General features: G+C 45.7%; 42 protein-coding genes (1 of these 42 cut by a window edge). 36 read left to right on the top strand and 6 right to left on the bottom strand.

Annotation, left to right across the window (positions count from 1 at the left end):
- Positions 1-583: 583 nt before the first annotated feature.
- Positions 584-3,076: a sensor domain-containing protein gene (locus AC58PV_RS12300; RefSeq protein ID WP_497432518.1), complete on the top strand. Its 2,493-nt coding sequence runs from the start codon at positions 584-586 to the stop codon at positions 3,074-3,076.
- A gap of 207 nt (positions 3,077-3,283) precedes the next feature.
- Here AC58PV_RS12300 and AC58PV_RS12295 read toward each other — a convergent pair whose 3' ends face one another.
- The 4 genes from AC58PV_RS12295 to AC58PV_RS12280 all read right to left on the bottom strand — a co-directional run bounded on the left by AC58PV_RS12295 (position 3,284) and on the right by AC58PV_RS12280 (position 7,216).
- A complete protein-coding gene (locus AC58PV_RS12295; RefSeq protein ID WP_497432517.1) occupies positions 3,284-3,619 on the bottom strand; it encodes a hypothetical protein in 336 nt (111 codons plus the stop codon).
- Between the two features lie 35 nt (positions 3,620-3,654).
- Positions 3,655-4,932 (bottom strand): hypothetical protein, encoded by a 1,278-nt coding sequence (locus tag AC58PV_RS12290; RefSeq protein ID WP_497432516.1) that lies wholly within the window; start codon positions 4,930-4,932, stop codon positions 3,655-3,657.
- Positions 4,933-5,083: 151 nt separating this feature from the next.
- Positions 5,084-6,157, bottom strand: a complete 1,074-nt coding sequence (locus tag AC58PV_RS12285; protein WP_497432515.1) for an LLM class flavin-dependent oxidoreductase — start codon at positions 6,155-6,157, stop codon at positions 5,084-5,086.
- Positions 6,158-6,184: 27 nt separating this feature from the next.
- A complete protein-coding gene (locus AC58PV_RS12280) occupies positions 6,185-7,216 on the bottom strand; it encodes a LacI family DNA-binding transcriptional regulator (protein WP_497432514.1) in 1,032 nt (343 codons plus the stop codon).
- Between the two features lie 272 nt (positions 7,217-7,488).
- Between AC58PV_RS12280 and AC58PV_RS12275 the strand changes: the two genes are divergently transcribed.
- The 7 genes from AC58PV_RS12275 to AC58PV_RS12245 all read left to right on the top strand — a co-directional run bounded on the left by AC58PV_RS12275 (position 7,489) and on the right by AC58PV_RS12245 (position 21,023).
- Complete coding sequence (locus tag AC58PV_RS12275; RefSeq protein WP_497432513.1) at positions 7,489-8,922, top strand: L-fucose/L-arabinose isomerase family protein; 1,434 nt, start codon at positions 7,489-7,491, stop codon at positions 8,920-8,922.
- Between the two features lie 16 nt (positions 8,923-8,938).
- Positions 8,939-9,784 carry a transketolase gene (locus tag AC58PV_RS12270; protein ID WP_497432512.1) on the top strand — a complete coding sequence of 282 codons (846 nt, stop codon included), beginning with the start codon at positions 8,939-8,941 and terminating at the stop codon, positions 9,782-9,784.
- Positions 9,785-10,726, top strand: a complete 942-nt coding sequence (locus AC58PV_RS12265; protein ID WP_497432511.1) for a transketolase family protein — start codon at positions 9,785-9,787, stop codon at positions 10,724-10,726. It abuts the gene before it with no gap.
- A gap of 2 nt (positions 10,727-10,728) precedes the next feature.
- Positions 10,729-12,234 (top strand): glycerol kinase GlpK, encoded by a 1,506-nt coding sequence (gene glpK / locus AC58PV_RS12260; RefSeq protein WP_497432510.1) that lies wholly within the window; start codon positions 10,729-10,731, stop codon positions 12,232-12,234.
- A 217-nt stretch (positions 12,235-12,451) separates the two neighbouring features.
- A complete protein-coding gene (locus tag AC58PV_RS12255) occupies positions 12,452-14,203 on the top strand; it encodes a sensor histidine kinase (protein WP_497432509.1) in 1,752 nt (583 codons plus the stop codon).
- A 44-nt stretch (positions 14,204-14,247) separates the two neighbouring features.
- Positions 14,248-17,376: a beta-galactosidase, LacZ type gene (gene lacZ, locus AC58PV_RS12250; protein ID WP_497432508.1), complete on the top strand. Its 3,129-nt coding sequence runs from the start codon at positions 14,248-14,250 to the stop codon at positions 17,374-17,376.
- On the top strand, positions 17,376-21,023 hold the full coding sequence (locus tag AC58PV_RS12245) for a family 78 glycoside hydrolase catalytic domain (RefSeq protein ID WP_497432507.1): 3,648 nt from the start codon (positions 17,376-17,378) through the stop codon (positions 21,021-21,023). The genes lacZ and AC58PV_RS12245 overlap by 1 nt, the downstream gene beginning before the upstream one ends.
- Positions 21,024-21,107: 84 nt before the next feature.
- On the opposite strand, the gene AC58PV_RS12240 is transcribed toward AC58PV_RS12245, so the two are convergent.
- Both AC58PV_RS12240 and AC58PV_RS12235 read right to left on the bottom strand, forming a co-directional pair.
- A complete protein-coding gene (locus AC58PV_RS12240) occupies positions 21,108-21,923 on the bottom strand; it encodes a glycosyltransferase family 8 protein (RefSeq protein WP_497432506.1) in 816 nt (271 codons plus the stop codon).
- A 22-nt stretch (positions 21,924-21,945) separates the two neighbouring features.
- Positions 21,946-22,989, bottom strand: a complete 1,044-nt coding sequence (locus AC58PV_RS12235) for a hypothetical protein (RefSeq protein WP_497432505.1) — start codon at positions 22,987-22,989, stop codon at positions 21,946-21,948.
- Positions 22,990-23,259: 270 nt separating this feature from the next.
- On the opposite strand from AC58PV_RS12235, the gene AC58PV_RS12230 reads away from it, so the two are divergent.
- The 28 genes from AC58PV_RS12230 to AC58PV_RS12095 form a co-directional block, all read left to right on the top strand.
- On the top strand, positions 23,260-24,327 hold the full coding sequence (locus AC58PV_RS12230) for a hypothetical protein (RefSeq protein ID WP_497432504.1): 1,068 nt from the start codon (positions 23,260-23,262) through the stop codon (positions 24,325-24,327).
- A gap of 24 nt (positions 24,328-24,351) precedes the next feature.
- Entirely contained in the window at positions 24,352-25,143 is a 792-nt protein-coding gene (locus tag AC58PV_RS12225) for a class I SAM-dependent methyltransferase (RefSeq protein WP_497432503.1), read from the top strand.
- Positions 25,144-25,175: 32 nt separating this feature from the next.
- Positions 25,176-25,424 carry a phosphopantetheine-binding protein gene (locus AC58PV_RS12220; protein WP_068669873.1) on the top strand — a complete coding sequence of 83 codons (249 nt, stop codon included), beginning with the start codon at positions 25,176-25,178 and terminating at the stop codon, positions 25,422-25,424.
- 51 nt (positions 25,425-25,475) lie between these two features.
- A complete protein-coding gene (locus tag AC58PV_RS12215; protein WP_497432502.1) occupies positions 25,476-26,333 on the top strand; it encodes a class I SAM-dependent methyltransferase in 858 nt (285 codons plus the stop codon).
- Entirely contained in the window at positions 26,320-27,447 is a 1,128-nt protein-coding gene (locus tag AC58PV_RS12210; RefSeq protein ID WP_497432501.1) for a UDP-glucuronosyltransferase, read from the top strand. The genes AC58PV_RS12215 and AC58PV_RS12210 overlap by 14 nt, the downstream gene beginning before the upstream one ends.
- An 18-nt stretch (positions 27,448-27,465) precedes the next feature.
- Complete coding sequence (locus AC58PV_RS12205; RefSeq protein ID WP_497432500.1) at positions 27,466-28,605, top strand: NAD-dependent epimerase/dehydratase family protein; 1,140 nt, start codon at positions 27,466-27,468, stop codon at positions 28,603-28,605.
- Entirely contained in the window at positions 28,602-29,891 is a 1,290-nt protein-coding gene (locus AC58PV_RS12200) for a UDP-glucose dehydrogenase family protein (RefSeq protein WP_497432499.1), read from the top strand. The genes AC58PV_RS12205 and AC58PV_RS12200 overlap by 4 nt, the downstream gene beginning before the upstream one ends.
- Before the next feature lie 32 nt (positions 29,892-29,923).
- Positions 29,924-30,160, top strand: coding sequence for an acyl carrier protein (locus AC58PV_RS12195; protein ID WP_497432498.1), 237 nt, complete (start codon positions 29,924-29,926; stop codon positions 30,158-30,160).
- Position 30,161: 1 nt separating this feature from the next.
- On the top strand, positions 30,162-31,460 hold the full coding sequence (locus tag AC58PV_RS12190; RefSeq protein ID WP_497432497.1) for an ATP-grasp domain-containing protein: 1,299 nt from the start codon (positions 30,162-30,164) through the stop codon (positions 31,458-31,460).
- Positions 31,461-31,489: 29 nt separating this feature from the next.
- Entirely contained in the window at positions 31,490-32,596 is a 1,107-nt protein-coding gene (locus AC58PV_RS12185) for a radical SAM protein (RefSeq protein WP_497432496.1), read from the top strand.
- 15 nt (positions 32,597-32,611) lie between these two features.
- Positions 32,612-33,817, top strand: coding sequence for a radical SAM protein (locus AC58PV_RS12180; RefSeq protein WP_497432495.1), 1,206 nt, complete (start codon positions 32,612-32,614; stop codon positions 33,815-33,817).
- A gap of 53 nt (positions 33,818-33,870) precedes the next feature.
- On the top strand, positions 33,871-34,830 hold the full coding sequence (locus tag AC58PV_RS12175; RefSeq protein ID WP_497432494.1) for a Gfo/Idh/MocA family protein: 960 nt from the start codon (positions 33,871-33,873) through the stop codon (positions 34,828-34,830).
- 44 nt (positions 34,831-34,874) lie between these two features.
- Positions 34,875-35,888, top strand: a complete 1,014-nt coding sequence (locus AC58PV_RS12170) for an ABC transporter ATP-binding protein (protein WP_497432493.1) — start codon at positions 34,875-34,877, stop codon at positions 35,886-35,888.
- The gene (locus AC58PV_RS12165; protein WP_497432492.1) at positions 35,857-36,672 is read left to right on the top strand and encodes an ABC transporter permease; all 816 of its coding nucleotides are present in this window, start codon (positions 35,857-35,859) and stop codon (positions 36,670-36,672) included. The genes AC58PV_RS12170 and AC58PV_RS12165 overlap by 32 nt, the downstream gene beginning before the upstream one ends.
- A gap of 16 nt (positions 36,673-36,688) precedes the next feature.
- Complete coding sequence (locus AC58PV_RS12160) at positions 36,689-37,501, top strand: ABC transporter permease (protein ID WP_497432491.1); 813 nt, start codon at positions 36,689-36,691, stop codon at positions 37,499-37,501.
- A 40-nt stretch (positions 37,502-37,541) separates the two neighbouring features.
- Positions 37,542-38,321, top strand: a complete 780-nt coding sequence (gene rfbF / locus AC58PV_RS12155; protein WP_497432490.1) for a glucose-1-phosphate cytidylyltransferase — start codon at positions 37,542-37,544, stop codon at positions 38,319-38,321.
- Positions 38,322-38,603: 282 nt separating this feature from the next.
- Positions 38,604-39,596, top strand: coding sequence for an ABC transporter permease (locus tag AC58PV_RS12150; protein ID WP_497432489.1), 993 nt, complete (start codon positions 38,604-38,606; stop codon positions 39,594-39,596).
- A 19-nt stretch (positions 39,597-39,615) separates the two neighbouring features.
- A complete protein-coding gene (locus AC58PV_RS12145; protein ID WP_497432488.1) occupies positions 39,616-40,497 on the top strand; it encodes a carbohydrate ABC transporter permease in 882 nt (293 codons plus the stop codon).
- Between the two features lie 123 nt (positions 40,498-40,620).
- Positions 40,621-42,183 carry an extracellular solute-binding protein gene (locus AC58PV_RS12140; protein ID WP_497432487.1) on the top strand — a complete coding sequence of 521 codons (1,563 nt, stop codon included), beginning with the start codon at positions 40,621-40,623 and terminating at the stop codon, positions 42,181-42,183.
- 116 nt (positions 42,184-42,299) lie between these two features.
- Positions 42,300-46,154 carry a glycosyl hydrolase family 2 protein gene (locus AC58PV_RS12135; protein WP_497432486.1) on the top strand — a complete coding sequence of 1,285 codons (3,855 nt, stop codon included), beginning with the start codon at positions 42,300-42,302 and terminating at the stop codon, positions 46,152-46,154.
- Positions 46,155-46,276: 122 nt separating this feature from the next.
- A complete protein-coding gene (locus tag AC58PV_RS12130) occupies positions 46,277-47,053 on the top strand; it encodes a response regulator transcription factor (RefSeq protein WP_497432485.1) in 777 nt (258 codons plus the stop codon).
- Between the two features lie 66 nt (positions 47,054-47,119).
- Positions 47,120-47,392, top strand: coding sequence for an acyl carrier protein (locus AC58PV_RS12125; RefSeq protein ID WP_497432484.1), 273 nt, complete (start codon positions 47,120-47,122; stop codon positions 47,390-47,392).
- Positions 47,389-48,393, top strand: coding sequence for a BtrH N-terminal domain-containing protein (locus tag AC58PV_RS12120; RefSeq protein WP_497432483.1), 1,005 nt, complete (start codon positions 47,389-47,391; stop codon positions 48,391-48,393). The genes AC58PV_RS12125 and AC58PV_RS12120 overlap by 4 nt, the downstream gene beginning before the upstream one ends.
- Positions 48,394-48,503: 110 nt before the next feature.
- Positions 48,504-49,871 carry a glycoside hydrolase family 140 protein gene (locus AC58PV_RS12115; protein ID WP_497432482.1) on the top strand — a complete coding sequence of 456 codons (1,368 nt, stop codon included), beginning with the start codon at positions 48,504-48,506 and terminating at the stop codon, positions 49,869-49,871.
- 189 nt (positions 49,872-50,060) lie between these two features.
- Positions 50,061-51,866, top strand: coding sequence for a cache domain-containing sensor histidine kinase (locus tag AC58PV_RS12110; RefSeq protein ID WP_497432481.1), 1,806 nt, complete (start codon positions 50,061-50,063; stop codon positions 51,864-51,866).
- Between the two features lie 112 nt (positions 51,867-51,978).
- A complete protein-coding gene (locus AC58PV_RS12105) occupies positions 51,979-53,340 on the top strand; it encodes an ABC transporter substrate-binding protein (protein ID WP_497432480.1) in 1,362 nt (453 codons plus the stop codon).
- Positions 53,341-53,421: 81 nt separating this feature from the next.
- Positions 53,422-54,291 carry a carbohydrate ABC transporter permease gene (locus AC58PV_RS12100; protein ID WP_497432479.1) on the top strand — a complete coding sequence of 290 codons (870 nt, stop codon included), beginning with the start codon at positions 53,422-53,424 and terminating at the stop codon, positions 54,289-54,291.
- Positions 54,291-54,621, top strand: the 5' portion of a protein-coding gene (locus AC58PV_RS12095; protein ID WP_497432478.1) for a carbohydrate ABC transporter permease. It continues 488 nt past the right edge of the window; only the first 331 of its 819 coding nucleotides appear in the window; it begins with the start codon at positions 54,291-54,293; the stop codon falls past the right edge of the window. Before AC58PV_RS12100 ends, AC58PV_RS12095 begins: the two co-directional genes overlap by 1 nt.

Genomic DNA, 54,621 nt, shown 5'->3' with positions numbered 1-54,621 from the left:
TTCCGTAGACTGTTGCAACAGCCTACGTACTATGGCTTCTGCTGACTCCTGCGGATTCAGCACAACTTCTCAGTTGTGGTTACGAAGTTACTTCGCTTTTTTTTTTTTTTTCCGCAGGTCTCCCCAGATAAGAACGTCATCTTTCTGCCCGCAACCACTGGAGTTTACATGAGTAGTCTTTGGCGACTTAGGATTTCGTCATGTTATGGTGACTCATCCGACTATCCCTGCCTCAAATCCAGTTCGTGTACCTTGGCTCGTGCATTTGCCTCCAGCTTCCTTCAGATTCCACCTCGCGATGGACACCCTTGCTCTTGGCTAACGGTAGGCGTTCGCCAGCCCCCGTTCGGGACTTTCACCCTAGAGATGACGCCCATGCTGGGCGTACATAATTAAAGAACCATCCGGTTACGGATGGTTCTTTTTCCTAGGCATCCCTTGATATGTAGCAAATAATCGTGGAGATCTAATAAAAAGTCCACCACAAATTCAGTATCTAACTCATACTTTTCTAACAAGATCAAGGCATAATTATGGGTACAGCTCAAGGTTATGTCAAACGGAGTGTGGGGTGTGGCCACAAATGCGAAAAAATTACAGAATTCATAAAGATCAATTTCAAGATATTAAGAACACCGAACAATTAATTGACCATCTGAAAAGAAGATATGAAGATTTTGAGTTAGTTCAAAAAATATCCAATGTAGGATATTGGGAGTATGACTTTCAAAAGGATGTTACTGCATGGTCTAAGGAACTATTTATTATACATGGAATAGAAGATGACTTTTCTATGAGCTTAGATCAATTTTATACACTTATACACCCTGATGACCGTACACGAACAATTGAAAGGTTCAACGTAGCTCTTGATGAAAAAGCTGGATACGAAATTGAATTTCGTATCGTCCACCCTAATGGGGAAATACGTAACGTGGTTCAAATTACAGAGTTTTTAGTTAATGAGCTTGATGAGTTAACCCGAATCATTGGTTTCGTTCAAGATACAACGGCCCATAAGAAGCTTCAGCTAAGCTTGGTAGAGGAAGAGCAATATTATAAATCCCTTTTTGATAATAATCCTGACTCGGTATTTTCGTTTGATCTTCAGGGGAATTTCATATCCTGTAACCCTGCTCTTCTAGAAACGTTTGGTTTTAGGGAAGACGAGATTTTGCATAAGAATTTTGATAATTTGGTGGAACCGGTTTCCAGAGAAAGGACTAATCTTTACTTCATGGAAACCATACGAACCCGCATTCCACAAAATTATGAAACGGCAGGTATACATAAAAATGGCTCCATGCTTGAATTTAATGTGACCAATATCCCAATCATCGTTAATAATGAATTAGTAGGGGTTTACGGAATAGCCAAAAATATTACAGCCCAAAAAGCGATGGAGCGTTCATTAATAGATGCAGAGACCAAATATCGAGGTTTGGTAGAGCAGTCTATTGTTGGCGTATTTATTGCCGTGGATGGAAGCTTCATCTATACGAATCCACATTTAAATAAAATGATGGGATATGATACGATAACAGGTCTCAAGGTACTGAGCCTTATACACCCTGAAGATCAACAAAGAGTGGTAGATGAAATATCATACTTAACTGAAGGGGAATCTATACAAAATTTTTGTCATAGAGGCATAAAGCGGGATGGATCCATCGTAATTATCGAGGTTCATTATAAGAAAGTTCTTCATCAAGGCAAGCTGGCGACAATCGGAACTGTTCTAGATGTAACGGAACGAAAGCAAGCAGAGGAATTAAATCATTTTCTAGCTTATCATGATTATTTAACGACGCTTCCTAATCGGAGGATGTTTGAGGAACAATTAGATCAACGCTTAAAAGGTAACCAGATCGCCAACAATAAGGTTGTTGTCATGTTAATCGATTTGGATCGGTTTAAATATGTAAATGATACGCTTGGACATTCGATTGGTGATGTATTATTAAGGCAGTTTGCCTGGAGAATGCAGGAATGTTTACTGGTAGATCAAACCGTTTACCGTCTTGGTGGCGATGAATTTTGCATCGTTTTATCCGAAGTGAGCCATCTTAATGAAATTAGTCGGCTTGCCGACAAGCTGACACAGCTGACAAAGGAAGATTTTGTAATAGAAGGATACGAGCTTCATGTCACGATAAGTATAGGTATCAGTATGTCGCCTGAGGATGGAAGTACAGTAGAGACTTTATTCAAAAATGCGGATACGGCCCTGTATGTGGCCAAGTCTCAAGGGAGAGACCAGATCCAATATTATTCCTCTTCTTTAAATATGCAATCCTTCAAACATTTTAATTTAAGCAACGATCTCCGAAAAGCGCTGGACAAAAAGGAGTTTTTCCTTCTGTACATGCCTCGCGTCGATACCCAAACTACGGAGATTGTTGGGGCAGAAGCTTTGATTAGATGGAAGCATCCTGAATGGGGCCTTATCTCTCCAGCTGAATTCATACCAATTGCGGAAGAAACGGGGCTCATTGTTCCAATAGGCGAATGGGTATTACGTGAAGCCTGCAAGCAAAATAAAATTTGGCAAGAACAAGGCTTCAAGCCCATTTCAACTTCGGTCAATTTTTCCGTTAAACAATTAATTAAGCCAAACATTTTGGAAACCATCGATAACATTATTGAAGAAACGGGAATAGCGACGGGGCAGTTGGAAATAGAAATTACAGAAAGTTCATTCATAAGTAATGAAATTGAAGTGACTCAGTTGCTGGCCGAATTGAAAAAAAGGAACATCAAGGTTTCCTTAGATGACTTTGGAACCGGTTACTCTTCTTTGTATTTATTGAAGCAGCTGACCTTGGATACACTGAAAATAGACAGAACCTTTGTTGAGGAAATCCTTACGGATTCAGTAAATCGGAGCATAATTCAATGCATTTTGACTTTAGCTAAAGAGCTGCATATGAACGTTGTGGCTGAGGGTGTAGAGACCGCTGAGCAATATGCTCTGTTGAAGGAGCTGCAATGCGATGAGATTCAAGGCTACTATTTCAGTCGCCCTCTTACTATTGAGGCATTTGCCGAGCTGTTGAGAGATAACAACATTACATGATGCAGTAATCGGCAAACAAATATTTGCGATACGTACAGCACAAACGTAATACATAGCGCAAAATTTCTAGATGGAGAAAAGAAGGATTCGATGGAGAGTCAATAAAAAAGCGGCAGTCTAGGACTATTTTCACGTCCATGGCTACCGCTGACCTAATCATAAGAGCAGTCTAAAACTTTATTTCACCACAACGAAGTACTTGTTTAACTAGTTGTACAGATAACGCTTAGATAACTCTTGAAATGCAATCCGGTGGAATTCTTTCTTTTCAAGCATCAATTTCCGAGCCATTTGCTTATACATTTGCTTATAATGAGGGTTCGGTGAGCTGCCCGCCGCCTGTTCCAAAGCAATTGCCATCATGGTTAGCTCCTGACCATCGAAAGTGTCTATCACATTTTTGTTTATCATTTTTTTCGCCAGCTCGCGGTTCATTCTGGACTGAAACCGACTTTCTGTCTTCTTTGACCATTGTACCAAAGCATTCACAATAATCAGTTTGTCGTTTAACGTTAACTTAATCTTGGCTTTTGTGCATCTCATTCTTAATTACACTCCTTTGTTCTCGATTGGCTGAATCAATAATCGAGAGTAGGAGCGACAGGAGGACGGAGCGGCGGAGCATGAGACCAACTTAAATAATGTCGGATCCGGCAATGCCATGACATTCGGCTACACGGTATCATAGGATCGGATTTATCAATCAGAACCGCTTTGAAATCACTTCCTGCATACGAAGATTTCGCGTTGCCATTTTTGGCACTAGCAGGTAAAGGCAACAGCGAGCCTACATTTGATGCAGATGGAGGCAGTGTAGGTTCTGATAACGGTATAGTCGGGAACGGTTCTCTTTCCGGATATTGACTTGTTTTTGCAGATATAAATTTATTTGACGAATTCACGATTGCCGTTTGGTGACCTTTTTCCTTGGATAAAAGCGGCGTAGGCTTCGGTATAGATTGAATTGCTGTGGTGTATGAACCTCCCGCAGTTTCTAAACGGCTCGCAACAGGGAATAAAGGGGGGGGCGAAGGTATTATTCCCAAAGGACTATCTTTCGGAGTCGGTGATTTATCCGGAGAGTCATTCCCAGGGGGCGAACTATCCAAGTACAACACCGACTGCACACCAACATCTTCCGCGAAGGGCTTCTGCGAATTCGTTACTGTTTCTGCGACTGGTTGCACAACCGCATTCGTTAGCTCTACTACCACATCAGCGATTCCAGCGATAGGCTTCAGCGTGTCAGTCACCGTTGTAGCGGCTGGCTGAACAAGCTTATCTGTTAGGTCCGATGCCGCATCCGTGACCGGTTTCAGCGTGTCAATCACCGTTTCTGCGACCGGCTGCACAACTTTATTTGTCAATTCCCCAGTCGCATCCGCGATAGGTTTCAGCGTATCAGTCAACGTCTTTGCGACCGGCTGCACAACTTTATTTGTCAATTCCCCAGTCGCATCCGTGACCGGCTTCAGCGTGTCAGTCACCGTTTCTGCGACCGGCTGCACAACTTTATCCGTCAGCTCCCCAGCCGCATCCGCGATAGGCTTCAGCGTGTCAGCCACCGTTTCTGCGACCGGCTGCACAACTTTATCCGTCAGCTCCCCAGCCGCATCCGTGACCGGCTTCAGCGTGTCGGTCACCGTTTCTGCGACCGGCTGCACAACTTTATCCGTCAGCTCCCCAGCCGCATCCGCGATAGGATTCAGGGTATCAGTTACTGTTTCTGCTATCGGTTGAATGATTTTATTCAATGACTCGATGCAACAAGCCAATGTTTCCTTAGCATGAGCTGAATGGATTCCCGCCAAAAAAGGAAATGTAAGCAAAATTAATGTAATGACGAGGCATTTCAAGAGCTTTCACCTCACTTTACAGTTAACGCTAACCTCATATGGAAACATTCGCCATTTAATTACAAATATCCTGTAAAATCCATTTAAATTGAGTCTTTCGATCTAGAAGTAGCACTTTTGTGCTATCAGTAAATATAGTATAGGTTTAAAGCTATTCGTTTAGTGGATTGTTATTCAGATTTTTCAACCCCAAATAATTATTGTCCATTAAAGTATGATAAGTTTTTAATCTTTTCATAATTTCAGAAATATGTTCTACTTCCTCGTTTGTTTCATCAATGTTACCGATTAAGAAAGTACGTACTCCCAAATCCATATACTTGCACAAATAATTCGAAACATCTGAATAACTCCCGACAATATATGGATCATCAACCTTATTTCCAGAGAGATATGCTCCCATCCAATAAACATCATCATATATTTCTTGCGATAATGCTAAGTTTGCCATCAGTTTTGTATTGTGAGATGAAGATTTCCCTCTTATCTTTGTAATCATTTTACCATGTCGATCTTGAATATATTTTGAATTTGCAATTTTCCATGCTTTTTCAGAACTATCCCTAGCAATAATGGAAATGCGTATAGCTAGGTTTAGTTCTTTTTTCTCGATTTTCGGTAGATATAATTGTTTGAATAATTCGATTGGATGTGGCCTTAATAATGCAGTATCTGCAACAGCATGTGCTAGCAGTATACTTTCATCTGAAGAACCCGGAATAAAAATTTCAGGCATTAAATGAGCAGGAACTGACGCTCGGACATCTAAATTTGAAAATTTATAATAATCTCCATGGAAATTAACTTCTTCATCTGACGTTAAGAGAGTTTGAACAACATTTATGTATTCACGGAGTCTAGCGTATTTTGTTTTCGGATCAATCGATTCATGCATTGCCTTTATTTCAGATTCATAAACCCCAGTAACGAAATTCAAACAAACTTTACGTTCATATAATGTCGCGATTGCTTTTACAATTTTGGCAGTGGTCACAGGCGGCATATAGTAGGGCTGGACTGCTACTATAGGTACTAAATGATCTGTATTATTTAATACTTTTGTTGTAAGGATCCAAGGATCAAATGAATGATTAAAAAAATATATTAACGATCCATAAAAATTATATTTCTCAGATAGTTTACTGATATTTTCTATATCTCCAAATTCGCCGGAAATCGTATGCCAACTTGGGATTTCTGAGAAAAACCTTAATTCGCCTGCCATCTGGATTCCCCTTCCTCCGAATTAAGCTCATTTGTGCGAAGAACGTCGCTCAACAAACCGGGTGTCGACTCTGATTTTGGATGTTATTTCTAGTCCTACTTCGATAGATTCAATAACTAAATCTACTGCTACTTGAGCCATTCGCTGCTTTTCAACATGGATAGTTGTTAACTCAGGTGAAATGATTTGTGATTCCGTAATGTTATCAAATCCAATAACGGAAACATCCCCAGGTATCCGTATACCAAGCTCAGTTAACGTCTTCATTGCACTAATAGCGATATAATCACATTCGCAAAAAAGAGCAGTTGGCAGTTTACGATCTGAATCTAAGTAAGATTTGATTTGTGCTTTCAGATCATCCTGCGATGAAAGCATTGTAGGTGCCACAGAAAAGAAGTGTTCAGGCTTGATCTTTATATCATATGCCTTCAGTGCTTCCTGAAAGCCTTCTTTTCGCTCCTCGAAGTTGTGGAGATGAACATTCGAAGCTATATATCCGATTTCACGATGCCCTAATTTGCATAAGTGAGCCCCCGCTTGATAAGCACCCATCCTATTATTGATCCCGACAAAATGAACAGGTAATGTATCAAAGCAGTTGTCAAGTACGACAAGACGAGGGCCTAACCGATTTGCAATATCCAATATATCGACTGAGGTTAGGTTAGTACCAAGTAGAATGACACCATCACTTTGATTTTCCTCAGAAAACACCCGAATTTCTTGTTCGAAGTAGGCCATATTGATGGTTGAAAAAAGTAAGGAGTAACCTTTGGCACGACATCGTTCTTCGATGAAATGAATCAGCTCTCGAAAGAAAGGTTGTTGGTAATAAGCTTCGAGGACGATCCCTGAATTCGTAAATACCAGAAATGTTAAGGATTTCACAGAGCCTTCATTGGCTGATAATCTCGGCTTGGGTGCATAACCGTTTTCTCGTGCGATTTCAAGAACGCGCTCTCGCGTTTCATTGCTAATTCCAGGTTTCCCGCTAAGTGCAAACGAAACAGCAGATTTGGACACGCCTGCTAGTTTGGCGATATCTTCCATTTTCATAATAATTAATCCCCATTCGCTAAAACTGTTTAGTTAGTTTAGTTTATAACAAATTTACTTATTGTACAATGGGAGTTAATAAGTACATCTAAAAATTATATAAAAATAAACTAAATTAAAGCTAAAATTGTAATTGACGCCTGAAAAACGCCGTGTTAGATTTGTTATACGTTATAAATAATTGATAATTAACTAAATAACTCAAAATTTGTTCAGTTAATTTAGTTGGATTTTACTAAACTTAAGCACTAAACAAAATGGAGGCATACAATTTGAAAAAGTTAAAAATTGGCTACGCACCTACAAGACGCTTTGTCTTTAGTGCAGAAGACGCTTTTAAGTACAAAGTACTTATTAAGGAAAAAATCCAAAGCTTTGGGCTCGATATCGACATCGTGGATCTTGAGGGAATTAATTCTGAAGGTCTTTTATACGACGATAAGATTAACGCTGACCTCATTATCGAGCGGTTTCGTCAGGAGAAGGTTGATGCTGTTTTCTTCCCGCATTGTAACTTCGGAACAGAGGATACGGTTGCACGTGTAGGTAAAGCGCTAGGAAAACCTGTGCTCTTGTGGGGCCCGCGTGATGAGGCGCCCCTCGAAGACGGGATGAGGCTTCGCGATACACAGTGTGGTCTATTTGCTACTGGCAAGGTTCTGAGACGTTTTAATGTGCCGTTTTCCTATGTAACGAATACTCGTGTGAACGACCCTGTGTTTGAAAGAGGGTTTTCGAATTGGATTTCAGCGGCTAATGTTGTTCGTCAGTTCCGCGCACTTCGCATTCTGCAAATTGGTCCAAGGCCATCTTCGTTCTGGACAATGATGTGCAACGAAGGCGAGTTGTTGGAACGGTTTGGCATTGAGCTTTATCCGATTACACTCGTAGATATTCAGCGAGCATCCAAGCGTATTGAGAACGGGAATTCCTCTGAATTAGCTCATGCTATCGATTACATGAAAGCCAAACTGGATTGGACGGAGGTGACGGAAGCGGACGTAAGGCGGATCGCGGCATTAAAAGTCGCGATGAAACAATATGCCTTGCAAACAGGCAGTACAGCGATTGCCATTCAATGTTGGTCTTCTTTACAAGAAGCTATGGGGATTATGCCTTGCTTAGCAAATGCCATTCTGACAGACGAACAAATTCCAGTGACCTGCGAGACAGACATACATGGAGCGATTACATCGGTCATGGTGCAAGCTGCTGCTATGAATCAAGCGCCAACTTTCTTTGCTGATTTGACAGTTCGGCACCCGGAGAATGCCAATGGTGAATTGCTCTTCCACTGTGGTAACTTCCCAGTATCACTTTCCGTGGAAGAGAAGCCTAAGCTTCGTAAGCACTTTTTGTTCGATGATCATGCTCCAGGAACGCATGAAGGAGAAATTAAAGGCGGCGGTATGACGCTGGCTAGGTTTGACGGAGATCATGGCGAGTATCAACTGTTTCTTGGGCGTGCTCAAGGTATTCAAGGGCCATATACACGAGGTTCCTATGTATGGGTAGAAGTAAATGATTGGCCGCTTTGGGAAGAAAAATTAGTCAAAGGACCTTATGTGCATCATTCGGTCGGGATTCATGCGAACGTGATCCCATCTCTATATGAGGCCTGTCAATATATTCCGGGGCTGACACCGGATCCTGTAGATCCAACAGAAAGTGAAATTCAAGCATGGCTGCGAGGCAAGGGCTTGTAAGAAGGAGGAAGCAAATATGGAAATCAAAGCACTGCAAGCCAAAGCAACACAAATAAGGATGGATTTACTGCAAATGATTGCGACTGCCAAAACAGGGCATACCGGTGGCTCACTTAGCAATACAGATATATTAACTGCCTTATATTATCGCATTATGAACATTGATCCTAAGAATCCAAAAGCGGAAGATAGGGATCGGTTTATTTTAAGCAAAGGGCATTCCGTAGAATCCCTTTGGTCCATACTTGCCGATCGAGGCTTTTTCCCAAGAGAAGACCTTGCCACATTCAGCCAATTTGGCACGAAGCTTATTGGTCACCCGAATAATAAAGTACCTGGTATCGAGATGAACACAGGTGCACTTGGCCATGGTTTGGCAGTCGGGGTAGGAATGGCTCTTGCTGCTAAACGTGATGGTGCGCCCTATCGGACATTTTGCCTAATGGGGGATGGTGAGCAAGCGGAAGGTTCGGTTTGGGAAGCAGCTATGGCAGGCGCTCATTATAAATTGGATAATTTAATTGCTATTATTGACCGGAATCGATTGCAAATTAGTGGGTCAACGGAAGAGGTAATGGGGCTGGACCCCCTTGAAGATAAATGGGCAGCATTCGGATGGCATGTTGTTTCGATTGATGGCAATGACATGAATGCTTTGGTTGAAACATTTGCAGCAGTTCCAGCAGTAACTGGTAAGCCTACACTAGTCATGGCGAATACAGTGAAAGGCAAGGGAGTATCCTTTGCGGAGAATGTCCCTCACTGGCATCATCATGTACCGAATGAGTTAGAATTAGGGAGAGCGCTAGCAGAGTTAACTACAGCTTTAGGAATGTTTGAACAGAAGGGGGAGGTACGTTAAATGAACACAATCCCTAACCGACAAGTCATTTGTGAAACACTGCTCGAGCTTGCTAAAGATGATCGTGACATTATGGTACTTGCTAGTGATTCAAGGGGATCAGCAGCCATGGCACCTTTCGCTAAAGCATACCCAGATCAATTCGTTGAGGTCGGTATAGCAGAGCAAAATATCGTGGGGATATCCGCAGGACTAGCTCACAGCGGTAAAAAGCCCTTCGTGACTTCACCAGCTTGCTTTCTGAGTATGAGAAGCATTGAGCAGATCAAAGTGGACGTAGCCTATTCGGGAACCAATGTAAAGCTGGTTGGTATTAGCGGTGGAGTTAGTTATGGCGCATTGGGAATGTCTCACCATTCTGTGCAGGATATTGCAGTTGCACGTGCCATCCCAGGATTATCGGTTATCTTGCCTGCTGACCGACATGAAACAAAACGTATGACAGAAGCGCTTGTAAATCATAATGGCGGCGTTTACATTCGCATAGGCCGTAATGCCGTCGAAGATGTGTATGAATCACACGATTACGAATTTATTATAGGAAAGTCCGTAAGGATGCGAGAAGGAACAGATATCACCATCATTGCCGCTGGAGAAACGGTTCGTGTAGCACTTGATGCGCATGAAGTGTTAAAGCAGGCTGGCGTGTCATGCAGAGTCATCAATATGCATACCATTAAACCCCTGGATGAACAAGCAATTATACAAGCTGCCAAAGAAACAGGACGTATTATCACTGTAGAGGAACATAGCGTTCTTGGCGGACTAGGTGCAGCCGTAGCTGAAGTTGTTGTTCAAAATCATCCGGTTGCCATGCGTATTATTGGCATTCCAGATGAACCTGCGATTGCTGGCAAAAGTTCCGAAGTATTCGAGCATTATGGAATTAGTAAAAGTAATCTTAAACAAATCGCGTTAGAAATGCTCGGTATACAGGAGTAAGTATGACGAATAAAACATATATGTTGGCTATTGACCAAAGTACATCTGGAACGAAGGCACTTATCATTGATCGTGAAGGTGCCATAATAACGCGTAGTACGGTTTCACATACAACATTCTATCCGCAACCTGGATGGGTTGAACAAGATCCGTTGGAGATTTATAACAATGTCAAACGCTCAGCACATGAAGCTATAAACTCCGCTGGGATTGGTTATGAGGAAATTGCCGCCATGACGATTACGAATCAGCGAGAAACAGCTGTCATTTGGGACTGTTTGACGGGTCTTCCCGTCTATCATGCCATTGTATGGCAGTGCCAACGGACAGCGGATCTATGTGCAGCATTTAAGACGGCAGGTGCGGAGGATGAGGTACGATCCAAAACCGGCTTAATGTTGGATCCCTACTTCTCAGCTGCCAAATGGCGATGGATTCTTGGGCATGTGGCGGGCATTCAGGAAAAGCTGGATGCCGGACATCTTCGGGCTGGAACCATGGACAGCTGGTTAATATGGAAGTTGACTGAAGGAAACGTGCATGCAACGGATTACACAAATGCAAGCCGGACATCCTTATTTAATATTCATACGCTAGAATGGGATGAAGAGCTTTGCAACCTATTCGCGGTTCCGATCACCTTGCTTCCTGAGGTTAAATCATCAGATGATATTTTCGGATACACAGAAGACCCTACTTTATTTGGCGAAAATCGTATCCCCATCACGGGCGTCATTGGAGACTCTCAAGCAGCCCTATTCGGTAATCAATGCTTCGATATTGGGATGGCTAAAGCGACCTATGGCACGGGGACATCCGTGTTAATGAATGTTGGTCATAGACCGGTTCAAGCTGAGAACGGATTGGTAAGTGCAATCGCTTGGGGGATAGAAGGGAAAATAACGTATGCCGTTGAGGCTGTTATTCGCACCTCAGGGGATAGCTTGTCATGGGTGCGCGATAATCTTGGTATATTCCGTACTTTCGACGAAATGGAGGCATTACTTCAAGAAGCGCCAGATAGTGAAGGCGTGTACTTAGTACCGGCCTTCGTGGGGCTCGGAGCACCTTATTGGGATTCTTACGCTAGGGCTTCAATTACTGGAATGAATCGAGGGACAACCAAAGCTCATATCATTCGGGCAGCGCTTGAGAGTATCGCTTATCAGGTCGATGATGCTGTTCATCTAATAGAGAGTGAAACAGGGGTTGAACTTCAAGAATTGCGTGCTGATGGTGGCGCATCTGAGAATGCAGGTTTGATGCAATTCCAATCCAATCTGCTTGGCAAAAAAGTTGTTACATCAGATGTTGCTGAATTATCGCCTATGGGTTCCGCGTATATCGGTGGTGTCGGCATCGGTTTTTGGCCCTCACTAAAGGAAGTAAAAACTGAGAAATCGATTAATCAGACCTATTCGCCCTTGATTGATCAGAAATTGCGGGATGTGTACAGGGCAGGATGGAATAGAGCTGTCCTTTCGGTATTGCGAAAGAATGAGTCTTGAGCATTGCAAATACGAATCTATTGATTGCGCTTACAACGATCTTAATAATGTTCGTTGATTTTTAAGTTTTTAGCACTATTCATCCCAAGTGCACATCTATACAATATAAGTATAATGTCCAATTGGAATTCAGGGATGGTCAGACATTGGATTAAGAGCCAATACCAGAATGACATCGCTTCAATCGGGCTGCTTGATGCAAAGGATGGCCGTTGAAATGAAGAATTTTAGGATTGTAAAGAAAATGGCACTTGGATACCTACTGCTCGTGATTTTGCCGATTATTGTGTTCGGTGCTTACTTGTACAATCAGTTTTATATGGATGTCACCTCAGAGTTTTCGGAAGGAAAGCAGAAGCTAATCATTCAAGCTGGGGATGGGTTCCGGTCGAGTCTGAACCAGGTGGAATCGATTCATGATCTGTTCATGAACAATCAGCAGTTGATCGATTATCTTAGTGGCTATAGTTCCTCTGAGCAACAATCTGTATACAATTATCTCAAAGACATTCGACCTCTATTTTTCTATGCGCAATCGCATCATAAAGAGATCTCGTCTATTAAGCTGTATAAAATAATGCATGAGGTCCACACGGTCACCGGTGAACTTGAGGACCTTAACGAAATGGATAAGAAGCCATTAGGAATGCTTGGCAATGTGAAAGCAGATAAAGGTGTCTGGCTGCGCAGTAGTGGAGACGACACCTCCGCACTTCCGAACCTGAGCTATTATCAACGCGTTTATAATAATAGTTATACGAAGCCGCTGGCTGTGCTAGAGATTATAACCAATGATTCGTTGCTGCGAAATTTCCTCAAAGCGGTCGATGTCAATCAGAACATGCAAGTAGTGATTGCGCAAGGCGGCGAAACCGTTTACCACAGCGGTGGGATCGGGCTGTATGACGAAGAGATGGCAAACTTGCTAGATATGGCCGAAAAAAGCAATCATGGTTACGCCTATTTGCGCAAGCAGAGGACGCTTGTGAACAAGTTGTCGATCCCAGAGCTGTCAACGACGTTCTACTTCTTCAGTCAGATGGATGAAGTATTCGTCGACATCCGGTCCAAGGTGCTCTTTCTCGCGCTTTCGCTATTGGGATCATTGGCTGTGCTGACGGGGATTTATTACGCGACGGCTTCCTCCCTTGTTAGCCGGATAATTGGTTTGGCAAAGCATATGAGAAATGTGGACGAGAACAAGCTGACCTCTTACGAGGTTGGAACATCGAATGATGAAATCGACTTTCTGACCCGATCCTACAATTCACTTGTTCATCGCATTGATGATCTTCTAAATACCGTTCATAAAGCCGAACTCATGAAGAAGGAGGCGGACTATCTTGTGCTGCAAGCACAGATCAAGCCTCATTTTCTTTACAATACACTTGAATCAATTCGTATGCTGGCAGAGATCAATAACGATCAAGAAGTGGTCGATGCGATATATACGTTTGGCAGGCTTCTTCGATACACGTTGAATTCGGGAGAAAACGAGACGTTTCTAACGCACGAAATCGATCATGTTCAGCATTATTTCGATATGCATAAGCTGCGCTTGTTGGATCGGCTGCGCTTCTCCATCCAGATACAAACCAATATCGATAATATTCGCTGTCCGCGGTTTATTTTGCAACCAATAGTGGAAAATTGCATCCACCATGGCATCGGGCGCATTCGCAAGGTTGGAGTGATTGATATCGTCGTTAGACGAGAAAACGCTGAGCTCCTAATCAGTGTCTCCGACAATGGGCCGGGCATCACGGAGGAACGTTTGGAATTGATTCGAGGCGTGCTTGGCAACGAGCTGGATCGACAGACTCTCCAGACCGAGAATTCTGGGCACGGTTTATACAATGTCAGTGAACGTATTCGTACGTTCTACGGCGGACAAACGTGTATGCTGATTGAAAGTCGCGAAGGCGAAGGTACGACATTTACCTTGAAGCTTTCAATACCTGAGGCATGACAATTGCTGAATTAGCTAGCTTATATGTTAGGAGGAAGTAGGATATGAATGATGTTGGAAAAGTAATTGCCGATTTGCCCGATTTTGAAAATTTAAACATTCTGCAGCGAAACGTAGAACGTCCCAGGGCCGCTTCAATCCCGTTCGCAAATTCACAAGAGGCCTTCGTGAACGATCGAACGGCCTCTCCATATTATCGATGTCTGAATGGGGAGTGGAAATTTTACTACGCGGAGAACCCGGTTGAAGCTCCGGAACGGTTTTATGAACAATCGTTTTCCTGCGAGGCGTGGGATACACTCTCGGTTCCGTCGAACTGGCAGTTACACGGCTATGGCGTGCCTTTATATAGCAGTAGCAAGTATCCGTTTCCGGTTGACCCGCCGTTCATTCCGAAGATGAATCCGACGGGCTGCTATACTCGGATGTTTACCATCCCTGACAGTTGGATCGACAGATCTGTCATTCTCGCATTCGACGGTGTGGATGCGGCTTTTCATTTGTGGGTGAACGGCGAGGAAGTGGGCTTCGGTCAAGGAAGCCATAATCGGATGGAATTTGATATTACCCCTTATCTCCGCTCTGGTGAGAACAAGCTAGCGATACGCGTTTATCAATGGTCGACAGGCAGCTATCTCGAGGATCAAGATAAATGGCGGATGAGCGGGATATTCCGGGATGTTTATCTGCTATCAGTTCCTAGCGTACATATGTTCGACATCCGCATTCGGACTCACTTAGACGAGACGTACCGGGAGGGTTTATTGGAGCTTGCCATTACTTTAACGAATCGATCTGAACTCTGGGGTGAAGCTTGCGGCATTCATGCGGTTCTGCTCGAATCGGCACATGAACTCGCAAGCGCAACGTTTGCTACCGATGCGCTCGCTCCACTTGCGGAAACTGTTGTCCATGCTGAGTTTCCAATAAGTGACCCTGAGCTGTGGTCAGCTGAGCAGCCTGCGCTCTATACGCTCCTGCTGACATTGACCAATGCGGAAGGTCAAGTAGTAGAAGTACATCGCTACACCGTTGGATTTAGGGATGTGAAAGTGGAGGCCGGACGACTACTCGTCAACGGCATGCCGATCATCCTTCGCGGAGTGAACCGTAATGAATTCGATCCAGATCTCGGTCATGTGACGACGATGGAGGCTATGGTTCGTGACATTACGCTGATGAAGCAACATAACATTAATACCGTTCGTTGCTCTCATTATCCGAATGACGAGCGCTGGCTCGATCTGTGCGATCAATATGGGTTATACGTTATTGATGAAGCGGATTTGGAGACGCATGGTTGTGTATTTCTCGGTGAGATTAGTCGTTGGATCAACAATCCTGACGAGAAGACGGCTTATGAAAGCCGATTGGCCGAAGATCCTGCGTGGAGGGAGGCGTTCTTAGATCGGATGGCTCGTCTAGTCGAGCGGGATAAGAACCATCCATCCATCATTGTCTGGTCCCTTGGAAATGAGTCTGGCTATGGCGACAACCACGATGCCATGGCTGCGTGGACGAGAGAGACGGATCCGACGCGTCCGATTCATTACGAACGGGCTAAGGATGCACCGATCGTCGACATCATCAGTTCCATGTATCCTTCCGTAGACATGCTGATCGCCGAAGGGGAGAAGGAGGAGTCGCGACCTTATCTGATGGTTGAATTCGGGCATGCGATGGGCAATGCGCTTGGCAATCAGAAGGAGTATTGGGACACCGTTTATCGATATCCCCGGCTTTGCGGTGGTTTAATTTGGGAGTGGACCGATCTCGCGATTCGCCGCCGTACAAGCGACGGAAGCCTCCAATACGCCTATGGCGGCGATTTCGGTGATGAGCCTCATAGCGGCAATTTCTGCATCGACGGATTGCTGTTCCCCGACCGCAGCCCTAAGCCTGCTTTACTTGAATTCAAGAAAGCGATCGAACCGGTCACTGTCACTCCGGTGCAAGCAGAGCAAGGCGTCTTACGGATAGGCAATCGGTACGACATGCTTTCGCTGAAGCATCTTGCTATCCATTGGCGTGTGTATCAGGACGGCATCCTGCTAGAGCAAGGGGAGCTTGCGTCGCTGGATATTCCCGCAGGAGGAGAGGAACTCGTCACGATTCCTTTCAGCACGCGCCCGACGGATCACAGCAGTGAATATTGGCTGCATGTCAGCTTCGTCCTGCGCAATTCCACGGATTGGGCGGAGGCAAGCCACGAAGTGGCATGGGCGGACGTGCCGCTGAACAATTCGGCTTGTTTGGAGTCTGCCGCCAATACACAGGTGTTGGCCAGATTGTCAGCTGCGGAATACGATCGTTTCTTTCGCATCGACGGCGATGTCTTCACGTTGACATTCGATAAGCTGAACGGAGAAATAACGGCTTGGGAGTATAATGGCGTATCATTGCTCACGCAAGGTCCTCGCATCAATTTGTGGCGGGCACCGATCGACAATGACGTACATTTGGCGAAGCAATGGCGTGAAGCAGGTTATCATGAACTTGACGCTTACGTTCGCAGAGTCGAGTTAAGGACGCAAGAGGACCAGTCCGTCATTCAGATCAAGACGGAATCCGTGCTCGGTGTCAAAGGTACCCGGCCTTTATTCCAAGTAGAGCAGATATATACGATTTACGGCAGCGGGGAAGTGAAGTTGGAGAACCGGCTTGAACCTTTGAAGGAAGGACTGCCGCCGCTTCCGAGAGTGGGTATTCAGTTCACGATGCCGAATCAATTTGAACGCTTCGCGTGGTTCGGTCTAGGTCCACACGAATGTTATGCCGACCGCAAAGAGAGCGGAAAGCTTGGCTTGTACGAAGGGACAGTCGATGAGCAATTCGTGCCCTATATCAAGCCGCAAGAGAGTGGAAGCAAGGCGGATGTGCGCTGGGCTTCGGTTAATGACGTCAACGGCGTTGGACTGCTTATTGCTGGAGCGGGGATGCCGCTAGGGCAAGTTAGTGCAAGCCGATATTCAACCAAGGATTTGAGCGAAGCCAAACATCATACGGATCTGAACCAACTGGGCGATGTGGAAATCAATGCCGATTGGAAACAATCAGGAATTGGCAATCATAGCTGCGGCTATGCCCCCACCTTGCCGTCCTATCTGCTTGCTCCGGAATCGACGGAATTTACGGTTCGACTGAAGCCATTTAAAGAGGCAGGTCATGCATAATGGATATTTCTAGTTGTTTGACACCGTACAAATGGAAGAAGCCTGTACTTGTCGGATCAGGTGCGAAAGGAGCATTTGACAGCCACGCCGTAGATTGCCCATTTGTGTTTGGGCATAATGACCGATTTTACATGATGTATGTCGGTTTTGATGGAACAGGATATCAGACTGCATTGGCTGCAAGCGACGATCTGCTGAATTGGCAGCATCTGTCGATCATATTGACCAGAGATGAAGAAGGTAACGGATGGGATTCTCGCAATATTGCAGGCACATGGATGTTACGTGACAATGATATCCAAGGTCCAGGCTATTTAAAGAAATGGAACGGCAAGTACTGGTTAGCTTATCATTCTTATCCAGGTGATGGTTACGAAGCGGGATCTGCCAAGATTGGTCTTGCATGGACAGAAGACGAGAGCCTAATGAACTGGCATCGCCTGGAGAATCCGATTCTGGTGCCGGAGGATGGCGGGGAATGGGAGAAAGGCGGGTTATATAAGGAATGTCTGTTGGAGCATGAAGGTACATTCTATTTGTTTTACAATGCGAAGGATAAAGATGAAGGCGCTTGGATTGAGCAGACTGGACTCGCGACTTCGAAGAATCTTGTAGATTGGACGCGCCATGCGCATAATCCGGTACTTCAAGTGACGCCTGACGCTTGGGACAGCGGTTTCGCTAGTGATCCTTGCGTGCTGCAGGACGGATCGCGCTGGACGATGTTTTATTTTGGATTTAATTATAAAGCGGCACAGGAAGGGATTGCGCTGTCGGATAATTTGCTGGACTGGCGCAAATATGACGAACCGATCATTCGAATTGGCGAAGGTCATGCGATCGATTCCGTGTTTGCTCATAAACCGTCGGTTATTACCCATAACGGGATCTTGTATCATTTCTATACTGCATGTAGGCGCCCGATGGAAGGTGATGCGACATGTAATATTTTCCCCGAATTCCGCACGATTGCAGTTGCGACGTCCTTGCCGCTCGCGATTGGTTCTCTGCGGACAGAAGGCAGGCCTAGTCCGATCGGTCTAGATGAAACGGCTCCCCGCTTGAGCTGGTCGTTCCTTGATCAATTGCCGCTGGCATTTCAGCAGAAGATATATCGGATTCAAGTTGCGACGAGCTATGCAGGGCTGATGAATGGCGATTCGGATGCATGGGACAGCGGAATGGTCAGCAGCAGTGATCATACGGCTATTCCTTATCATGGTACTGCGCTGCAGCCTAGGCAGAGGTATTATTGGAAGGTTAACATTGAAGATGAAGCGGGGACGCAGTATGACAGCGTAGTGGCCTGGTGGGAAATGGGGCAGCTGGACAGTCGAAGCTGGCAGGGAAAGTGGATTGCCAATCCGGAAGTGACCGTGGAATCAAAAGGAGCGTCCCGCTTTCGGCGTCACTTCAATATCGAGCATAAGGTTGCGCGCGCGAGGGTGTACATTAGCGGGCTTGGGCATTATGAATTACAGTTGAACGGTAAGAAAATCGGCGACCATGAGCTTGATCCTGGTTGGACGAATTATGACAGTACGGTACTGTACACGACTTATGATATAACATCGCAGCTTAAGTTGGGTGAGAATAGGGTTCAAATTGAGCTGGGGAACGGCTTCTACCATGTTCCTGGCGGGAAGTATGTCAAGTTTAAGGATTCTTTCGGTACCCCTACATGTCTAGCCGATATCGTCATTGAATATACCACCGGTGCTTGCGAGTGGATCAGTACGGACAGCAGCTGGCAAGCCAGTCATAGTCCACTGCTGTTCACCTGTATGTACGGCGGCGAAGAATACGATGCGACAAGAGAAGATGGGAACGCTGCTTCATGGTATCCTGCCGTTGAGATCGAGGGACCTTCAGGCAAACTTATTGCGCAATCAGCTCCGCCGGTTAAGGTGATGCGTACATTCGAGCCTAAGACCATTACCAATCCAAAGCCTGGTGTATATGTCGTGGATTTTGGCCAAAATTTCTCAGGATGGCCAAAGATTCGTGTCAGCGGGATTACGGGCTCGAAGGTTGTATTGACCTGTGCTGAGCTGCTGAAGGAAGATGGTTTGGTCAATCAGAAATGGACAGGGTCCCCAAGCGAGTTTTGCTATACACTAAGCGGCAACAGTATCGAGGAATGGCGTCCGAAGTTTACGTACACGGGCTTCCGTTATGTGATGATTGAAGGTGCAATTCCTGAAGTGTTCAGCTCCCAAGCAGAGTCTTCCTTACCGGTGTTGTATGACATTGAAGGGCAGATGCTGTACCCTGAGCTTGAAATCGCAGGAGGATTCAAGTGCTCAGATCCACTGCTGAATCGGATTCACGAAAATATCACAATGTCGATCCTTAGCAATTCGAAGAGCGTATTTACGGATTGCCCGCATCGAGAAAAACTCGGTTGGCTGGAGCAAGTTCATTTGATGGGACCTTCGATTATGTTCAACTACGATGTTGAATCGATGCTCAAGAAAGTGCTGCAGGACATCTCCGAAGCCCAATTACCTGATGGCATGGTGCCGACGACGGCGCCGGAGTATGTTAAGTTCGATGATACGCTTAAAATATTCAGAGATGCTACGGCATGGGGCGGAACATATATCCTAACCCCTTGGGAAGTGCTGCAGCGTTATGGTAATATCGATTTGATTCAGAAACACTATCAGGGTATGAAGCGGTATCTGACATATTTAACTGAAAAGTCGGAGGGGTACATCATCACCGAAGGGCTTGGCGATTGGTATGACATCGGTCCGGCAGGGCCTGGACACTCGCAAAATACGCCAATACCTTTCACAGAAACAGCGATCTATTATGGTATGTCCGTTGTCATGCAGAAAATAGCGACATTGCTGAACGAGCAAGCAGATGTGCACCAATACGAGCAGTTGACCGCATCCATCCAAACAGCATTTCAGGAGAAATACTGGGACGAACAGGCAATCAGCTACGCAACTGGCAGTGATACTGCGCTTTCCATGCCGATCGCGATTGGACTGGCTCCCGAGCAGCATCAAGCTGTGCTAATTGAGAAGCTAGTGCGGCAAATTTCAGAACGCGGCTATCAGACGACAGCTGGCGATGTAGGTTATCGGTATCTGCTGCTTGCACTCAGCCGGGCCGGCAGATCGGATGTCATTTACCGTATGTCGCAAGTTACGGAGAAGCCAAGCTACGGGTATCAAATCGCGCATGGAGCCACGACGCTTACCGAAGCGTGGGATGGACCGACAGTAGGCAAATCGCAAAATCACTTTATGCTGGGACATCTGGAGGAATGGCTGTTTACAAGTCTGGCAGGTATAGATTTCCGCTATGATACAGAAACGGATCGTTACAATATCATGATTAAGCCCTATATGCCGGGTGATATGAAATGGGCAGAAGCTTGGCAGAAGCTGCGTCCAGGGTATGCGAGAGTGCGCTGGGAGAGAGATGAGAAGGATGAGCTATCGATCAGCGTGACAATTCCGCCAAATGCCAAGGGGATCGTGTACGTGACGAAAGCTATCTGCGGGCAAGATGAGCAGGCGGTATTGCCGAGAGGTGTCAAAAAACTTCGAGACGAATCAGATTTTAGGAAATATGAGACGGAATCAGGTAGTTTTACATTTTCTCGTCAAGAAGTGACGATAGTCGTGTGATCACTATAAATGCGAAATTCCGCCTTGCTTGTCAGATATCGAATCGGTATTTGACAAGCAAGGCGGATTTTGCGTTGTTGAAACCTATGTATGAACAGGGGAGGGAGATTTAAGCCCAAACAATAGATCATAATCCCACTTCATTTTTTTCAGATAGTTAAAATATTCGTCTTCCAGCGGATGCCCCTGAGTCCAAGGTTTCCTTGGGCCGGAGAAGTGAATGATCGCAGGCGTGATGTCCAACCGTAAGAGTAACAGATGACCCGTTGTATAGTTCCATTTGGGATCGAGCGAAAGCCGACCATCATACAATATCGCATTCAATGCGTCTTGATCCATATGTCGTATTTTGTCAGGATTATTGTTCAAGAAATCCCAAACGCGCTGCGCAACGTTTTCTTTTCTCCACTTCTCAAGATTGATAAGCAAGACGCCTGCATTAAAATACCCATACTGTTCCGGGATGGACAATATGCTCATCCGATTGTCTCCGAACGCCCATTCTACGGCCCCCAAATAATAATCGCTGATGTCGATATTCCACAGACCATAGATATCTTCCTTGATAATCGTATCCGGATCCATATAAATCACTTTCTCTACATCCTGACTTAACATTTCGGGGATGTGAATACGGAAATAAGCTTCCAAACTAATATGCGGTTGTTCGACTAATCCCTTATACATGGACCGGTCAACAAGGACATAGTGAATCTGCAAAGGATAGTCCTCTGTGGCATCATTTAAAGTATTCGTCACTCTTTCGGAGAGTCCGCTGTTCAAGATATATAGATTTACCTTGTAATCCAATTTCTTATGTTCGAATAACGAACGCAGCATGACAGCTAAATGCCTGCAATATTCATCACTAATGGCTGTTACGATATGGATAGTATTCATCTTGATCTCTCCCCGAATAAATTTAGGAAATAGGTTCTTTTGTGAGTTGATTGGACAACACGTCTAGTAAGAGTTCAAGTAGTTTTTTTTCATTTTCCATGATTGAAGTAAGATTTTTGATGATTCGATCCAGGTTCAGGGTATTTTTCGTGAATTCATATTTAAGGTTATAGGCTACATTAATTTTGCAAATCTTATGTAATTCTTTATAGCCATCAATACTGGCATCCAAATTCGAAAGGCCGTGATGATCTCTTAGATAGGTTAACCGATGCACCATGAGCGATTTATGCTCCATTAGCATATGAAAGGGGCGGTAATGGGACCAGGTATTCTGAGCCTTAACCAGTTCCACATGTTCAATTAATTTGTCGGTGATGGAGATGCCGTATATTTCATTGCAGCTAAACGTGTTAATTCTTGAATCGGAGTTCAGCGAAAATAAATAGTCGTTGATTTGATCACGAATGGCGGATAAGTTTAGCAAGAATTTTGGGGCTTTTTTGTTGTATAAAAATAGTTCGACTTTGCCGCCCATTTGAATGTTTACATCATAGCGGGCATTCATTTCATAGTAGGCCATGTTTAGTTCCTCAAATGTACAAGTGGAGGTAGCAAATTGACCTTCCCCGAAGCCATTATCGGCAACGAGGAACGTTTCTGTGTTTTTGTCATAGCCATAAATAAAAACGGCATGGCTTTGATTAAAATCTGAGTTAGATAGATGTGTATGATTGAGGCAGGTTTGCACATATTGATCGTCATCGATCGCCTTGATGACAAAATCACTGAATTTATTTTCAGTGAAATACGTATCAATCAGTTTTTTGCCGATGGATTCAATAATCACGTAGGGACATACTTTTTTTAATACAGGGGTGTAATGTTTGATTGGAAAGGAGGTCCCATTATAATTTCTCGTTATGAATTGCAACTGGATAAAGTTCGTATACACCCAGGTGTGAGTAGCTTCGTAATTTAACAATATCGATAACAGATTCGCTTCGTCAGGACAAGTACTGAGGAGAGGATCAGTTCTTGGCAATACTTTTCTGTTGGTATCCATATGGTTCACCTCGTTGTTAAGGTTTACTAGTATCATAGCATGCGATTATGGCATTCGGCAGTGATGAAAATTACAATGTTAGAGTAATAAATAGTAAGATTGTTCATTTGTTTTCAACATTGACTATAAAATTTAATATTGCTACGATCACAACATAAGAAAGATCAAGGATGATTTCCAGAAAAAAAGGGGTGAGAAATTGGTTGTGTGTAAACGCTTTCCCTGAAATGGACGATGCTTCTAAACAGTATAAAAAGAGGTGAAATGACAATGCCGGAAAATGCGATACACTCGAATTTTCTGAAAGGTGATACGGTTGTTGGAAGAGTCAATAACTGCGTTGAAAGAGCTATTTATTTAGTAGCAAAACAACATTATACAGGCGATCATGCCCATTTAACCAAATTGTTTGTAGGCGATTTGACATACAAGCTCACAACGGATCACCAGGGTGAACAGATTCGTATGTATAGTGACGAATTAAATTTTGCTGATGTGATTGCAATTAATCATGTGTTTATAAATAAAGGGGATTCGGTTAAAGCACTTTCGGAAATCGAAAATCACTTAAGTAATGGCAAGTATGTACTCTTAAGAACAATCACGTCGAGGCTTCCTTTTTTTAAAAGATACAATAAACAATATCAGGTTAAGGAGAGTGACTATATTAGGCCAGGGCATGTCATTCTTTTGCTTTGGCATGATGAAGATTATATCTATTACGTGGACAGTCCTAATGATTTACATGCTGAAAATTTCAAACCGTTTCCGGACAATCATGAAGTTGGCATGATCAAGAAACAAGATATGATGGATGCGCTGCATCTTTTGACGAGTCTTTTTACAATTGATGTGAATAAGGAGAACTTACATGACTTCATCACTCATTCACATTCTGATTATGTAACTCGTATGATCCAAGATAGTGTGCGGAAATACCGATCCTCCGACGTCGAGAAAACTAACACAGGCTATACCTATACAAACAAAGAAGCTTGCCTATTCTTAAGCGCATTAACACAGGAGCGACCGATTCTGTTAAACGATGAATTTAAACGGATTGAACAAAATAAAATTCTGATCGGTTTAAATTTAGTGCAACAGAGAAGGCAGATCCTAAGCGAATATTTAATCAGGGATTTCCCATTTGAATCTAAAAACAATGTACTGGCAGATCTTGAGACAAGCATTGAGGCCATTGAAAGTACGAAGATGTTCATTATGCATAATATGCTCAAAGGTCATTGGGCGTTTGATTCGATATACACAGAATTATTGGAAAATATGATACGCGCCGAAGATAACCTGTATGATGCTTTAGCGGGTAATTTCAGTTGAATATTTCGATAATTGGGGTGTTTCATGAGCATATATGACAAGATGACCACATTAATTTGGTATTTATTTTCGCCTAGATTCTATGGTCAATTCTGGAAGTGTTATAAGAAGATATTTGATCCCACAATCGTGTCGTACAGTATGTTTGAGCGCATAGCAGCAATTAAATGGTGCGAACAACAAGCGATAGATAGTAAGAGTGCCTTCAATATCATCACTAATCATGCCGACTATATTAACTTTTTCGATGAGTTTAAGGATATGGTCGAATCCGGGGTGAATAAAGAAGGGTTCACAAGAGATTTTGGCGGAGCTGGAGATCTGGAATTTATTTATAATCTGTCCAATTACTTAAGAGCAACGCGTGTAATTGAAACGGGTGTGGCATTTGGTTGGTCGTCATTGGCCATTTTACTTTCATTGAAAGATCGAGCAGATTCGAAATTAATAAGTGTTGATTTACCTTATAAAGGCAAGGAAGATATCGTTGGCATGGTGGTACCCTCTCATTTAAGAGATAAGTGGGAACTCATTCCAATGCCTGATCGAGAAGGAGTCCCATTGGCATTGCAATTATCTCACGAGTTTGATTTGTGCCATTACGATAGCGATAAAACGTACGCTGGAAGAATATCTACCTATCATCTTTTATGGAAATCTTTACGGAAAAATGGTGTTTTCGTATCTGATGATATTGGGGATAATTTGGCTTTCCGTGATTATTGTAAATCGATTAACAAAACACCAATCATATTTAAGTTTATCAAGAATCAATTGTGTGGGACGAAATATGTAGGCCTGCTCGTTAAGGAATAGGGTTGAGTAGATGTGAAAACAGGAGGTTATTTATGGATGCTGTTAATAAAATCGCGGATGTGATTGTGATTAAAGTGAAACAGCTATTAGAGTTTCAAGAGGACATCGACTTAGATGAAGATTTAATTGCACTGGGCTTAAATTCTATGGATTTAATGGCTTTGAGTGTTGATCTGGAGGATATTTTCAATATTGATTTTAAACCAGAAGAACTACTATTCAAAAACTTTTCTTCGATCAGAAAACTATCCGGCTTAATCGAGAAAAAAATGAATGGGTAGACTGGGTTCGTCGTTCAGCCGTAATGAAAAAATAGAAGGAGGAACTGATTCATGGAGGATGGACGCAAATCCGCAGCCATAACTGGACAGGCGTTGGCCACAGAGACCGGCATATGGGGTGCGCTTCAAATCTATATCGTACAACTGGCTTCCATCGTATTTTTTGTTGGGCTATCACCCATCTATTACCTTAACCGCTATGATCTCTTACGTCTTAAGAAAAAGATGAAGAATCCCTTTTATACGAGTAAATTTGTTCGATTTATGTATAGGCATCCGATTATCTATGAAATCGAGCTATTGCTTCAGAATTTTCCGAAACCTTCACGTGTATTTAATGTGCTGCCCGAAATGTCAGGCGAGGTGCTGCAAGTAGGTTGCGGACCTGGATTGCTGAATAAGTATTACCGCAACAATACGAACATTCACTTTACGAATTTGGATGTGAATCTGCCATCTCTGAAGCTGGGTAAGCGCATGGGACGATTCGACAGTTATGTCCATGCAGATATTTGTAAAGCTCCGTTTCCAGATGAAAGTTTCGATGTTGTGTTGTTTGCCCGTTGTTTTCATCATATTCGCCGTACGCGCAAAGCGTTGGAAGAATCCTTGCGTGTGCTGAAGCCTGGAGGTATCGTCATCGTTGCCGATCCAGTGTCGATACAGAAAACGAGTGCAGACGAGAAAATGACAGGAGCCTATATGATTAATTCTTCGATCGACGGCGTTGTCTGGAAATTCACGATAGAAAGTTTGAAGGAACATATCCTCCAAAATATGCCAGACGGTTTGGTACTGGAATCCGTGATCGAAAAGCGGCTAATCCATATGACGAATTATAATTTCAAATACCCAAATACGGATGTTGTGATGATATTGCGTAAACGGGAGGGCCATGATGAATCGTAATGTGACGATACTGTGTTCAGGTTTCGGACTTGGCTTTTATATACCAGGCATACTTGTAGCTAGAGGACTTGAGAAACTCGGCATATCAAGTGATATATATGTGTTTGAATCGGTACTGGATCCAGAGAAGCAGCGTCGAATTGATGACAGTAAAGCAGCTTATCACCATCATTTTGCTGCGGCCCAGCTGGCAACCAGGCTTCCTAAGGATATACGTGACAGTATTGATGCAAGGGCTGCACAGCGATTGATCGAACAATGGGATCTTGAGGAACGCGAGCATTTCATCGCATTATCCGGGAATTGGGTATATATTCTTGATTTGTATCGAGAGCATCGCATTAGTAATGGTCACAGAGCACCTGATGTTGATCTGCTGTATGTCGACTCGGACTACTCACCTTCTTGGAGAAGTATGAAAAAGTTTGTTTCGGACTTCAAATCCAGATACCGAGAGGTTTGGCTATACCGCGCTGAGATTGGAGAGATCGAGCGCTGTATTCCGATTGGAGAAGAGGAAACGGTACCGTATGACAACCGTAGACGGAGCTATGTTGTACATGGCGGTGGGTGGGGCATTGGCACTTACCGCAACGAGGCCGAGGAGCTTGAACGGCTAGGCATTGCATTGGATATTGTCGCTTATTTGGAGGAAGAAGCAGGACAAGAGATGAATGGCAACCGCTGGTTTATGAATGATCCGAAATGGAAGGCTTGGGAGACATCTCCTGGTAGTACGCCAGGCTTCCCGCCGTTTGCCGAACTTGTGCCAGATGAGACGCCTGTATATAAAGCTCCGCTAGAGCATCACGGATTGTATGGTATCATCCGTCAGGCCAGCGGGATTATCAGCAAGCCGGGAGCAGGAACCTTAATGGATTCGCTTGCCTCCGCAACGCCGCTTATCATGCTGGATCCATTCGGCAATCACGAAGCCCATAATGCAGCCTTATGGCAAAAGCTTGGCTTCGGTATCTCGATGGCCGACTGGAAAGCGTCGGGATATTCGCGAGAAGCGCTGCGTCCTCTGCATGAACGGCTGCTCGCTGCCAGAGCGAATGCGAAAGATTATATCGAGGAGTATGCCCATGCATTTGCGGCGTTTAACTCGTAACGAAAGGGGAAGTGAAGGATGAACGATCAACAGTTAGCCGGAAATGTCCTCCGCCTGGGCCCGCTGTCTGCTTTAGATGTGCTGCGCGAGGACCTGTGCCACATGTTTGACAAGTTTGGCTCGATCGCCCAATTTCATGATCGAACGGTCGTCCTTACCGGAGGAGCAGGTTTCCTCGGGTATTACTTAACGCAGTTTTTTCTAGGACTCAAGTCGCACGGTATCCGCCTGCGCAAGCTTGTGCTGCTGGATCGCTTCCTATTCGGAGAGCCCGAATGGATCAAGTCGGCACGCAGCGGACATGACGAACTAGAGGTTCATGTTTACGATGTTGCAAATGATGATCTAAGCTCATGCGGCTATGCCGTGTCCGCAGACTATGTGCTGCATATGGCCTCAATCGCTTCACCTACTTTCTACAGACAACATCCACTCGAGACCATTAAAGCGAATGTGTACGGTCTCGAGCGATTGTTGAACTTCTACAAGCAGTCGGATACGCTGCGAGGCTTGCTGTTCTTCTCCAGCAGTGAGGTATACGGCAGTCCTTCGGCAGATGCGATTCCTACCCCTGAGACCTATCTAGGCCAAGTACCAAGTATCGGTCCACGAGCATGCTACGACGAGTCGAAGCGACTTGGTGAAACATTGTGCTATGTGTATGCAACCTCATTCGGCATGCCTGTTCGAATTGTCCGTCCGTTCAATGTGTTCGGACCTGGCATGCGGCCGGAGGATCGCCGATTGCCGGCGGACTTTGCTCGCAATGTGCTGCAAGGGGAAGATATCGTCATTTATTCGGACGGTCGTCCTTCACGCACGTTCTGCTACATTGCCGACGCGATACCCGGCATTTTGAAGGTGTTGACGCACAGCACGTTCGACACCTTCAACATCGGAATGGACGCAGAGGAGCTGTCAGTTGCAGGGCTGGCCTCCATCTATGCCGAGGCAGGCAAAGAACTGACAGGGTATCGTGGCGTCATCCGTATGGAGCAAGCCGCCGATCGCGAGTATTTGACCGATAATCCGCAGCGACGATGCCCTGATTTGACCAAGGCACGCGAGGTACTCGGCTATGCCCCCGACATAAACGTACATGATGGGGTTCGTCGCTATCTGTCATTTCTCCAGGATGCGGCAGGTGTTCGTGTATGATCGCTGTCATTGGTTTGGGATTTGTCGGTCTGACAACGGCGCTAGGTTTGGCCACGCAGACAGGCAGACTGGTGTATGCCTACGATTCGAATGCCAATCTAAGGGCGAAGCTGAAAAGCGGCGAAGTGCCGTTTCATGAGCCAGGACTTAAGGATAAACTACATGAGTTGCTTGGAAGCGGTCTGATCATTTGCGATACGCTGGCCGAAGCGCTTGAACATACCTCAATCATCTTTTATTGCGTCGGTACACCGAGCCGCCCTGACGGGGCAGCGGATTTGGATGCGCTTACAGGTGCGATTCGTCAATCGCTTCCGCTGCTGAGGAAGGATAGCTACTGTACGTTGGTGATCAAGTCGACCGTGCCGCCAATGACGACAACAGATGTTCTTGCACCTCTGTTGAAGAACTCCGGTCATACGGTCGGCGAGTCCGTTGGACTTGCACATAATCCGGAATTTTTGCGAGAGGGGCGGGCATGGCAGGACTTTATTCATCCCGATCGGATTGTGATCGGAGCATGTGACGCATATAGTATGCGTCAGCTTGAGCAACTGTATGAACCGTTTGGTGCTCCTGTGCTTGCCGTGTCGCCTGGGACTGCAGAATTCACCAAAATGGCCTCCAACGCACTGCTGGCAACGATGATCAGCTTCTCCAACGAACTGGCTGCGCTTGCAGAAGGCAGCCCGGAAATAGATATCTCGCAGACATTTCGGCTGCTTCATGCGGATGGGCGATGGCAAGGAGGAGGGATGGCGAGCTATGTGTATCCTGGTTGTGGTTTCGGAGGATACTGCCTGCCTAAGGATACCTTGTCACTGTACCGATATTCCCAGAAGCTAGGACGTGAGTCCACACTTCTTGGAGGGGTGCTGGCGGTGAACGCCCGCACAAAGCGGGCATTTGCGGAGCGCGTTGTAGCTGCAGCAGGGCCTAAATCTAAGGTTGCCGTGCTTGGTCTGGCGTTCAAGCCGGGCAGTGACGATGTGCGCGAGACGCCAGCAGCCGATATTATCGCACACCTGCTAGAGCTTGGTGTTACCGATATTGTTGCCTACGACCCGCTAGCCATATCACGATTTCGCGAAGCTTACGATTTCCCAATCCGCTATGCGCACTCATTAGAGGAGGCGCTGGAAGGACGCGATCTGGCCGCTCTGGTGACGGCTTGGCCGGAGTTTACTGCTAGGCAGTTGTTGCTGGAACGTGTGCAGGTTATTGACGGTCGATATTGCCTGGGAAAGAGGGAATTAGTGTTACCAACCCAATTGAGGAGGAATTAGTCGAGATGGAACAGATAACAGGAGGGGCTACAATGGAAAAGAAAATTGCCGAAATTATTGCTGAGATGAAGGAAGATCCTTCATTGGCTGAAACACTGTCCGCCACTTCCAGCATTACAGAAGAGGCAGGATTGGACTCGCTGCAGCTAGTCAACTTTATTCTCCGCATCGAGGATGAGTTCGGAGTTGAATTCGACTTTGACGAGTTCGATCTAGAGCATCTTAGTTCAATCGAGGCCTTCTGTGCATTCATTAGAGAGCGAGCATAAGATGGAGCGTGTGCGCGAATACAAGAGTCCTCTAGCGCTGAGCGGTGTATTCAATGCGGAACGGTTTTGGCGAGAGCAGGGATTGTCGAAGCTGCCTCAAGTTGCAGACAAACAAGCAGAGCGAATTGTAGGCTTGATGGATGAGCTTATGTTCAGCTTAGCCCGCCCTGGTGATTATGTGTTGACGAGTCTTCCGATGCATGCCACGCATTTGGACTATCTCGCTTCAATCGGATTTGATTTTCAGAATGTCATTTGTGATACGGCAGACGAAAACCTGGACATGATGAATCTTCCTAAGTTGCCGTCTGATTGTACGTTCAATTCATTCGCTGTCCTTCCCCACCATAAGCAACTGTCAGAGTTGCTGGGGATTGCGTATAGCGAGCCGGATAATGAGATCATTCAGTGGGTGAACGGCAAGCATTATTCCACAGATATGCGTTCAAGACTGGGGATTCCTAATCCTGCGCGCATAGCTACAAGCTCAGAGGAATTGCAAGAGATGGCGTTAGAGATGCTTAAGGAAGGTCCCATGCTGATTAAGGACGACTACGGCGTATCTGGCAAGGGTATCATTCACGTACGTGAAGAGACAGTGCTTCGCCGTATTGCCAGCTTTTTGGCTGCACAGGAGAAGAAGGGTTGTCATACTCGTCTGATCTTAGAACCCTTACTGCCGAAGACGTTAGACTTTTCCACCTTATTCCATCTCTCGGAGAAAGGTGATTTCCGGCTGGTATCCGTGCAGCAGATGATCAATCGTGATTTTGCTTTTCGCGGTATTGTAACACCAAATGATGTCTTCCACATGGAGCTAGAAGCGACTGGATACCTGGAACTCATGGAACAAATCGGAAAATCGATGTATGCGGATGGCTATTGGGGCGATGTTTGTGTAGATTCGATGCGGCTTGAGGGAAATGAATGGATGCCGATCGTGGAGATTAATGCACGCAAGTCGATGAGTCATATGAAGAATGGGATTGATGCATTCGTTGCCAGGCATGGCATGCAATCTATGTTAACGTATTACAGTATTTCTTATACGCATGAGACATCGTATGAACAGATTCTCGATTGCCTCCGTCGTGAGGAGTTATTATTTGATCCGAAGTGTGGAATGCCTGGTATCGTGCCGTTGTCGGCCAATACTTTACTTGCGGGCAGCGCGCTCAATGTACCAGGAAAGGGCCGTTTGTATGCGGCGATTGTCTATCGAATGGAAGAAGATTGTCTAGTTGTGGAGACCCGTCTGCAAGAGATATTTGCGGAACTAGGACTCCGTATATGGAATTAAATCTGGCATACACATAGGGAGTGATGAGAATGAGTGAAGCAAAAATGGAGGCACAATCGACCAAACCGACTTTTGGAAACTCCGCCCCGCGCTGGATATTCCTGCAACTGCTGGAGAGCTGTAATCTGCGTTGTAGAATGTGCTATGAATGGGGAGAAAGCGGTGCGTACAACGAGAAGGCGATTTTGTCTAAGTTGGATATAAACGTCGTTAAGCAGATTGTCGAATCGTGCAGTCACGCAAAGCCATTTTATGATCTATACGGTGGTGAGCCACTGATGTATCCGCACCTCGAAGAGTTGTTGGCGTTGATTACCCATTATGGAAGTACAGTGCAAATGCCGACAAACGGGACCCTGCTAGCGAGCAAAGCGGAAATCCTTGTCAAGTACAATGTTAACCGTATCTGGGTTTCACTGGATGGACCGGAGGAATTCAATGATGAGCAGCGAGGAAAGGGCGTTTTTGCGAAAGCAAAACGAGGTATCGAAAAGCTGTATGAAGCCAGAGAGGCAAGACCCGAATCCAATATGGAAATTGGTCTCAACATGGTTGTGACGCCTGCTAACCATAAGCAGATTGCCCGTATGTTTTTTGAAAGCATTGACTTATCTAAGCTTGATTGTATCAGTATTGAAATGCAATCGTACCTAACCGAGGAGAATCATAACCAATATGTGAAGCTGCTGGAAGAGAAATTCGATGTCAAAGGCGCTCCGATTGCCCGAGGGTTTGTACAAGATATCAGTAAATTTGCGGATATGGACTTTGAAGGGATTTTCAATCAAGTGCAAGCTGTCAAGGAAGAGTGTGATCGTAGGGGAATCTTCGTGAATTTGTATCCTAAATTCAATACAGTTGAAGATATTCGCAAGTATTTCACTGCCAATTGGCACGAGATGTCAAAGGTGAAGAAACGGTGTGTCTTTCCATGGATCAGTACGGAGGTGAATGCGCTCGGCAATGTGACGTCATGTCACGCTTTTTATGATTTGACACTCGGCAATGTGAACGAGACGCCTTTACTGGATATTTGGAATGGTCCGCGTTATAGCAAATACCGTAATCATTTAAAGAAGGAATTGCTTCCGATCTGTCAGGGGTGTTGTTTGTTCTACAACGAAAAGCCAAAGTAAGGTGAAAACGATTCCATGGAAAGAGGTGATTTCATGCAACCGACCAGCAAATTGAAAGTGGATAAAGAATTGTTTGATTCTTTGAAGCGTACCGTTCGCAACGTTATCGTGGCGCGCAAAGGCAGGGGGATGGACAGTCTATACAAAACGGATATGCCCGAATCTATCGGAATCAAGATAACGAATCGTTGCAATCTGCGCTGTAAGCATTGCTATCAATGGAGCGAAACCGGCTATCATCATGATATGGATGATGAACAGCAAAATTTGGATATCGATGTACAGATCATCAAGAATATTCTGGATGAGACGAGGGATGCGAAATCGAGGCTTTACTTATGGGGCGGAGAGCCAATGTTCCATCGCAAGTTTAGTGAAATACTAGCCTTAGTGGCTGCCGATCGCAGGGAAACCCTTATTTGCACAAATGGCTTGCTGATTGACAAACATATGGATGGTCTTCTCGCTCTAGGTAAGGATTTGGAGCTGTTGTTCGCGATTGAAGGGTTTGAGAGGGAACATGACCTAATCAGGGGCAAAGGTTCGTTTGGCAAAACCATGGAGCAGATTCAGAAGCTGACCGAGCTTCGGGAGCAAGGTGTCTTTAAAGGCGGTATTTCCGTTCACTGCGTCATTCACGATTATATGATTGGTCGATTACCGGAATTGATGGCCTTCTTTGAAGAAAGCGGAATTGATTTCGTACTGCTTTGCTTCCCCTGGTTTATTTCGGATGAGGCTTCTCGGGAGATGGATCATTATTTCACGAAGAACTTCGATTGGTTAACGGATATTAGCGATCGGAAATGCAATTGGCATGGATTTAAATATCAAATTAATCCAAACAATGTCCCTGCCTTGTTGGATGATTTAAAGTTGATTAAAAGCCGCAGCTGGACAACGCGCATCCGATTTCAACCAGGACTTGAGCCTGATGAAATTGAAAGTTTCGTACGCGGCCAGGTTATGAATGTGCGCTGTGCGGATACGTGTCTAGCATTGTCTACGCGAGTGGATGTCCTACCGGACGGGAGTGCTTCTGCGTGCAAATTTTTCTCCGAATTCACCGTCGGTAATTTAAATAATAGCGGCTTGCGTGAGCTATGGCATTCTGACCAGTACGATCGGATACGTGGAAAAATAAATACGGAACTGACGCCAGCCTGTTCCAAATGCAGTGTGCTCTACTTGACGAGCTCTGCAAATATAAAGCATATATGAGTATCTTCGAAAACAAGGAGATCGTTGTTGCTGCTTTAGGATGTCCGGCCATTTTGCCACGTGCCCTGCTTCAACCAGCACGCGAGGTTGAGGGGGTTCGAGTCGCAGGACTGGCGAATCGGACGGTGTTGAAGGCGCAGGTGCTCGCCGAGGATTACGGTATTGCGAAAGTTTATGACAATTTCGAGCAATTATTAAAAGATCCCGAGGTCCATCTTGTTTATATCGCGCTAAGCAATGAACTGCATGAGGAATGGACTGTTCGTGCTGCCAAAGCGGGCAAAAGGGTGTTGGTTGAGAAGCCGATTTGTTCGAATTTGACCGAATGGGAGAGGATCGAGCGGGCGGCTAAAGAGGCAGACGTACAAATATGGGAAGGGCTGATGGTGCAGCATCATCCTTGGCAGCACACACTTCGATCCATGATCGAAGACGGCCGATACGGGCGGTTGTTAAAGACGGAGACGAGAATTAGCTTTACGCCTAAGGACAATTTCCGTGAAAATTATCGAAGCAATCCTACCAAAGGTGGCGGTGTATTTCGTGATCTTGGCTGTTATTGGCTTCAATTCATTCAGGCCATCCACGGGCTGGAAGGCGGCCGTGTCTCTGGCCAGTCCGATTTCGCAGGTCCGGATGGATGCGATTGGACTTTTCGTGCTAAGGCTGCATTTGCAGATGGCCTAGAATCGAACTTCGTAGGTTCGTTTGAAATGCCATACAAGTCCAAGCATGTGTGCTACTTCGAACAAGCGACGGTTACATTGGGCGATTTCTTTCGCGCCAATGTCGGACACTACAAGATTCGGCTGACGATCGAGTGGTTGGATGGCGGACATCGTGAACAGATAGAGTTCGAGCCAATGAACTACTATACGAATCAATTAAGAGCTATTCGCGATGCGCTGAGACAGGGAAAACCAAGCGAACCTTTTAACCAAGTGAAGGAGCGCATCGCAATGGCTGATACGATATACCAATCGGCTTTGCAAGACAGAAGAGGAAAGGCATGACCGATTCATAGACAGAAATGGCTTCTTTGAAGGAGATGACACACGTGCCAGCCATTATCGTAAAGGACTTGAGCAAAACATTTGAATACTATAAAAAAGAAGTGGGTCTTCGTCACTCTTTAACGAACTTGTATGCACGGAAAAAGCTGTATAAGGAAGCGGTTAACAATGTCTCCTTTGAAATCGAAGAAGGGGAAATCGTAGGCTTTCTTGGTCCTAATGGGGCTGGAAAGACAACCACGTTGAAGATGCTCTCTGGTATTTTGTATCCGAGCGCAGGAGAGGCAAGCGTGCTCGGATTCAACCCATGGAAGCGCCAAAAGGCTTTTAAACGTCAATTCTCGATCGTGATGGGCCAAAAAAATCAACTGTGGTGGGATTTACCGGCCAATGAGTCCTTCTATCTCAATAAAGCGATATATGAGGTGGACGATCATCAATACATGCGGACACTAGGAGAGCTCACTGAGCTGCTCGAAGTGCGAGACTTGTTGGATGTACAGGTTCGGAGGTTGTCGCTTGGCGAGCGGATGAAAATGGAGCTTATCGCAGCACTTCTCCATAATCCGAAAGTATTGTTTCTCGATGAGCCGACGATTGGACTGGATATCATCTCTCAGCGCAAAATTCGGGAGTTTTTGAAGCAGTATAATGGGACGAAACGCACAACGATTATTTTAACAAGCCACTATATGGAGGATATTCAGTTTCTTTGCAAGCGCACCATCGTAATCAATAATGGTAGCGTTGTCTACGATGGGGATCTTGCCAGGGTGAATGACACGCTCGGAGACCGCAAAGTGATCAAGCTGCAATTAGAGGAGCCAGTGGAAGTGGCCCGCTTCCGAGCCTATGGGAAAATACTTTCTTATGATGGTATTTATGTACATATTGAGGTGGACCGATCGCAATTTAAGTCCTGTGCCCAGTCTTTGTTGGCAAACTTTCCAGTCGTGGATCTCACCATTGAGGATATTCCAATTGAAGAGGGCATCGCGCGACTGTTCGAGAGAGGAGTGAACACCGATGCTTCCGCTTCCCTGGAAAACGTACGCTAAATGTTTTAAAATGGGTGCGCTCAGCGCAATGGAGTATCGTGTTGATTTCTTTATTCGGCTGTTTAGCGGCGCGATGCCGATTGTCATCCAATGTTATCTGTGGACCGCTATTTTCCGCAATTCGTCATCCGCTACGGTATTTGATTATACCTATTCGCAGATGATTGCCTATTCCATTCTAGCGATTCTCACGTCTACCGTTGTGGCGGCAGGGTTCGAGCGCGAGATTTCCACGGATGTAAAAGAAGGTAGTTTGAACAAGTTCATTGTGCAACCGATCTCTTATTTTTACTTCCGTGTATTCAAATTCCTTGGCGACAAAAGTATTCGGATTGCGATACTCGTTGTGATTAACGCCATTGTGATTGCTATTTTGCATGTCACGCTAGATTTCCAACTCAAGATGCAGTCTGTAATCGGGTATCTCATGGTGATTCCGCTGTCATTACTTTTGAACTTCACGATCTATTATTGTATTAGTGCAATTAGCTTTTGGGTTATCGAGGCATGGGGGATTTTTGCAACCTTTACTTTACTTGCAGGCATAGCCAGTGGAAGTATGTTTCCTATTGATATTTTTAACGCGCCTATACAGCGGGTGCTTGAATGGCTCCCATTTCAATATGTCATCTATTTCCCTGTCAATATTTTAAGCGGTAAAGTAACTGGAGCGGATATCATGTTTGGTATGAGCATCCAACTGATCTGGCTCGTTGTATTCCTGTACGTTTCGAAATTGCTGTGGCAGGCTGGGATGCGCAGATTTGAAGCAGTTGGAGGTTAAATAGGAGGAGACACAGATGAGCGAATTGTTGAAGGGGACGAAACGCTACTTATATATTTACTGGCTATTATGCAAAAACAGTTTCATGTCTGAAATGGAATACCGTGTGAATTTTATTTTTGGGGCGCTGATTGAAGTTGCCTATTTATGTATCAAACTGCTTTATGTGTTAATTGTTTATCAAGCAGGGGTGAAAGTTAACGGCTTGACGCCTGATGGCGTTCTTCTGTGTGTGGGGTCATTTACATTTATGACTGGTATTTATTGTTTGTTCTTTTATATGAATTTCGCTCGGCTCCCCGGACATATACGAAACGGTACGTTGGATATGATGATCACAAAGCCAGTGTCCCTTCAGTTCATTTCGACGCTGAGTCGAATCAATTTTGGTTTCTCATCGACGAATCTCATTGCAGGCATCATCATGATCATCATTGCCTGGCGGAGATTGGAAATGCCCGTAACGATAGATAATGTCTTGATGTATGCGATATTCACGGTGTGTGGGGTCATACTGAATTACGCATTATTCTTATTGCCGTCGCTGTTAACATTCTGGACGGTGCAGTCGAAAGGAATCAATGACGCGTCAGCTCTCTTATGGGACATGAACTATATGCCAATGACCATATACAGCAAAAGTCTCCAGTTTGTCGGAAGCTTTCTACTACCGGTATTTCTCATCACCAATTTGTCTCCTTTCTATGTACTGGATAGGCTGCCGAATTATATGATGATTTGGGGCTTCATTGCTCCAATACTGTTTATAGTTCTTTGCCGATTGCTTTGGAAGCACGCAATCAGGAACTATACCAGCGCAAACAGCTAGCGCTAGTTCTACTCTACATAGGAAAGCAGGGGAAATGACGATGACAAAAGTGGTCATTTTGTGCGGCGGGCTCGGTACAAGGCTGGCTGAAGAAACGAACGTGAAGCCAAAGCCTCTTGTCGAAATCGGAGGACTGCCAATCCTAGTGCATATTATGAAGATGTACGGCTCTCAGGGTTTCGGTGAATTCGAACTCGCGCTAGGTTATAAAGGCGAGATGATCAAGCATTATATGCTGCATTATCCGTATTATTCGAAAGATTTGACCATTGATATGCGAACGGGTGAGGTAAGTAAATCGGGTGACGGCGGCGAAGATTGGATTGTACATTTAACCGATACAGGGGAACGGACGATGACCGGCGGTCGGTTGCGGAGGTTGAGACCAAGGCTTGGAAATGGCACATTCATGATGACTTACGGCGATGGAGTTAGCGATATCAACCTAAGGGCGCTACTGGACTTTCACCGATCGCACGGTAAGCTTGCGACCGTAACCACAGTGCGCCCTCCAGGACGTTTCGGCACGATGTTGACCGAGGGGGATCAAGTTAAGGTTTTCCATGAGAAACGGGATCAGGAGGAACGCTGGATCAATGGTGGATTTTTCGTGCTGGAACCGCAGGTGTTGGATTACATCGAGGGTGATGCGGACAGCTTGGAAAGTGATGTGCTCGATCTCATTGCGCGCGACGGTCAACTGATGACTTATCGGCATGAAGGTTTTTGGTCTTGCATGGACACAATTCGAGATCACCAGTCGCTGGAGGCGTTGTGGGCAACTGGTGAAGCGCCATGGAAGGTATTGAAAGAGTCTTGATGCAAGTAGCCTTTTCTGCCTAATACTCAAGTGGAAGATCATCTGACAAACCGCCGGCAATATATGCCTTGACGAGCGCGATAGGGTTGCAAACTGTCGGCTCTTTTCGCGCGCGAATCTCGAAATAAAGATTGAAATTTGATTACGCTTACAAACACCTTAAAAATGAACGCTGTTATTTAAGTTTTCAACACTATTCATGTCTAACTATCGACTATACAATAAAATCATATTCTCCAAGCTGCAGCTTGAGTCAGGGAAATAAGGAGGAGTGAAGGTGGTTTGAAACAGCTAACAGAGGTAGGCACATCGCAGCGGACAAAGCAGCTCACGACGGCAAAACGATCCATCTGGCATGAAATTGTCAAACAGAAATATGCTCATTTGTTCGTTTTAACGGGAATGCTGATTGTCTTCGTTTTCCATTACTTGCCGATGTTCGGCATTTTGATGGCATTTAAAAATTATTCAATCTCGACAGGAATTAAGGGGATCTTTACGAGTGAATGGGTAGGGCTCAAATATTTCAATGAATTTGTCCACGCTTACAATTTCAAGCAAATTGTAACGAATACGTTGGCAATCTCTCTTTTGAAATTAGTCTTTACCTTCCCGATGCCGATTTTATTGGCCATTATGTTTAACGAAGTGCGGCATCAGTTTTTTAAGCGTTTCGCACAGACAGTCAGCTACTTTCCTCATTTTATTTCGTGGATCGTCGTTTCTGGGTTGCTCGTTGTCTTCTTGTCGACCAACTCTGGTATTGTAAACGATTTATTGAAGGGATTAGGTCTTGTGAAGGATTCGCTTCCGTTCCTGTCCAGTCCGGATTATTTCTGGGGGCTAGCTGTCACGACGGCCATGTGGAAAGAGGCGGGCTGGTGGGCGATTATCTTCCTCGCAGCGATCAGTGGACTCGATCCTACGCTGTATGATGCAGCCGAGATGGACGGAGCCGGTCGATTACGCCGTATCTGGCATATCACACTGCCTGGTATCCGTGGCACGATTATCGTCGTACTTATTCTGGCAGTCGGAAGCATGCTCGGCGGAGGCCTTGTTGGATCCAACTTTGAGCAATCGTACTTGCTCGGTAATTCGATTAATAACGAACGCTCAGAGATATTGCAAACATATGCGTTCAAGATGGGCTTAGCACAAGGACGATACGCATATGCGACGGCAATCGACTTAATACAATCGGTAATCGCTATCATTCTTGTATTCGGAAGCAATTACCTATCCAAAAAAGTCACCAAAAACAGCTTGTTCTAACAGCGGAAAGGAGTCAATTATGCATCGCAAAACGATCGAAGATCGCATTGTTGACACTGTAAATATTAGTTTGCTTGTCATCATTGCGCTGGTTACGTTGTACCCCTTTTACTATTTAATTATTATTTCGTTCAATAACGGGCTTGACACCACGCTGGGCGGCATCTATTTTTGGCCAAGGGATTTTACCTTCAACAATTATGAGAAGTTTCTCAGCGATCCGAAGTGGATTAAGTCTTTTGGGGTCTCCGTGATAAGGACAGGTATCGGAGCGGCCGTCACGATCTTTTTTACGTGTTTGACAGCGTATGGTCTGGCGTATCGTAATCTGGTGTTTCAGAAGTTCTACTTTTCATTTTTTATCATTGCCATGTACACCTCGGGCGGACTTATCCCCTATTACGTTGTACTGCGCAGCATAGGATTACTCAATACATTTTGGGTTTATATTGTTCCAGGTGCAGTGACAATCTTCTTCCTCATTATTGCGGTCTCATTCTTCCGTGAGATACCTGCGGAGATGGAGGAATCGGCGCGAATAGATGGGGCTTCGGATTTAACTATTTTTTTGAAAATAATCCTACCCGTCTCCAAACCGCTGATTGCTGCAATGGGATTGTTTATAGGCGTAGGCCAATGGAACTCATGGATGGATTCGGCCTATTTTGTCAATAAGGATTCGCTCCGACCATTAACCTACCGTATGATGGAAGTTATCAATCAGGGGATGATTCCGACGGATATGGCTTCTGCGGATTACGCTGCGGCCGTTACGGGTGTGACAACCTTTTCGATACAGGTGACAGCCATGGTTATCGCAGTTATACCGATCCTGCTTGTCTATCCTTTTTTACAAAAGTACTTTGTTCAAGGAATTATGATCGGTTCTGTAAAGGGTTAAGCAGCATTCGTTTGAGTTCTAGTGTATGACGTTGGTGGAGCGCGGAATAAAACCACAAATAAAAAAGAGGTTTTATTCCGTTTTACATATAATTTAAGGTAGAGATAAAAAGGAGGCAATTCAATGAAGAAGGTTTTTAAATCGACAGGGTTGATAGCGCTTGCAGGGATGATGTTACTTACAGCCTGTTCAAGCACCAACAGTGGCAACAGTACGGAAACTAGCAAGACGAGTACTGCACCAGCTGCCACGCAAGAAGCCAAGAAAGCTGACCAAAAACCTGTAGAGCTTACGGTATTCGTCAATATGCCATGGTGGTCTCTAAAAGACTGGAGTGGCAAGGTTCCGGAAGAAATTACTAAGAAAACCGGAATTAAGCTGAACGTTCAGGTTGCTACGGACGATAAACAGCTTCCGCTTCTGATCGCTTCAGGCGATTTACCTGATTTGGTATATACAGCTACTGATCTGACGCGCATGGCCGTCAGTAATGTATCTTATCCATTGGGGGACTTAATCAAGAAGTATGCGCCGGATTTCAAGATTAGTAAAGAACGTATGGGCGTCAACACGATGCCAGACGGCAACTTCTATACGATACGAAATGCATACTCTACGGAGCAAGAGTGGAAAGATAATCCAAAAGCAATACCAGGCACGAGCGGTTTGACTTTCCGTCAAGATATTATGGATAAAATTGGTAATCCTCCACTGGATAACTTGGATGATCTCACCGCGGTTCTGGGCAAAGTGAAAGCTCAGTTTCCGGATATGACGCCGCTCGTGTGGGATAAAGATCAAATCGGTCAAAATCTCCGTATCAACTTCGGATTGAAGAAAGCCAAAGGCTTCGTGGACATTGACGGTGCTGCGAAATACTACCTGAAAGATAAAAACTATTTGAATTACTACCTGTACATGAACAATCTGTACCGCAAAGGATATATGACATCTGAGAACTTCACCTTTAAGGACGCTCAGCAAGATGATCAATTGGTATTAAACGGTAAAGCCTTTGCCCATGGCCATGGTAATGCGGATGCGACCAACGCGCAATTGGAAAAACTTGGGGCAGCATTCAAAATGACGCAAGTGACGAAACTGCTTAGCGACCAAGCGGGTGTTCCGATGGGTGGATCCGGCTGGGCAGGCATGTATATTACGAAAAAGAACAAAAACCCAGAAGCTTCAATTAAATTCTTGCAGTTCATGTACAGTGAAGAAGGACAAAAGCTTGGACTTTACGGTATTAAGGGCGAAGATTGGGAATATAACGAAGCAGAGAAATATCCGGTTATGAAATATGATTTCAACAACGCTGAAATTCAAAAGAAAATGGGTGTTGTTTGGTGGGGTCTGATTGGCAGCAGCGGCGTTAACGAAGCACTACAACGTTATAGCCCGACTTCTCAAATGACGAAATGGGGTCTTGCTAATAGGGCCGCTCTTAAGTTCAACCCTGCACTGGGTCTAGTTACTACAGAACCAGATACAGAAGAGCAAGTAATTGAAAATCAAATCACAAATATGGTCACGACCGAAGAATTAAAAATCTATTTGTCGGCTTCCGAAGCAGAAGCCAAAGCCAATTACGAAGCTATGATGAAAAAGGCCGAAGGCATGGGACTGGCGAAATTGGAAGCCTGGGCTACGGCGAAATACAAAGAATATCAGAAAAACTTTTAATTTTTAGCTTGATGTAAACGCTACAAAAGTGGATGCTTGCCGATATGGCCGAAATGCGTAAGCATTTCGGCCATTGAGTCGAGCCATCTATTTATCAATTTCAGGAGGATCCTTCTATGAATTACAAGAATCTGCGCGAGAGGTTTGCTTCACCGGATCCGGATTTCGGTCCAGTGCCGTTTTGGTGGTGGAGTGCGGAGGAAGTAACACCGGAACGCATTCGATGGCAATTACAGAAATTCCGCAGCGGAGGCTTGCGCAATATCGGCATCATCAATATTGCGCCGACGGGCCCTCAATACGGAAGCGTCGCCGACGATCCGCCATATTTTAGCGAGCGTTGGTGGTCGATGTTCGAAGTGGCTCTGCGTGAAGCGCAAAGATTGGGTATGCGTATTTTCTTCTACGACCAAATCGGCTTTTCGGGAACCAACTTTCCGGCTCACCTTGTTGCAGAGCATCCGGAATGGGCCGGTTACCAGCTGCGTAGACTTGCACATGGCGAGGAGCTGACTGAAGATTCAGCGTTACTAACTGAGATCGGCGGCTACCGGTACATAACGGTTAGGCAAGGATTTAATTGGCTCGACAAGCGCGCCACAGAGCAGTTATATGACCGAATTTACGGCGAGTTCGAACGGCGTTTTCCGAGTGAGCTAGGCCGGACGATTGGCGGCAGCTTCCAGGATGAGCTTCCATCGATGCCATTATGGACGGATAGCATTCCCAATCTGTATGCCAAGCGGTATGGAGAGAACTTGATTGCCGCATTGCCGGCACTGTTCGAAGATATAGAGGGAGCTTCGCTTATACGAAGGCGCGTTTACGAACTAGCGACCGAGCTGGCGGAGGAAGCGGTGTTCAAACTGCAATATGAGTGGCACAAGCGCCATAATATGCTGCAGTGCTGCGACCAGGCTGGACCTGCGCGTCGCGTCGATCTCCATGGTGCGCAACGGCTTTATCTGGATTATATGCGCACGCATCGCTGGTATAATGCAGCTGGCAGCGATATGGACGGCGAGATCAAACCGCATGCATCGATGGTTCATTTGCACGGCGGTAAACGCGTGTTCCTAGAATCTTTCCATACGAGCGGTTGGGGCGGAACGATGGAGGAGACGCTGCACTGGTTAGTACCTTGGCTGCAGTCTGGTGTGACGCTTTACAGCCCTCACTCTGTCTATTACAGTACGCGTGGGGGATGGTGGGAGTGGGCGCCGCCCGACACGGGATGGCGTCAGCCGTATTATGAGCATTACGGCGTGTTTGCCGATACGGTCAGCCGTGCGTGCTGGCTGTTAACACAAGGAACGCATGTGGCCGATGTTGCGGTTCATTATCCTTCACACGCGGCATGCGGTTGGATGTCGTTGTCAGACGGAGGGCCTTTGGAGCATCCGATGGCCGTCGCCAACATGATGCCGCATAAGCGGATCGCGCATGTGCAAGAGGTTTACCAATCGCTGACAGGCCGCTGGAACCGCAAGGAGCGTAATCAACCAGGTGCGCTTCGCTCCGCATGCATCGACTTTGATGTGACGGACGATTCCGCTTTGGAGATTGCGAGGGTGTCGGATGGCAAGCTCCAAATTGGCGACGAATCGTTCTCAACACTATTGCTTTGCGGCACCACTTTGATGGATGATGCTGCCTTAGCGAAGGTGAAAAAATGGGTTGAAGCCCGCGGTCTGGTTATTGCCGTACAGTGCGGAGAGGATGATCCGGTGCTGGAGGGAGCTATCTATGTCGGATCCACTCAAGAAGCGTTAGATATACTTGAATCGAATTCGCTGGGCCGCGCAAAAGGGCCGAATATGCCGTTGATGCGCAGGATCGAGGATGCCGATGTGTTTCTTCTGCTGCCGGAAGCGGGAGAGCTGCTGCCAATGCACGAACCATCGGGCGAGGGGGTGCGGCCTCCGCGGAGTGTGCGCTATCGTCTGCGCACCGCAGGCTATCCGCAGCTGTGGGATCCGGTGAGTGGGCAAGTGTCCCCGCTTTCCTATCGCAGGGACTGTGAATGGGTTGAGCTGGAAGTTGTGTTCGACAGCTGGCCTGCGGCATTCGTCGTATGCCCATGGGATCAAACGGAGGCTGAAGTGTTCAGCCACTCCACGCCCCCATCGGACAGACTAGCGCAGCCTGCGGAAGTTCCCGTACTTCCAGCAGATCAGGACCCGGTAGCAGAGCTGCATGACTGGCAGGTTCTGGCAGTGCCTACGCTGGATAATCGCTATGGGGATTTTGATTTACATGGCGGTCAAACCGCTTTTGCGCCGATCGAGCGCCGTGAGTTTCTTGTCGCGTGCGAGGAGAGCGAAGCAGAGGGCATGGCAGCTAATTGGCATGTGAGCAAACTTGACGATTCAGTCTGGATGAAACGGCTGTGGAGCGAGGCTGCTTACTGGGAAGCATCCCGGGATCAAAGCTTTGATGAAGGCAGTATATGGCGGGTCGTCTACAGCAATACGCTGGGAGATCTTTCGTTCCGAACATGGGCGGGTCGTATGGGCCGAGTTCCCCGTAAGTTTTTAAATTTGGGCATGGCGGATCTTGGCAATAAGATATGGGCGAGAACGCATGTCGTAACGCCCAAGGCCGGGACGTATTGGCTGCGCACGGAGAGTAATGCGGCAATAGCCCTATGGGTGAATGGAGAACGGATCGCATTCAGAGGCGGTCCTGAGGAGCAAACTTCTGCTGTGAACCTTAAGCACGGAGCTAATTCGCTGCTGCTGTGCGCGGAGGCTCTGGCCAATGGATTGATCCGTGCAGGGGTTACCTTATGTGAGGAAGAACAAGAGCCGCTGCCGAAGTGGATTTATTCGCCAACCCCTAATCCGAAAACGCGGTTGTCGTACACGATTTCTGAGCAGGGGAAAGGTGCTATCAGTCGCGTACGCGTCATTTTCTGTGCGAAGGAACGCGTTGCGCTCTATGTAAACGGCAAGCAAATGTCTGAGCATGGCGATTTCAATCCTTATATCCGACAGGGTCAAGAAGAGATTGATCTGACGCAGTATTGGCATGGCGGCGACAATATCATCGAGCTTGTCATGCCAGAGGGACAAGGTGTGGCCATGGTAGACGGCGTGATCGAGCGTGCGGATGGAAGCAACCAAATGTTCTGCACGGGGCCATTGTGGTTGAATGAACAGGGACAGTTCTCCGAAGTTCTACATGAAGCCGTGCTGCAGTTTGCCGAGACGGAGACGATGTGGCTTCCAGGCCGCACCCATCCTTTGCCGAATGTCGACTGGCTGATGCCGGATGCCAAACCGACGTCTCAGCCATTGCCGTTCGTCCGCGACACATCTCAGCTTGGGAAAGCGATCTGGCTGCGCTTCCCACTCCCGGCGGGAGCCACGGCGCTTCAGGTTATCTGCGCTGGAGTGTGCGAATGTTGGATAGACGGCGAGCAAAAAGCAATGCGAGACGGCCAAGCGCGATTCGAAGCGCAATTGGCAGGTACAATGGCTGCGCTTCGCATTGTGCCAAGTGATAGGAGTACAGAGACAGACGTGCTGCTCGCGCCGATTCGATTCGAGGTTGCGAAAGTGAAAGGTGAACTCGGCGATTGGAGATCCGCGTTGTGCCTGCCGCATCATAGTGGTGTAGTTGAGTATGAGTCGATGGTCGAATGGAATGAGGGCAATAACGCGGTACTCGAACTGGGGCGTGTTCGCGGCACGGCGGAGGTATGGTTGAATGGCAAACCGCTCGGTGTACGCGCATGGAGCCCCTATCGATTCAAGCTTGAATTCGGCCCGGGAACGCATCATCTACGTATTCGTGTGACGAACACGTTGGGAACCCATTATGAAATTGGCCGCCCGTCAAGCAACGTCGGTGGTTCCACGAATCCGAAGGTGTCTTACTGGCAACCTGATACAATGCCTAAGCATTGGGAGAAGGCGTTTGCGGCTGGCGGCTTGTATGGCCCCGTTCGCCTGTACGCTGGCAAATAACCAATTGATCATATTGCTTAACTTTTAAGCAGAATGCTAGAATTAACTAAATAGAATAAAATTCCAATAGTGGGTACAGCGGACTCGATCCGAATCGAACCGTATGTACAGGGAGGGATAGCATGCTTAACTTGATGATCGTAGATGACGAGCCCTTTATGTTAAAGGGGCTGATTAATATCATTGAGAAAGGGCAGACACCATGCTCGCGGATTGTCAGTGCGCATGATGGATTTGATGCGCTTGAAAAGCTGGAGAACTTCCGTCCCGATTTGCTTATTACGGATATTCAGATGCCGGAGATGAATGGACTTGAACTGATACGTAAAGTGCGTGAGCGCGGTCTATGTGATCGCTTCATCATTCTGACCGGATACGATGATCCTGCTTATCTGCACCAAGCCATACGCTGTAGAGTGATTGATTATCTGTTGAAACCGATCAATAAGGCTGAGCTTTATGACGTGATGTCGAATCTGTCACTGGAGTTGCTGGAGAGTGAAGATGAGGTTAGCTCCCATGCTTCATCCGACTGGGAAGAAACTGTTCCGGGCGTCGACTACGATCAAATGTCCAAAAACGTCAAAAAAATTATCCGTCATATCGAGACACATTATAGGGAAAATATTTCACTTGATCAAATTGCCGAGCATGTATATTTACACCCCAATTATATCTCCTCGCTCTTTCGTAAAGAGACAGGGCTGACACTGATCAATTATTTACATCTGTACCGCATTAAGAAGGCGAAATTACTGATGCTTGGCGATTCGATGGATTCCTTACACCGTATATCCGAGCAAGTTGGATACGAGAGCGTACGACACTTCTTCAGCGTTTTCAAAAAATATTGCGGTCTTACACCGAGCGAATATCGGCAGCACTACAAAATACAATAGTCCATACAAATGCATATGACTATCGTTGCACTATGGCGATGTTACCGAGACGAGAAGGAGGGTGAAATGACTGTGGATTCACTATATACCTATTATGATGAGATTAAGGATAAACTGGCGGATGTCTTGAAACTGGATCAGGAGACGGTACTTGGATTAAGCGAGGATGAAGATCTGCGAAACTATGGTTTAAGTTCTCTTGCTGCCGTGGAACTCGTCGTAGCGTTGGAACTGAAGTTTAATATCTTGATCGAAGATGAAGATATGCTGATCGAGAATCTGTGCTCGCTGAACCAAATCGCGATTCTTGTTCGCCGTCTAGAGGAGGAGCAAGCTTGAATGTATGTATTGAGGATATTCAGGTAAAAACAGGCAATGACTGTATATTCGCGAACATGCAGGAGGCACTTCGTGTTTCAGGGAGTAATCTGACGGAGGCGGCGCTATTCTTTCTGTGCGGCGGCATGAATGTTCCTTATCTTGGGGACCCAAAGACGTTCTGGTTTGAAAGGATGGAGCAAATTACGACACCATTCGTAAAGATTCAACAGCAATTTTCCTTCCATAACACCTCTCAGGAATACCCTGTGAATCTTGTGAACGACTGCACCGACAGTTTGGCACAAGGATATCCTGTGTTGTTATCAGTACGAACCCGATGTTTGAGTTATCACAGGGCTTATACAGAGAATGCAGCCCGCGGTCATGTTGTTACGCTTTATGGATTGGACGTCGAGCGCAATGAAGCCTATGTAGTTGACCCTCATTTGCGCGACAAATCTGGCTGCATACATACGTACCAAGGACCAGTCGCATTGGATGAGTTGGAGAAAGGCTGTACGTGCCTCACCTTTTACCGCCCGATTTCCGACAATCGGACGACGCCCAATGCGGTGGTGACGCGTGCGTATATGGACCATATCGCTTCGTTCCTGGATTGTGACAGAGCACTTGAAACAGGGGGGATCAACGCCGTCAGACATGTGATCTCGGATTTGGCGGAGTGGGTTACCATGAGTAAAAAGGAACTGCAGGAGTCCTGTGAGGAAGTGTACTACGGCTTGCGTGTTGGCTGCATTCTGAGCCATATCGAATTTATACAGATGTATGCGGAGGAAGCAGGTCTTGTGCATCGCCCCGGCTATCACGAAGCGATGTCCCTGCTTGAGCCAATTTATAAGGAATGGAAGATGTTTTTATTGATGTTATACAAAATCGGTGTTCAAGGGCGCTCTGAACGGATGAAAGAGCTCTCCGTAAATGGTTTGAAACTGCTGGACAATTATGCCGAGGCGTTAGGCGGATATTTGCGATGGCTGGGGAACCAGGTAGAGAGATGATCACTTGATCTTAATAAAACGAGCTTGAGCGTAGTTGCGCATCAGGCTCTTCAGGCATGCCATTTTTCAACTTTCGGCGAATATTGTAGATGAAATTGGAGGAATTTGAAATGAATATTCATAAACCTTGGGATAACGGTAGACTTCTTGTTTCGGAAAACGGACGTTATTTACAGCATGCTGACGGTACTCCATTTTTTTGGCTGGGAGACACGGCATGGCTGATTTTGAAGCGGACGACAAGGGAGCAGGCTCTAACTTATCTGCGTGACCGGAAAAAAAAGGGCTACAACGTCATTCAGATCATGCTTGTGCATGATTTGAATTCTGAGAACGCGTACGGGAGAGTGCCGTTCCGAGATCTCGATTTGGACCAGCCCGATGCAGAACGATCAGAAGCGTTTACAAGTTATTGGTCATATGCGGACGAGGTGATCGACATGGCCGAGCGTGAAGGACTGTATGTTGCAGTTGTCCCTGTATGGGGCAGTGTTGTTGAATATTATTCCCCCAATGCCGAGACAACTGAGCGTTATGGCGAATGGGTCGGTAATCGCTACAAGAACCGTCTAAACGTGATCTGGCTGAATGGAGGCGATATCCGTGGCAGCGATCATAAGGATGTATGGCTCCATATGGGCCGTGCGATTCGGAAGGCTGCTCCAGATCACCTGATGACGTTCCATCCGTACGGACGGACACAGTCCTCGACGTGGTTCCATAACGAGGATTGGCTCGACTTCAATATGTTTCAGTCAGGGCATCGCAGCTATGACCAGATGGATGAGGCCAATCCCGACACATTAGTCGGTGAAGACAACTGGCGATTTGTGCAAAAGGATTGGGCCGAAGTACCGGCGAAGCCGACGATCGATGGCGAGCCGTCCTATGAGGATATTCCTCATGGCTTGCATCACCTGGAGGCGCCAAGATGGAAGGCGGACGATGTAAGGCGCTATGCCTATTGGGCTGTGTTTGCAGGTGCATTCGGACATACGTACGGGCACAATGCAGTCATGCAGTTTCATGCAGAGGAGCGGGGAATTGGCGCATACGGCTGTACGCGGAGCTGGATCGACGCGTTGGATGATGGCGGCGCGAAGCAGATGGTCCATTTGAAGCATCTGTTCCTATCAAGACCTTATGATGAGCGGAGGCCTGACGAGACGGCAATTTGTGGTGATCCAGGTTATCGATACGATCGTTTATTCGTGAGCTTGGGTAAAAGCTATTTGATGGCCTACACCTATACGGGCCGGTCGATTACCTTGCGGCTTGGACTATTTTCAGGTAAGAAGGCCGCGGTTTGGTGGTTCAATCCGCGAACAGGTGAAAGTGAGCCCGCTGGTGTGGTTGATAACGAGGGAACGCAAGAGTTCGTTCCGCCAACGGTAAGCGCACCTGGGAACGACTGGGTGCTGGTGCTTGACGATGTCGATCAAGGATATGCGAAGCCGGGTGTCCCTATTTCACGCTAATACTGTACAAATTCTAAGAAAATTCATTAATATTGAACGCTGTATTGCTGCCTTTCTGGGATTACAATGAATAGAAAAGATAGATCTTACAAACCGGAATCGGATAGAGGGTAAAGCGTAGGTGCTGCCTTCTAGCCAGTTTCGGTTGTTTTCGCATAGACAGAGAGGCGGGTCATTAGGATGCGTTGGATGGAAAGCATAAGGAAAATGCTAGAGAACCTATTTCCGAGAATTCGTACGATGCTATTATTGAGTTATTTTATTATCATTCTCTTCTGCATTTCATTGATTGGTACCGCTTCATTTTATATCTCCTACAACTCCATGGCGGAACGAGTGGAAACCGCCAGCGCTCAAATCGTTAGGCAGATCGAGTTTAATATGGACAACGATTTTCATAATAAAAGAAATCTACTACTCGCTCCTTATTACAATCAGGAATACATTGACAACATTAATGCTTACTCAGCTATGGACAGCCAGAATAAGTTTCTGTTTCGTCAGAAACTGGGGGATCTTTATTTGAAAAGCTTTAACATAACACCGATACCAGATTTCATCCGCTTTCAGATTTATTATAGCAACGGGGAGTTGCTCAATTCTTCGGATAACACCTCCTACGGTAACGCAAATCAAGTATTAAACGCGGATTGGTTTCGACAAACGGTTGCGAAGGATGGCTTAGTTAACTTCTTCAGTTCTCCGCTAGAAAGTGGTCAGGTTGAGGGGACGACCGCTTACTCCACCTCGATGCTCATTCGCGATTTCTCCAATCCGATCGGGTTTATCATAGTGCGTGCTGATTACAATTACGGTCTGTTTAAAGGAATGGGACAGCATGCGGATTTGACGACAAACAGCCGTTTTCTAATTTTGAATGACATGAATAATCCAATCTTCGACTCTTCCAAGGGGCATGCAACCGACGTCGATGAACAAACATTAGCCCAGATCAAAGGGGCCAGCGGAAAGTTCTGGACGGGTAGCGGTGATCAGACCATGCTCGTTTCATACACGCGTTCCCAATACTCGAACTGGAAAACTGTCTTAATCATGCCGAAAAAAGAAATTTTCTCATCCCTTGATCAAATCAAAACGACAGCACTTTGGACGGCTTTAATCGCATTTCTTGTGTCTGGAATTCTATCGTTGCTGTTCGGCAGGAGTATTACCAATCCGATTCTTAATCTTTATAAAACCGTTAACCATATTAAACGTGGCGATTATTCCGTCAGGGTTGAAATGAAACGCAAAGATGAAATCGGGCGAATCGCCATGAACTTCAACGCCATGCAAGATGAACTGCAGAAGCAGATTGAAACGAAGTATGTATATCAAATTAAGCTGCAGCAAATGGAATTGGCGATGCTCTACTCTCAAATTAATCCGCATTTCTTATACAACACACTTGATAGTATTAAAGCGATGGCCGACTACCACGCGGTGGAGGAAATTGGGCAAATGGCGCAGTCCTTAGCCGATATGTTTCGTTATAATACCAAAAATACGGATGAAATCGTCACGCTGCAGGAAGAACTTGTTCAAATTGATGCTTATATCATCATTCAGAGCATCCGATTTGATGGCAAAATCGAGTATCACGTAGAAATTGAAGAAGATCTATACAATTATCCGATGTTAAAAATGACGCTCCAGCCGTTAGTTGAAAATGCGGTATTTCACGGCATCGAACGCAAAAGAGGCAAAGGCACGATTCACCTCCGCGCATGGAAGGAAGAGGAATGGGTCTATATCCAAGTTAAAGATGATGGCGTCGGTATCTCGGAGAAGAGACTGGACCAAATTCTTACGTCTCTCAGACAACCGCTCTATCAGGAGGAGTACAAGTTGTCTGCTGCAAGCGGGGGCATTGGCGTCCAAAACGTATATGCGAGGTATACGATTCGTTACGGTGAGCAGTTCCAATTTAGCGTTGAAAGCAGAAAAGGGGTAGGGACAGCGGTAACCTTGAAGCTAGCCTCCCAACTGAGCTAATAACATAATGTAGGAATATTCAACATAGAAAGTCGTAATTGTGCATGGGGTGTAAGTAAGCGTTTGCAATATAATTGATCCTGTAAGCAATATTAAAGGAGGGGTACAGAAGATGAGGAAAATGAAAACGGTAACACTAGTATCATCCATTGCGGCAATTATGGCATTAACGGCTTGCGGAACCGGGGGGACGAGCTCCAGCAGCTCTACGCCGGCTGCGGCGTTGCCTGCTGCATCAACGGCTGCTGCGACACCGGCTCCAACCAAAAAAGACCCAGTAACACTTACGTTTGCGATTGCCAATACGGTTGACGCTACACCTTTTAATAAAATTTTTAAAGAGTTTGAAACGAAGACAGGCAATAAAGTCGAATTGCAAGCGCTGCCTGGCGGAGACTTTGATAACATGATGAAAACCCGCTTCTCCACGGGTGACTTCCCGGATTTATTCCTCATGCAACCTGGACCTAAGCAGTACGTCAAGCTGAGAGCCTCCGAAACGCTTCGCGAATGGTCGGGAGATAAGACGGTATGGGATCGCATAGTTCCAACATTGAAAGATTTTCAGGCAGATGCAAATAAGAAAATTTATGGTGTCCCATTCGGCGCCACGGGCATGATGGGTATTTATTATAACAAGGATGTTTTTGCTAAAGCGGGCGTTCAGCCTCCGAAAAACTATGCAGATATGATTGAGAGTGCAAAGAAAATTAAGGCAGCAGGGATTACACCTTTTTATGAAGGTCTCAAAGATGGCTGGCCGCCGCAAGTATTCTACTTCACAGGTTGGGTCTCGTATGTCGATCAGGCAATCGGGGATGCAGGCGTACAAAATTTAGAGAAGAATGCGCTCAAGCTGGCTGATATTCCTGCATTGAAAGACTTGTTTATCAAACAAAAAGAGTTGAAGGATCTGGGACTGATGCAATCGAATCCACTCGCGGGCACATTCGATGAACTGCAGAATCTAATGGGCGAAAGCAAAGTCGGCATGGCATTCATGCTGGACGGCATTATTCCACAATTGGAGAAGAAATTCGGGAAAGAATTCGTAACGAATAAAATTGGCTTCTTCCCATTCCCGTCCGCTACTGATGCAGGAACAGCGATGATTACACCGCCGAATCAGTTAATGATTCCAACGAAAGCAAAAAATGCGGATGTGGCAGCTGAATTGGTGAAATTCATGATTTCACCAGAGATGGTTGATCTCTTCTATCAAACGAGCCCAGGAATTCCAATTTTCCAAGGTGCTAAGAGCAGTTTATATCCTGTACAGCAAACTGTAAAAGATTTGATTGATGCCAATAAAGCTAAAGTTAATGTTCAGAATCGTCTGACGCCAACCTTCGCTGATTTCCAAAAAACACTGCAAACATTCTTCATGGATGGGGATGTTGACAAAGCCTTGAAAGAATTCTCTGCGAACTATGAGAAAGACGGAAAAGCCAAGTTGCTTGATGGATTTAAGTAAGCTGATCTGCTAACCCATGCCTATACGGTCGGAACATAGTTTCCGGCCGGAACATTTCATAACCGAAGGAGGGGAGACGAGATGGGAAAGAGTAAGTATCCACTATATTTTTCATTCCCCGCCCTCGCAGTTTTTCTATTATTTTTCATTACCCCAACTTTGATTGGGTTTTACTACAGCTTTACGGATTGGAATATTAATGCAGATCAGATTCGCTTTAATGGCTTGGATAACTATATCGAGCTGTTTAAAGAACCCCGGTTGAAAACGGCTTTGAAGAATACAATCATTTTTGCGGCGATCGTGACCTTGATGCAAAACGTTCTAGGATTAGGCTTAGCTTTAATTATGAATGAAGCCCTTAAACTTCGAAATTTGCTGCGCATGATCTTTTTTATGCCTTATGTGATTGCGCCGATTGTAATAGGATATATTTTTCGAGCAATCTACCATCCGGAACATGGCATTATGAACACCATGTTGGATAAAGTAGGACTACAATTCATGGTGCATGATTGGTTGAATGATCCTAAGTATGCCTTGTTCTCCATTATTGTTACTGACCTTTGGCGCGTTGCAGGCTTCTCAATGGTTGTCTATTTGGCAGGTTTGCAATTCATTCCAAAGGATCTGATCGAAAGTGCGTCCATGGATGGTGCGCAATATTGGCAGCGTTTCCGTTCTATTGTATTCCCGCTGTTAGCTCCAGCCTTAACCGTGAACGTACTCCTTTCTATGATCGGTTCCATGAAGGTGTTTGAAATGGTGATGGTACTGACAGAGGGTGGACCAGGTTACACCACAGAAGTATTTTACACGTATATTCGCGGTATGTTCAGCACGGGATTATTCGGCTATGCAACAGCGGTTAACGTGGTGTTATTCATCCTTGTCACCATTATTGGCGTTCCTGTACTGATGGCGATGAAGAAGCGAGAGGTCGAGATGTAATGAGAAAAAAGTGGACACTCTGGGTGCTTGAAATCATCGCGATATGCTTAGCCTGTCTTATTCTAATTCCATTTCTAATGATTGTGATCAACTCTTTTAAAGGAATTCGAGAATCAGCTCTATTCGGGTTATCCCTTCCTTCCGAATGGCAATTTGCTAATTATAAAGAAGTTTTCCATCAGGCTAACATTCTTAGGGGATTCAAAAACAGTATTTTGATTTCTGTTCTAGTTGTCGTCTGTGTGAATCTATTTGCCTCCATGGCAGCGTTTATCATTCAACGTAGAGATAGCCGGTTTTTACAAGGTGCATATTACACATTCATTATGG

The sequence above is a fragment of the Paenibacillus sp. J22FR83 genome (genome assembly GCF_059691955.1).
Note: the sequence above shows the minus strand (reverse complement) of the source record. Positions and strands in the feature narration are given on the sequence as shown.

What these genes read in the sequence shown, in the direction of transcription:
- AC58PV_RS12125 (WP_497432484.1), top strand. Translation starts at nt 47,120, where the DNA reads ATGACTGTGGATTCACTATATACCTATTATGATGAGATTAAGGATAAA.
- AC58PV_RS12300 (WP_497432518.1), top strand. Translation starts at nt 584, where the DNA reads ATGCGAAAAAATTACAGAATTCATAAAGATCAATTTCAAGATATTAAG.
- rfbF (WP_497432490.1), top strand. Translation starts at nt 37,542, where the DNA reads ATGACAAAAGTGGTCATTTTGTGCGGCGGGCTCGGTACAAGGCTGGCT.
- AC58PV_RS12180 (WP_497432495.1), top strand. Translation starts at nt 32,612, where the DNA reads ATGGAAAGAGGTGATTTCATGCAACCGACCAGCAAATTGAAAGTGGAT.
- AC58PV_RS12145 (WP_497432488.1), top strand. Translation starts at nt 39,616, where the DNA reads ATGCATCGCAAAACGATCGAAGATCGCATTGTTGACACTGTAAATATT.
- AC58PV_RS12270 (WP_497432512.1), top strand. Translation starts at nt 8,939, where the DNA reads ATGGAAATCAAAGCACTGCAAGCCAAAGCAACACAAATAAGGATGGAT.
- AC58PV_RS12230 (WP_497432504.1), top strand. Translation starts at nt 23,260, where the DNA reads ATGCCGGAAAATGCGATACACTCGAATTTTCTGAAAGGTGATACGGTT.
- AC58PV_RS12100 (WP_497432479.1), top strand. Translation starts at nt 53,422, where the DNA reads ATGGGAAAGAGTAAGTATCCACTATATTTTTCATTCCCCGCCCTCGCA.
- AC58PV_RS12225 (WP_497432503.1), top strand. Translation starts at nt 24,352, where the DNA reads ATGAGCATATATGACAAGATGACCACATTAATTTGGTATTTATTTTCG.
- AC58PV_RS12110 (WP_497432481.1), top strand. Translation starts at nt 50,061, where the DNA reads ATGGAAAGCATAAGGAAAATGCTAGAGAACCTATTTCCGAGAATTCGT.
- AC58PV_RS12285 (WP_497432515.1), bottom strand. Translation starts at nt 6,157, where the DNA reads ATGGCAGGCGAATTAAGGTTTTTCTCAGAAATCCCAAGTTGGCATACG.
- AC58PV_RS12185 (WP_497432496.1), top strand. Translation starts at nt 31,490, where the DNA reads ATGAGTGAAGCAAAAATGGAGGCACAATCGACCAAACCGACTTTTGGA.
- AC58PV_RS12105 (WP_497432480.1), top strand. Translation starts at nt 51,979, where the DNA reads ATGAGGAAAATGAAAACGGTAACACTAGTATCATCCATTGCGGCAATT.
- AC58PV_RS12215 (WP_497432502.1), top strand. Translation starts at nt 25,476, where the DNA reads ATGGAGGATGGACGCAAATCCGCAGCCATAACTGGACAGGCGTTGGCC.
- AC58PV_RS12205 (WP_497432500.1), top strand. Translation starts at nt 27,466, where the DNA reads ATGAACGATCAACAGTTAGCCGGAAATGTCCTCCGCCTGGGCCCGCTG.
- AC58PV_RS12130 (WP_497432485.1), top strand. Translation starts at nt 46,277, where the DNA reads ATGCTTAACTTGATGATCGTAGATGACGAGCCCTTTATGTTAAAGGGG.
- AC58PV_RS12245 (WP_497432507.1), top strand. Translation starts at nt 17,376, where the DNA reads ATGGATATTTCTAGTTGTTTGACACCGTACAAATGGAAGAAGCCTGTA.
- AC58PV_RS12255 (WP_497432509.1), top strand. Translation starts at nt 12,452, where the DNA reads ATGAAGAATTTTAGGATTGTAAAGAAAATGGCACTTGGATACCTACTG.
- AC58PV_RS12200 (WP_497432499.1), top strand. Translation starts at nt 28,602, where the DNA reads ATGATCGCTGTCATTGGTTTGGGATTTGTCGGTCTGACAACGGCGCTA.
- AC58PV_RS12295 (WP_497432517.1), bottom strand. Translation starts at nt 3,619, where the DNA reads ATGAGATGCACAAAAGCCAAGATTAAGTTAACGTTAAACGACAAACTG.
- AC58PV_RS12135 (WP_497432486.1), top strand. Translation starts at nt 42,300, where the DNA reads ATGAATTACAAGAATCTGCGCGAGAGGTTTGCTTCACCGGATCCGGAT.
- AC58PV_RS12265 (WP_497432511.1), top strand. Translation starts at nt 9,785, where the DNA reads ATGAACACAATCCCTAACCGACAAGTCATTTGTGAAACACTGCTCGAG.
- AC58PV_RS12235 (WP_497432505.1), bottom strand. Translation starts at nt 22,989, where the DNA reads ATGGATACCAACAGAAAAGTATTGCCAAGAACTGATCCTCTCCTCAGT.
- AC58PV_RS12190 (WP_497432497.1), top strand. Translation starts at nt 30,162, where the DNA reads ATGGAGCGTGTGCGCGAATACAAGAGTCCTCTAGCGCTGAGCGGTGTA.
- AC58PV_RS12220 (WP_068669873.1), top strand. Translation starts at nt 25,176, where the DNA reads ATGGATGCTGTTAATAAAATCGCGGATGTGATTGTGATTAAAGTGAAA.
- AC58PV_RS12160 (WP_497432491.1), top strand. Translation starts at nt 36,689, where the DNA reads ATGAGCGAATTGTTGAAGGGGACGAAACGCTACTTATATATTTACTGG.
- AC58PV_RS12280 (WP_497432514.1), bottom strand. Translation starts at nt 7,216, where the DNA reads ATGAAAATGGAAGATATCGCCAAACTAGCAGGCGTGTCCAAATCTGCT.
- AC58PV_RS12115 (WP_497432482.1), top strand. Translation starts at nt 48,504, where the DNA reads ATGAATATTCATAAACCTTGGGATAACGGTAGACTTCTTGTTTCGGAA.
- lacZ (WP_497432508.1), top strand. Translation starts at nt 14,248, where the DNA reads ATGAATGATGTTGGAAAAGTAATTGCCGATTTGCCCGATTTTGAAAAT.
- AC58PV_RS12240 (WP_497432506.1), bottom strand. Translation starts at nt 21,923, where the DNA reads ATGAATACTATCCATATCGTAACAGCCATTAGTGATGAATATTGCAGG.
- glpK (WP_497432510.1), top strand. Translation starts at nt 10,729, where the DNA reads ATGACGAATAAAACATATATGTTGGCTATTGACCAAAGTACATCTGGA.
- AC58PV_RS12195 (WP_497432498.1), top strand. Translation starts at nt 29,924, where the DNA reads ATGGAAAAGAAAATTGCCGAAATTATTGCTGAGATGAAGGAAGATCCT.
- AC58PV_RS12140 (WP_497432487.1), top strand. Translation starts at nt 40,621, where the DNA reads ATGAAGAAGGTTTTTAAATCGACAGGGTTGATAGCGCTTGCAGGGATG.
- AC58PV_RS12165 (WP_497432492.1), top strand. Translation starts at nt 35,857, where the DNA reads ATGCTTCCGCTTCCCTGGAAAACGTACGCTAAATGTTTTAAAATGGGT.
- AC58PV_RS12210 (WP_497432501.1), top strand. Translation starts at nt 26,320, where the DNA reads ATGATGAATCGTAATGTGACGATACTGTGTTCAGGTTTCGGACTTGGC.